Origin of the sequence: Amycolatopsis sp. WAC 01416, assembly GCF_003947485.1 — a bacterium.
Taxonomy (GTDB): Bacteria; Actinomycetota; Actinomycetes; order Mycobacteriales; family Pseudonocardiaceae; genus Amycolatopsis.
In genome coordinates this window covers 341,354-399,024 of sequence record NZ_QHHX01000004.1, presented here as the reverse complement: position 1 = coordinate 399,024, position 57,671 = coordinate 341,354, and the positions used below count along the sequence as shown (strand labels likewise).

The following is a 57,671-nucleotide window of genomic DNA, read 5'->3' as shown; positions in this document are numbered from 1 at the left end:
CGGTGCCTTCGTGGACACCGGTCAGCACGTCGACCGCGGCGAGGTCCACGAGCGCCTTCGCGACGTCCGGCGCGGAGACCGCGGGATGCAGGGACCGATACAGCGCGGCCACCCCGGCGACGTGCGCGGCGGCCGACGACGTCCCGCTGAGCACCCTGCCGCCGCTGCCCCCGGCGTTGGGTCCGGGCACGTCCACCCCTGGTGCGAACAGGTCGACGACCTCGCCGAAGTTCGACGTCGACCCGACCTGGTCACTCGCGTCGATCGAGCCGACGGTGAGCGCCTCGGTGACCCGGCCGGGTGAGAACTTCCCCGCGTCGGTGGCCTCGCCGCCCGCCGGGAGGGCGATCGGGACGACCGCCGCGAGCGCGCGGACGGCGGCGTCGAGCTGGTCGTTGGCCGTGCCGCCGATGCCGAGGACGGCGACGGCGGGCTGCTGTGCGTTCTGCGTCACCCAGTCGATCCCGGCGATGATCTTGTCCGTCGCGCCGCCGCCCTGTGCGTCGATCACCCGGACCGGGACGATCTGCGCGCCTTTCGCGACGCCGAAGGTCCTCGACGCGGCGACACCGGCCAGGTACGTGCCGTGACCGTTGGTGTCGGCGGTGTCCGTGCCTCCGTTGAGGAAGTCCTTACCGGGCTTCACCCGGCCGCCGAAGTCCGGATGCGCCGCGTCTACCCCGCTGTCGATCACGTAGACCGTGACGTCCTTGGCGTCGGTCTCGTAGTGGTAGAGCTGGTCGAGGCCCGTTCGCTGGTCGATCCGGTCCAGTCCCCAGTTCGGCGGGTTCTGCTGGACTTCCGTCGCGGAGGCGGGCTGCGCCACGAAGACCAGGAGCGCGAGCGCGGCCATGACCCGTACCAGTCGAATGATCATGCCTTGGCTCTACGCCTGTACCCCGGGGGCGGCAACCCCGGAGTGTCACCCGTTCGGCTTGTGTTGCGCGATGTGGCCGCTGACCGTCGACTTCGGGAAGCAGACCAGCGCGTCGAAGGCGTCGACGACGTCGACAGGGTTGAACAGATGCGCGTGCCGGATGCTCCGCGGCCCCGCGGTTCCGCGTCGCGAGCGAAGATCCACCAGCCCGGGGCCTTCGGCTTCGACGCTGCCTTCCGCCGGTGCGTCCAGTTCCTGGCGGTACACGGTGAACCCGAGTCGCGCGGCCGGATCCGGCTTGAGGCCGGTGGTCTCGCCCTCGACCGCGGTGAGGCCCAGTGCGAAGTAGTCGTCGCCGAACTCGGCCGCCAGATGCGTGCCGGCCGAAGGCGAAGTGAGGCCGGGGAACGGCGAGAACGGCACGCGCTGGAGGTGTCCGTTGTGGAGCATCACGACGATCTTCGTGTCGTCGCCGTGCAGCCGCCGGATCAGCCGGACGGTTTCGGCCATGTACGCGTCGCGCGAACCGCTCTGCAAGGCGGGCGCGTCGCCGGACATCATCGCGGCGACCTCGGCGAGGTAGGCGTCGACACGCAATGCGCCTTCGACGTGGTGCTCCGCGACGGCGGTGTCCCCGTAGACCGGACGCAACGAGGTGAGATGCGCCTTGAGCCGGGTGAGCGCTGCGGTCGCCTTGTCCTTGGCCGCGTCGTCGAGCGCGGCGTACTTGGCGGGCGCCTCCGCGCTGCTGACCGACGCATACCCCTTGGTCGCCTCGATCGCCGCGTCGACCAGGCCCGTGGCCGCCTCGTCCACAGTGGACAGATAGGCGCGGACCGCGTCGAGCGACGGCACCGGGGAGCCCGCGGAACTCGGCACGTCGAGGCCGTAGTAGCGGACGTCGCCCCGTTCGCGGAGCCACGCCAGCATCTCGTGCGCCTCGGGCGACTCCCCGAGCGAGAACGTGAAGCCGTCGCGGCCGATGTCCGAGACGTCACCCGGGGCGCCGTTGAGCCAGTCCTCGACGAGCTTGCCCTCGGCGAAGCCGGATTCGAAGGCCACCACCCGGAAGCCGTGCTGCTCGACGAGGTGCTGGAGCAAACGCTTGCGCAGGTCGCCGAACTCGTGGATGTGGTGGTTGTTCTCACCGATGGCGACGAGCTTCGCGCCCCCGATGAGTTCGGCGATCTTCGCTGGGTCTGACATACTGGCCACACTAACGCAACAGGAGTAGCAATTGGCAACCTCCGGTACCCAACGGCCCGGCGGCCGGACGGAACGCACCCGCCAGGCCGTCCTGCACGCCACCCTCGACCTGCTGGCCGAACGCGGTTTCGGCGAACTGACCGTGGACGCGGTCGCCGAACGGTCCGGCGTGCACAAGACCACGGTGTACCGGCGCTGGTCCTCGCCGGACGGCCTCGTCGCCGCCGCGCTCCAGATGGGCGCCGAGGACGACTGGACCGCGCCCGACACCGGGTCGCTCGAGAACGATCTGTACGAGGTGGCGGCGGAGGTCGTGCGGTACTTCACCGAGCCCTCGCTGAAGGAACTGCCCACGGCGTCGGTGCTGGCGGCGTTCCAGTCGCCACCGGCGGCCGAGGCACTGCACGACTTCTACGCCGACCGCCACGTACGCATGGCGCCGATCGCGGAGCGGGCAGTCGCGCGGGGCGAGATCCCTTCCGGTACGGACGGGGACGAACTGGTGCGGGCGGTGTGCGGGCCGATGTTCTACCGGCTGTTCCTGTCGCGGGAGAGTGTCACGGTGGCGGAGGCGCGGGTCGCGGCACGGGCGGTGGCCGTCGCGGCGCGTGAGGGCGCTTTCGTGCGTTCACGCGATTAGTCATGTGGGCAACCTGCCGTGTCGGGCGGGCGTATTTCGGGCATGACCAGGGATGAGCGGCCGCGGCCGATGAACCGCAGGCAACGGCAAGCCGCGCGGGAAGCCGAACCCCCTCAGAACAGGACCGCGGTCCACGCCGCCATGATCGTTCTTGGCTCCTTCGCCGCGGTGATCTTCGTCGCGGTCGGAATCGCGGGCCTGGCAGAGGTCTCGGAAGCGGCGAACCGGGAGGAAGCGCTCGAAACGGTGTTCTACTGCTTCGTCCTCGCGGCCCTCGGCGTGGGGTTTGCCTTCGATGGACTCAGAAGGCGCAAGAAGCGCGGTTGAGCCTTGGGGCACGTGGTTGGAGCGGGACGGAACCGCTTCGGCGGGGGCTTTCTGCTGGCTCCGGACGTCGTTCCGGAAATCTCGGTGGCACCGGCAGTCGCAATTTGAGCGCGTGAAGGGGTCCTTTCCTCGGCTGAGCCGAGGGAAGGGGGCCTTCACGCGCTCCCGGGTACGTGAAGGGGTCCTTTATGTACTTCATCCGGTGGGCATGGCGAGGGGCCCGTCGCCGGTGTGGCTGGCGGGCTCCTCGGGTCAGACGTGGGCGTGGTGGAGGGTGTTGCGCCGGGGTTTTCGGAGCGGATCTCGGTATTGGGGTGGGATGAACTCCGGTATTCCATCGGCCGCCATGTGGACTTGCCAGTCGCCGTGGTGGATCAGCCGGTGGTGGAATCCGCACAGCAGCACAAGATTCCGGAGATCCGTCGGGCCTCCGTCTGCCCAGTGATGAATGTGGTGGGCGTGGCAGTTCTTCGGCCGCCGATGACACCCAGGGAACGCACAGCCGCCATCCCGGATGTTCAACGCACGCCGCTGGCCGGGGGTGACGAACCGTCGCAGCCGCCCCACATCGAGAGGTTCACCGGCCGCACTCATCACGACCGGCAGCATCAAACAGTCGCAGGCCGCGAGCCGTGCTTCGCGAGCGGTCATCGTCCCGACGAAGTCCAAGCAGGCGGTCCCGAGACCGGACTTCAACTCGTCGAGGCCGATAGTGACATGCAGCAGAGTCCGATAGCCGCTGGTCCCGGGCTGGTCCGGGCAGGCGATCGCCAAGTCGAGGATGTCGACCCAGGCGTCACCCATGCGTTCGCATTTCATCCGCAGATCGGCTTGGCCGAACTCGTCCACCGGCCGTGGTTGCGCATGCGCCTCCAAAGCCGCCGCTGTGCGGGCACCGGTTTCGTCATCGAGCAAGCCAGTGAGTTTCCAGTAACCGTCTTTGCGGCGCTCCAAGGTGATTTCCCGGCGCGGCTGAGCGGGTTCGGGATCCTTCGGTTCATTGCCGTCGGGGTCGAGCCAGGCGAGCAGGTTCGCTTCGGCGTCGGCGAGCTGGCGGGGTCCGGCGTCGCGGGCGAGGGTGGCGAGGATCTTCTCCGCACTCACCCGATCCTCAACAGAGGTATCGGCCGGGAGCTTCTTCAAGATCTCCAGGATCTGATCGATCCGCTCATCCCCGACCAAACCCTCCGCAGCCACCGCGGCGGTAGCGGGCGCGACAGGCGGAACCTCGGTGCCGTCCAGAGCGCGAGTGGGGTTCAGGGCGACGGCCCGGTTCACCACCGCACGCGCCTCACCCACCGACAACCCCGCCACATCGGCGAACCAGTTCGCCGTACGGCCATAGCCATACAGGTCTTTGACGCCACGAGATTCGATCTCCGCCAAGAATTGCCCCAGTCCGGCGGCGGCCATCCTGATCACCTGCAAAGACTGCTGCACGCCGTGGGCAAGCTCCAGCTTGCCGGCGCGCCACAGTTCCTGCGGCAACTCGGGAAGGAAAGTCTCGGACACCCCTCAAGAATACCGCAAAACAATCGAACAAGCGTTCGTAATTTTAGGCAACAATGAAATCGAACGAACAACACTGAAGAGTGAGCGAGCTCGAACCACGAGCCCAGAGCGGAAGGAATGAGGACAGTTTTACCGTCAGCACCAACGACTCCAGGCCCCACACTGGCATCTCCATGTCAAGAGAGGGAGCCGTCATGACCGAGGAAGTCCGGAACCGGCCGCTGGAGATGCCGCGCCAGCTCAAGTTCGTCCGTGTTTTCCTTTGGGTGCAGGCGGTCCTCAACATCCTCGTCAGCGCGCTGGTGACGGCACTCGCGATCAACGAACTCGACCACGGCAACGAGGAAGCGGGGCTCGCACTGGCGTTGGCGCTCCTCGGTTTCGTCGTCGCCGTCGTGCTGATCGCTTGCGCGATAAGGATTTCCCGCGGTTCGGCCTGGGTGCGGCCGACGGTGATCGCCGTGGAGGGGCTGGCCGTGGTCATGGGACTGATCAGCCTGGTCAACGGCGGGGCGATCACCCAGCTGATCGGGATGGGCATCGCCGTCGGCATCATCGTCACCCTCAACAAACCCGAGGAACGTGCCTGGTTCACCCGCTGACGAGGTCGATCCGGTAGCGCACTTCGGAGAGCGGGATGTCTTCGCCGGGCATGGTGTCGGTCTTCGTCGCCCCGTCCGGCAGCCATCCCGCCGCCGAGTAGAAACGCTGGGCGCGTTCGTTGGTGTCGAGCACCCAGAGCGTCGCCTCGCGATGCCCTGAGTCCCGCAGCGCGACGACGGCGGTGTCGAGCAGCTGCCTACCCAGTCCCGTGCCCCAGCGTGCGGGTTCGAGGTAGATCGCGCGCAGTTCCCCGCGGATCCGGTCGACGGCGGTGAAGCCGAGGAGCGAGCCGTTCTCGACGAGGACCAGGACGCCGCCCTGGTTGGCGGGATCGGCGAGGGTCCGCTGCCAGCGGGCGGCCCGGCCTTCGACCGACAGATCGCGCAGGTACAGCTCGGGCAGGAGGCCTTGGTACGCCGCCTGCCACGATCGGACGTTCACCTCGGCGATGGGCCAGGCGTCGTCGACGGTCGCGGGGCGGATCGTGGCCATCGTCAGCCGTTCACCTCGCGGGCGGCGAGACCGGTCACGACGGCGAGCGCGAGCACCATCGACAGCGCGATCCCCCAGCCCGCGCCGGTCACGCTCGAACTGCTCGGCATCGCGTAGAAGAGCACGCACACCATGACGATGCCGCCTCCGGCCACACCCCCGAGGAACGCGACCCCGAACGCCGCCGGCCGCAGGGACACGCCGAGCAGCGTCCCGATGAGGAGGGTCACCGAGACGACGAGGTAGACCGCGCCCTCGTCGGCCCGGCTCGACGAATAGCCGACGAGTTCGATCGCCTCCACCACGAGTCCGACGGTGCCGCAGGTCCCGGAAACGAGCGCCGCCACGGTGAGGGCGCCTCGCGGTTTCCGCAGGCCCAGCCGGAAACTCCGGTCGCGCCGCACCGACACCAGCGCGCAGACTGCCGCGGCCATCAGGCAGCCGTCGGCGAGGACGAGGACGACCGGCCCGGACGGCATCACCGAGAGCAGCGCCAGCCCGCACAGCGTTCCCGGCCCCGCCATCCGGCGCGTCTTCGGCAGGAACATCGCGATCCCCGCCCCGATCGCGAAGACGACGAGCGGCAAGACGGTCCAGCCGCCGTCTTCGAAGAAGTCCTCCACGCCGCTGCTGAGCTGGAACGCGATGACCACCAGGTACACCGCGGCCGCGAAGGCGAGCAGCCCCGCGGCGACGGCGAAAGGGTCGGGCTTCGTGCGCGGAGGCACGGCCGGTTCGGGATTCGGGAGTACGGGCGGCTCGGGATTCCTGGCGGGCTCCGGGGTCGGCGCGGGCGCGTGCACCGGCCGTGGTTCCGGCACCGGCTTGGGGTCCGGCGCGGGCTCGGGTTCCTGGACGATCTGCCCCTCGACCGGCACCACCACCTCGCCGGTCGGCCCGGTCACGGTGATCCGTCCGTCGAACGCCCCGGGTTCCGCCAGGTCCAGGGAGATCTCGGCCCCGTCGCCGGTCTCGGTCACCCGCAACCAGGCATGCGACGACGCGAACCGGCAGGCTCGCGCGATCGGCGGCCCTTCCACCCTGATCCGCGCCACCGGCGCCGATCCCCGGACGACCTCGCCGAACCGCACCACGTCGGGTTCGGCCCGCACCCGCGCTTCCCGCCGCGCCAGGTCGGCGGCCTCGGCGATGTGCTGGATGTCGGTCTGCGCCATCGTGGTGAGGACTTCGTGCGCGCCGATGGCGACCGAGAGGTTCTCGCTCGTCAGCCGTCGCTGGAGTTCCGTCACCGCACCGAGGCGGGTGAACATGTTCGGATCCTCGCTCGCGGCACGCAGGTCGGCCGGGACCGGTGACGGTTTGATCCGGCGGCGTCTGCTCCTGGCGAGGTACAGCTCGCCCTGCATCTCGATGTCGCGGCTGGGCGTCTGGTTCGGGTTCCGTTCGCGGACGCTGTCGAACAGGTAGTCGTAGAGCTCGCTGAGCGCGATCCAGCCGTCTTCGTCGCGATCCGCGTCCCCCGTCCGGAGCCCTTCGACCAGCGCCGAGGTGAACACCGACGGCCGGGCGTGGTCGTCGGCGAGGTGATCGCCCTCGAAGGCGTATTCAATGGAATTCGACGCGGTGATCACCGCACGGCCGCGACCGCCGAAACCGCCGCCGGGGAACGCGTCGAGCACGTTGGCCTCACCGGAGGCGCGCACCGCGACCCCTTGGCTGAAAGCGCCGCCGTAGCAGCAGTCCAGCAGGAGGACGATGCTCCGCGACCGGCTCATCCGCATACAGCGCTGGACGAAATCGGCGGGAACGGCACTCGACGCCAGCCGTTCCGGCCGGGTGTTGCGGGCGGCGAAGAACAGCTCGCCCGACTCGCTTTTCAAGCCATGGCAAGAGAAATGCACCAGCAGGACGTCGTCCGGCGCGCTGTCGGCGAACAGGTCCTCGACCCTGCTCGCGATCACGTGCGCGGTCTCGTCCCGCACCACCTGCACGTCGAACTCGCTGATGGTGCGATCGGCGAGGACCTCGGCGAGCGCTTCGGCGTCGGCCGCCGGGGACCGCAGCGCGCTCAACCCGGGGTTGTCGTACTCCCCGTTGGCGATGATCAAGGCACGCCGCTCGCCGGTCATGACCTCGAATGCCTGCCCACGAAGAGGTCGACGAGCTTGTCCTGATCGGTGAGGCTCGCTTCGGACAGCTCCAGCACGTCGCCGTCGATCTCCAGCCGCACCGTGCGTTTGACCCGGCCGCCGCGCGAAAGCCATTCCCGAACGGCCGCGACGACCGAGCGCAGGCCTTCGGCGGACTGTCCCAGCGTGACCAGCAGTCCGCCCACCGTCGCGACATCGAAGGCACGTGAACCGGGTGGCGCCGGACCGGCGGGCAGCGCCTTGACCTCGGCGACCCCGCGATCGATCAGTTCGCTTCGGAGGTACCCGGTGAGCTGGTCGACGCGTTCGGCGTCGGCCCCGTCCTCACCGAGCTGGACACGAACCGCTGACGTCATCCCCGGCCTCCCTCGCCCGTGCAGAACAAGGGAACCCCTCGGCCCGCCCGGCGGCAAGGTCCGATCGGGCAGAGATGTCCATGTCAGCTTTTTTCCAGATACTCCACGCGATCTTCGTCGACGACGTCGGCGATCATGTGCGCCAGCCCCAAGTAATTCCCCAGAGCCGGGTCCTTCTCGACGATTTCCAACGCGCGGGCCCTCGCCTCGGCGATGACGTCCTCGTCGCGCAGCAGCGACAGCAGTTTCAGGGTCGACTTCTTCCCCGACTGCGCGGCGCCGAGGATGTCACCCTCGCGGCGCAGTTCCAAGTCCATTCTGGACAGTTCGAAACCGTCCGTCGTGGACTCGACGGCGGCCAGCCGCTCGCGGGTGGTCGTCCCGTCCAAGGTTTCGGTGACCAGCAGGCAAAGCCCCGGCACACTGCCCCGGCCGACCCGCCCGCGCAGCTGGTGCAGCTGGCTGATGCCGAACCGGTCGGCGTCCATGATCACCATCGCGGTCGCGTTCGGCACGTTCACGCCGACCTCGATCACGGTGGTGGCGACGAGCACGTCCAGGTCGCCCCTGGAGAACGCCTGCATCACGGCGTCCTTGTCGTCGGCGGGCATCCGGCCGTGCAGGACGCCGATCTTCAGCCCCTTCAACTGTCCCTCGGCCAGCTCGGGCGCCACGTCGAGGACCGCGAGCGCGGGGCGTTTGTCGCCCTTGTCCGACGCCGGTTCGTCGCCGATACGCGGGCAGACGATGTACGCCTGGTGGCCCTTTCCGCATTCCTCGCGGACTCGCTGCCACGCCCGGTCCAGCCAGGCGGGGCGCTCCGCGACCGGCACGACCGACGTCTTGATCGGCGACCGGCCGACCGGCATCTCCCGCAGCGCGGAGATCTCCAGATCGCCGTAGACGGTCATCGCGACCGTGCGCGGGATGGGCGTCGCGGTCATAACCAGCACGTGCGGGCTGGTCTCGTCCGAGCCGCGGGAGCGCAGCGCGTCCCGCTGCTCCACCCCGAACCGGTGCTGTTCGTCGACTACGACCAGGCCCAGATCCGCGAAGGAAACCGTGTCCTGGATGAGCGCGTGCGTGCCGACGATGATCCCGGCCTCGCCGCTGACCGTCTCCAGCAACGCCTTCTTGCGTTCCTTGGCGCCCATCGAACCGGTCAGCAGGGTCACGCGCGTCGCGTTCTCCGCGGCGCCGAGCTCACCCGCCTGCCCGAGGTCGCCGAGCATCTCGCGCAGCGACCGGGCGTGCTGCGCGGCGAGGACCTCCGTCGGCGCGAGCATCGCCGCCTGCCGCCCGGAATCGACGACCTGCAGCATGGCGCGCAGCGCGACCACGGTCTTGCCGGAACCGACCTCACCCTGCAGCAGCCGGTTCATCGGATGTTCGGTGGACAGGTCCCCGGCGATCTCCCCGCCGATCTCCTGCTGGCCGGAGGTCAGCGCGAACGGGAGCCGTTTGTCGAAGGCGTCGAGGATGCCGCCCTCGGTGTGCGGACAGGCTTTCGCGGGCCGCGAGACCAGGGAATGCCGCCGCTGCGCGAAAATCAGCTGGACCGCCATCGCTTCGTCCCATTTGAGCCTTTCCCGCGCGGAGTTCAGCGCCTGCCAGCTCGACGGCCGGTGGATGCCGCGCAGCGCGCTTTCCAGGCTGGGCAGGCCGTACCGGGCCAGCAGCTCGATCGGCATCGGGTCCTCGTCGACCTCCAGCACGTCCAGCACCTGCCGCACGGCCTTGGCGATCACCCAGGTCGGGATCCCCTGCGCCGCCGGGTACACCGGGATGATCTCGGCGAGGAAGTCGTCCATCGCCTCGGCCTGGCGCTCGGCGTCGAAGAGTTCGTACTCGGGGTTCGCCAGTTGCAGGACGTCGCGGAACGCGGTGACCTTGCCCGCGAAGAGGCCGTTCTTGCCGGGCACGAGTTCCTTTTCGCGCCAGGCCTGATTGAAGAAGGTGCACTGGAGACGACGTTTGCCGTCGGTGATCACCATTTCGAGCAGCGTGCCGCTGCGTGCCTTCATCCGGCGTTTGTTGACCCGCTCGATACGCGCCATCACGGTCGCGTGCTCGCCGAGTTCGAGCCCGGCGATGTCGGTGAGCTGGCCGCGTTCGGCGTAGCGGCGCGGGTAGTGGCGCAGGAGGTCGCTGACCGTCTCGATCTTGAGGCCCTTGGCGAGTGCCTTCGCCGTCGCCGCGCCCACGACCAGTTTGAGGTCCGCGCGCAGGTTGGTCATGCGGTCACTCCACCCCCATCAGCAGCACGGCGTCGGATTGGCCGCCGGCGTAACTCGTCAGTTCGACCTCGGGATGTTCCAGGCGCAGCTGATCGGCCAGCTCACCGGGCAACCGGACCGGCACGTCGACCCCGGTCAGCACGGTGACCAGTTCGCCGCCGAGGGCCAGCATCCGGTTCAGCACGCCGACCGCGGCCGCGACCAGGCTCGTCTCCGAGGCGGGCGCGGGCTCGATCAGGACGACCTCGCCGTCGACGAGGCCGACGACGTCACCGGCCTGCGCCCGGCCCACCCAGGTTAGCGACTCCTCCTGCGCTATCCGCAGTTCGCCACGCCTCGTGGCGGCGGCCGCTTCGGCCATCGCGACCACGTCGTCGTTGGTGCGGCGGTCCTTGTCGTGGACGGCCAACGCGGCGAGCACCTGGACGGGTGACACACACGGGATGACCACGACGTCGCGATCCGCCGCCATCGCGTGACTCGCGGCCGCGTCGGCCGCCGCGGTCAGCTCCTGACCGCCCGGAAGGACGGTGACGTGATGCCCGGCCGCCTCGTTGATCAGGCCCAGCATCTCCTCGACCGTCGGCGCGACGCCCGGCGGCACGGACAGCACCGCGACCCCCTCCGCTCGCAGCAGTTCGGCCAGTGGCCCGCCGTGGACCACGGCGACCACCGAACGGTCGACCCCGCCGCCGACCTCGACCGGCGTGGGCGTGATCAGCGGCTCGACCCGGACCCGGCGGGGACGGCCGAGCTCGATCCCGGCCTCCAGCGCCGCGCCGATGTCCGCGCAGTGCACGTGGACGGCGTACGCGCCGGCGCCGTCCCCGGCGACCGTGACGCTGTCGCCGAGGCCGCTGAGGGTCTTGCGAAGCCCGGGGAGACTGCCTTCGTCGACGTCGTCGAGCAGGTACATGACCTCCCAGGCCGTCGGCGCGTCGACCGTGTGATGGTGATGTGCCTCGAGCGGGTGCTCCGGCTCGACGAGGCTGCCGGAGATCACGCCGGAAAGGGCGTCGAGGACCGCGACCAGGCCGCGGGCGCCCGCGTCGACCACACCGGCCACCGCCAGGACGGGCAGCTGCTTCGGGGTCTCTTCGAGGGCTTCGGCGGCGACGCTCGCCGCCGCGGCGGCGACCTCTTCGAGTGACCCTGTCGCGTCACGGACGGACGCGGCGACGGTGTGCAGCACGGTCAGGATGGTCCCGGCCACCGGACGGCTCACCGCCCCCGTAGCGGCCCTGTCCGCGCACCCGAGCGCCTCCGCGAGCCCGGGCCCGTCGATTTCCCTGGCCGCGGCCGACTCGGCGATCCCGCGCACGACCTGCGACATGATCACGCCCGAGTTGCCCTTGGCCGCGGCGACCGCGCCCTTGGCGAACACCGCCAGCGCCTCGGCGGCCGTCGCGGGCTCGGCCTCCGCCAGCGCGTCACGGGCCGCGGTCAGCGTGAACAGCAGGTTGGAGCCGGTGTCGGAGTCGGCGACCGGGTAGACGTTGATGCCGTCGATCGCCGGCCGGAGCACCGACAGGCTGTGCACACAGGCCGCCGACCAGGCCGACACCGCCGCCACGTCCAGCACCCGCACGCCGTAACCTCCTAGCTGTTCCAGCGAGGGTATCGACCCGGTGCCGGAGGGCTCTGAGCCACTGGTTACTATGGTCGAGTTGCCCAGCATGCTGGGCGCATCATTCTTTGTCCCAGATCCAGAGGAGTTCGACGTGGCTGCCGTGTGCGACGTCTGTGGCAAGGGACCGGGCTTTGGCAAGTCGGTCTCGCACTCCCACCGGCGTACCAACCGCCGGTGGAACCCGAACATCCAGACCGTTCACGCCAAGATCGGTCTGTCCCAGCGCAAGCGCCTGAACGCCTGCACCTCGTGCATCAAGGCGGGCAAGGTCGTTCGCGGCTGAGCCGGGTTTTGGGGAATGGCGGGCGCTCTTCGGAGCACCCGCCATTTTTTATGGGGTGGTGGGCTTTACGTGGGTCCGAAGTCCGTGAAGGCCTCCTTGAGGGACTCTGGGTCCCTCAAGGAGGCCTTCACGGAACGGGAACATCCCCACGCGCCTCAGTAACACCACCAGTCACGCCTACCCCAGCCAGGACGTAGTGAGGGCCTCCTTCCCTACCCTCAAGGTAGTGAAGGAGGCCTTCACGGACTTCGGCGTCGCCTCAGGAGTCACACCGGTCACTGCTGCAACGAAAGGTCAGGGGAGCTTCCAGTCCACGGGACCGGCACCCTGCTGCTCCAGCAGCTCGTTCGCCCGGCTGAAGGGGCGCGAGCCGAAGAAGCCGGCGTGCGCCGAAAGCGGGCTCGGGTGCGCCGACTCGATGCACGGCACCTTCCCCAGCATCGGCTTCAGGTTCCGCGCGTTGCGGCCCCACAGGATCGCCACCATCGGCTCGTCCCGCGCGGCGAGGGCCTTGATGGCCTGCTCGGTGACCGCTTCCCAGCCCTTGCCCTGGTGCGAGTTCGACTTCCCGGGCTGCACGGTCAGCGACCTGTTGAGCAGCAGCACACCCTGGTCGGCCCACGGCGTCAGGTCGCCGTTCGACGGCAACGGGTGTCCGAGGTCTTCGCAGTACTCCTTGTAGATGTTGATCAGGCTCTTCGGGATCGGCCGGACGTCCGGCGCCACCGAGAAGCTCAGCCCGACGGCGTGCCCGGGCGTCGGGTACGGGTCCTGGCCGACGATCAGCACCCGCACGTCGTGGAACGGCTGCTGGAACGCCCTCAGCACGTGTTCACCCGCCGGGAGATAGGTCCGGCCGGCGGCGATCTCCGCGCGGAGGAATTCCCCCATCGCGGCGACCTGCGGCGCCACCGGTTCGAGGGCTTGCGCCCAGCCTGCTTCGACGATGTCCTGCAGCGGTCGTGCGGTCACGGCGTGCGAGCTTACTCACGTCGGTCGAGCCGCCGAAGTTCGACCCGACGGAGTTCTCTCCGGAAAAGGGCCGCACGCTCGACATACCCGTCGACGACGAGCTTGATCATGTCCGGCCCGAAAGAAGTGTTCGGCCGCGTCTTCGCCGGGACGCCGAGCGCGATGTGCCCACTGTCCACATGGGACCCATAGGAGAGAACCGCGCCCGCGCCGACCATCCCGCCGTCCTCGACGACGGTTCCGTTCAGCACGACCGATCCCGACGCGATCAGGCAGCCCTCGCCGATCCGCGCGCCCTCGATGTGCACGGAGTGCCCGACGGCGGAGGACGGCCCGATGATCGTCGGTTCCTTGCGGGTGCAGTGCAGGACGCAGCCGTCCTGGACGTTGGACCGCTCACCGATCTCGATGTGGCCGTGGTCGCCGCGCAGCACCGTCTGCGGCCACACCGACGCGAACGCGGCGATGCGGACGTCGCCGATCACCGTCGCGTCGGGATGGACGTAGGCGTCGGGGTGGATCGACGGTTCGAGGTCACCCAGTGCGTAGATCGGCATGCGTTCTCCTAGACCAGGGACTTGCCGAAGCAGATGCTCTCCGGTTCGTCCTTGTAGTACCCGAAACCCGGGATTTCCCGGTATCCCTCCGACAGGTACAGCGCGATGGCTTCCGGCTGTTTGTCACCGGTCTCCAGCACCATACGCAGCCGTCCGGCCTCGGCGGCCGTCCGTTCCAGGTCGGCGAGGATCGCCCTCGCGAAGCCTCGTCCCCGCGCCGAAGCCAGCACGAACATGCGCTTGATCTCGGCGTCACCGGGCAGCAGGGGATCCGGCCCGTCGTGCGCCCGCCAGGCACCGCACGCGACCGGGGCGTCGTCGAGGTACGCGGCCAGGAACAGTCCCCTCGGCGAGGCGAACTGCGCCGCGTCCATCGGCGTCTCGTCTTCGCTGCCGTACCGGGCGGCCAGTTCGAGCTGGGCTTCGGCCAGCAGCTTCACCGCGTCGGGGTGGTCGTAGGGCAGCACGCGAAGGTCCATGAGCGCGAGATTAGCGAGTGGACGAGCCGTCCCCCAACGTAGATTCGTACTCATGTCGATCGAGACGTCCATCACCGGCCTCGCCGAGGCTCCGCTGCGTCAGGCCCGCAACTCCGCCGCGTTCTGGGCCGCGACCGGCCGCTCCCGCGGCCACGAGGTGATCCGCCGTCGCGGCTTTCTCGCTGTCGCCGGTGACGAACGCGCCGGGCTGCGCGTCCTGATCCAGGAGCCCGACCTCACCACCGCGGAACTGGCGGAGATCACCGAGCTCGCGGCCTGGGCGACGGGGCCGGTGGAGGCCGAGGATCCCTTCAGCGTCACCGATCTGAACCATCTCGGGGACATGCGCAGCTGGCAGATGCCCGTCATGCTGCGTCCGCCCGCCCCGGTCGCCGAGCCCGCGATGGAGGTGGTCCGGGTGCACGAGGAGGCGGATCTGCGGGCGGCCGAACGCGCGGTGATCGAAGGTTTCGAACTCGCGCGGTTCCGGCCCGGTGAGATGTTCCCCATGGCCGTCCTCGAACAGCCGGGGGTCGCCGTGTTCGTCGCGCGGCTCGACGGCGAGGTCGCCGGCGCGTGCGTCACGGTCGTCGAGGACGGCTTCGGCAGCCACTACTGGGTCGGCACGCCGGAGGCCTTCCGCTCTCGCGGCGTCGGACGGGCGGTGATGCTCGGCTCCCTCGCCCCGCTGGCGGAGCTGCCGATCACCCTCACCGCGTCCCGGCTCGGCAGGCCGCTGTACGAATCGCTCGGTTTCACCGTCGCCGCGCCCTCGACCTGGTGGGCCCCACGCTCCTAGCGCCAGTGCTGCCAGCCGCTGTCGTGCCCGTACCGCTTCCCGTCCACCGTCACCCCCGAATCCGGCATGGTGACGACGCCGATCTCGGTCCAGCCCTCCGGCAGGTCGGCGAACGAGGGGAAGGTCGCCGCGAACGCGTGGTCCTCGCCGCCGGTGAGGACCCATTTCAGCGGGTCGGCGCCGAGCGCGGTGCCGACCTCGGTCAGCCTGCTCGACACGTCGAGATCCGCCGTGCGCACGTCGATCCCCACACCGGAGGCCGCGGCGATGTGGCCGAGGTCGGACAGGAGCCCGTCGGACACGTCGATCATGGACGTCGCGCCGCCGTCGGCCGCGCGGATCCCCGCCTCGTAGTCCGGTTCGGGGCAGCGCTGCGCGTTGACCACGCTGACCGGTGAGCGGAAACCCCGCCCGAGCACGGCGAGCCCGGCGGCGGCCCAGCCGAGCCGTCCGCAGACCGCGACGACGTCGCCGGGGCGGGCACCGGACCGCGTCACCGGTTCCCTGCCGCCGAGGTCGCCGAGGGCGGTGACACTGATCACGATCTGATCGGCGCGCACCATGTCGCCGCCGACGATCCCGACGCCCGCGCGGTCGGCTTCGAGCCACATCCCCCGCGTGAGTTCGGTGACGAGTGCCGTCTCGGTGTCCGGCGGGCAGGCGAATCCCATGAGGACGGACGTCGGCCGCGCACCCATGGCGGCGATGTCGGTGAGGTTCACCGCGACCGCCTTGCGCCCCACCTGTTCGGCGCTGGACCAGTCGAGCCGGAAGTGGACGCCCTGCACGAGGACGTCGGTGGAGGCCACCGTCCGGCCATCGGGGCTGGCCACGACGGCCGCGTCGTCCCCCGGTCCGAGCAGTGTCGTCTCCGGCTGTTTCCGGTCGGCGGTCACCGCCTCGATCAACCGGAATTCACCGGTCCCGGCGACCGTGCCGTCTTTCGGTGACACCCGTCACCTCCACTTTCCCTTGTCCGGACAAATGTCGATCACCGATAGTCGGATGCCCTAGGTTTTTCCCGGGGCTGGCGATACGTTGCTACAACGTTCCTACCTTGAGCCGACTTTTACGAAGGGGCGCGCCGTGGTCCACGCATACATCCTCATCCAGACCGAGGTCGGCAAAGCCGCCGCGGTCGCCGCGGAGATCTCCACCATCTCCGGTGTCACCAGTTCGGAGGATGTCACCGGCCCTTACGACGTCATCGTCAAGGCCGCGGCGGACACCGTCGACCAGCTCGGCCAGCTCGTGGTCGCCAAGGTGCAGAACGTGGAGGGCATCACGCGGACGCTGACCTGCCCGGTCGTGCATCTGTAAGAAGTGGTGTAGTGGTCCGGTGGCTGACACGGACACCGGCGCTCCCCCGAAACCCCTGCTGATCGCGGCCGCCTGCCTGGCGGTGCTGCTCGTCGCGGGCGTGGCCGTGTTCGGGCTGACCCGCGGCGCGGATCCCGTCGCCCCGGCCGTCGACGGCCCGCTCCCGCTCGTCCCGGTCCCGGCGCCGCAGTCGGGGTCGCCCGAGTGCGCGAAACTCGTCGGCGCGCTCCCGCACGAGCTCACGTCGTCCGGGAACACGCTGGTCCGCCGGAAGCTGGCCGATCCCGCGCCCGAGGCGACGGTCGGCTGGGGCACCGGCGACCCGGTGGTCCTGCGATGCGGGCTCGGCAAACCGCCGGAGCTCACCCGGACCTCGCAGCTGCGGACGATCAACGGCGTCCAGTGGCTGCAGGTCGAGGGCGAGGGCACCGCGACGTGGTTCGTGGTGGACCGTCCCGTCTACACGGCGCTCACCGTGCCGGACACCGCGGGGACAGGGCCGCTCCAGACCGTTTCCGAGGTCATCGCCGCCAACCTCCCCGCGGTGCCGCTGCGGTTCTGAGCACTCAGGGCAGGAGCAGGCTCTTGCCGGTGTACCGCCGCGCCTCGATGTCCGAGTGCGCGACGGACGCGTCCGCCAGCGGATACGTCCGGCCGATGATCGGCGTCAGCTTCCCGTCGGCCGCCTGCCGCAGCACTTCCCGCACCCGGCGCGGATTGTCGGGCCAGAACCCGACCAGCTGCGCCATGTCCACAACGGACAGCCGGGCGCGGTCGGCGTCGCCGATCACGGTCTCCGCACCGCTGGACATGCCGTAGCCGGAGAAGCGGCCGCCGTTCTTCAGCAGTGCCAACGAAGCGGCGCCGAGTTCGCCGCCGACGCCGTCGAAGACCACGTCCAGGCGGTGACCGCCGGTGCGGGCGAGGACCTCTCCCGTCCAGTCCGCCGCCGAGTAGTCGACCGGCTCTGCCCCCAGCTTCCGCGCGATCGCCGCCTTTTCGTCGCCGCGGACCGCCGCGATGACCGTCGCGCCGGCCGCGCGGGCGAGCTGCACCAGCACGCTGCCGAGCCCGCCGACGCCGGGCGCCACCAGGATCCGCTCCCCGGCCTTGACCGGGGTCTTCTCCAGCAGAGCCAGTGCGGTGCTGCCGTCGTCGAAAAGGGCCACCGCGTGCTGGGGATCCACCCCGTCCGGGATCGGGAAGGTGTCGTCCGGCAGCGCGACGACCGTGTCCGCGTAACCCCCGCCGTAGCCGCCGGGCGCGTGACTGAGGACCTGTTTTCCCAGCCAGGTTTCGTCGACTCCGGCACCCACCGCGTCGACGGTGCCCGCCACCGACCCGCCCGGCACGTACGGCGGCTCGACCGCGAACACGTCGGGTCCGTCGCCTCGTCTGATGAGGGCGTCGAGCCAGCCGACTCCGGCCGCTGTCACCGCGACGCGGAGCTCACCCTCCGCCGGTTCGGGGGTCGGCACTTCGACCTGTTCGAGAACGCCGGGATCGCCGAACCGGGACACTCTGATCTCACGCATGATCGCAAGCTATGACCTCCAGTTCGCTGGAGGTCAAGCGAGCACGGCGATCAGCGGTTTGAGCGCGGACCGCAGCGCCTCGCGCGAACAGCCCGCGTAGCCGATGAGGTTCCCGAACACCGTCGGCGTCCCGGCGAAATGCCGGGCCAGGCCGTCGAGCCGGATCCCGGCGCGTTCGGCCGCCGCCATCCGCGCCGCCTCGTCGGCGGCCGAGCCGCACGGGACGACCAGATGCGCGCCCGCGTCGTCGCCGAGCACCGGGATCCCCGCCGACGTCAGCGCGGCCGAGACCAGGGACCGGCGTTCCGACAGTTCCCGCCGGAGCCTCCGCAGATGCCGCCCCAGATCGCCGTGCCGCGCCAGCTCGGCGAGCACTCGCTGCCCCGCGGGCGAAGGACGTGTCCCGGTCGCTTCGCGGTACTCCAGCACCGCGGCCGCGACCGGGGACGGCGCGACCATCCAACCCGCGCCCAGCGCCGGGGTGAGGATCTTGCTCGTGGTGCCGAGATGCGCGACGACGTCGGGCGCGAGCGCGGCCAGCAGCGGCAGCGGCGCGACGTCGAATCGCAGCTCGCCGTCGTAGTCGTCCTCGATCACCAGCATGCCCTCGGCGCGGGCGAGTTCGACGAGGTCGACCCGGCGGGACGCGCTCATCCGGCTGCCGAGCGGGTACTGGTGCGCGGGAGAGCAGTACACGGCGCGCACGTCGGTCGGGACGGCGTCCGGGCGCAGGCCCTCTTCGTCGACCGGGACCGGCACGACCTCCATCCCCGCGCGCCGGAACGCCTGCACCGCACGCTGGTAACCCGGCTCCTCGATCGCGACCCGGTCGCCGCGCGAGAGCACCGCTCCCGCGAGTTCGATCACCGCCGCCGTCGTCCCGCCGGTGGCCAGCACCGTCCCGGCCGCGAGGCCGCGGTGGCGCAGGAGATGCTCGGACACGGCGTCCCGGTACGCGGGCAGGCCCGCCCTGTCCTCGCGGTAAGTCGGGCGCGGATCGGCGGCGGCCCGCCACGCCCGGCGCCAGGCGGCTTTCTCGATGCCGTCGGCCCACGGGACGCCCGGGGTGAGATCGACCAGCGTGGGCGGTGTGGCGGGGGTGCCTGGCACGGGACCTTTCGACGGCCTGTCCGCGGGCGGCGTGGTGGTGACATACGTGCCCGAGCCATGGCGGCCCGCGATCCAGCCCTCCGCGTGAAGCTGCTCGTACGCCGCCGACGTCACCGTGCGGCTGACGCCGAGCCTGCTCGCGAGCGCCCTGGTCGAGGGCAGCCTGTCGCCACCGCGCAGATGCCCGTCGCCGGCGGCCGCGCGCAACGCGTCGGCCAGCTGGACCGCGAGCGGGACGAGCGAATCGCGGTCGAGACTGACCGGCAGGGCGGTGTCGGACATGCTGTACTCCACACTTTCCAGAAGTGGCCTTCTCAAGTATAAGAGAATTGGCCGTTATTACAGGCCACTCCTGTGGGTGAGACTGCTCGCATGTCCACCCCGCTCTCACCCACCGACAGGACCACTCTCGGCCGCAAGAAGAACCGCGCGCTCAGCGACCGCTCGGCGCTGTACGCGGTGCTCGACGAAGGCCTGATCTGCCACCTCGGCGTCGTGCGCGACGGCGCCCCGGTGGTCATCCCGACCGGCTACGGCCGCGACGGGAACACGCTCTACCTGCACGGATCCACCGGGGCGAGGAGTATGCGCGATTCCGACGGCGTCGAGATCTGCGTCACGGTGACCCTGCTCGACGGCATCGTCTACGCGCGCTCGATCAACAACCACTCGATGAACTACCGCAGCGCCGTGATCCTGGGCAAGGCCACCGCCGTCACCGACGCCGACCGCAAGATGCACGCCCTCCGCGTGCTGACCGACCATCTCGCGCCCGGTTCGTGGGAGCACGCACGGGACGTCAACGCGAAGGAGTTCGCGTCGGTTTCGGTGCTGGAACTCGACCTCACCGAGGCGTCGGTGAAGATGCGCGGCGAGGGCCCCGACGATCCCGAGGACGAGGTCGCGGCCGACCTCTCATGGGCGGGGGTGCTGCCGGTGCGGACCGTGTTCGGGGAACCGGAGCCGTCGGTGGACCTGGTTTCGGAGTGGACGGTGCCGGACCACGTGAAGGGGCGGGTCGGGTAGCGCTCACCGGCGTGCAATGAAGGACGCTTTAATAGCAAATTTTGCAATGAAAGCGTCCTTCATTGCACGCGCGAGAGCAGTGCACGCGCGAGAGCAGTGCACGCGCGAGAGGGGGTCACGGGCGGTGGCGCGGCAGCCGCACGGTGAACGTCGTCGCCCCCGGCACGCTCTCGACCTCGATCGTCCCGCCGTGCGCGGAGACCAGCGAGAGCACCACCGAAAGCCCGAGCCCGGTCCCGCCGTTGCCACGGGTGCGGGCGGTGTCGACGCGGTAGAAACGGTCGAAGATCCGCTCCCGCGCTTCCGGCGGGATCCCCGGCCCGGCATCGGTCACCCGCAGCACGACCTCCGAGTCCGAAGCCGAAGCCGACAACGCGACCGCCGTCCCGGGCGGCGTGTGCACCGCGGCGTTGGCGAGCAGGTTGTCGAGCACCTGCCGCAGGCGCACCGGATCCGCTTGCAGGACAACACCTTCCGGTAGCGCGCCGAGGCTCAGCGGATGCTCCGGGCGGCCGGCGGCGAAGGCCTCCCCCGCGTCGGTGATCAGTTCGGCGATGTCGACGTCGACCAGCCGCAACGGCGCCTCGGTCTCAGGCGCGTCGAGCCGCGCGAGGAGCAGGAGGTCGTCGACGAGCACGCTCATCCGCGCGGTCTCTTCCCGGATCTTCGACAGATGCGCGTCGCGTTCGGCGGGTTCGTTCGCCGCGGCGTAGCGGAAAAGCTCGGCGTAGCCCCGGATCGACGTCAGCGGCGTGCGCAGTTCATGGGAGGCGTCGGCGATGAACCGCCGCAGCCGTTCGTTCGCCTCCCGGCGCGCGACCAGTGAGGAATCGAGGTGCGCCAGCATCAGGTTGAACGCCGTCCGCAGCTCTTCGACCTCCGCGCCGCCGCCGTTCGCCCGCGCGCGTACCGGGAGATCGGCGTTCGTGGTGAGGTCGTGCGACGCGATGTCGTGCGCCGTCCCGGCCATGTCGCTCAGCGGCCGCAGCCCGCGCCGCAGCACCAGCCGTCCCGCGATCACCAGCACCGCCAGCGCCAGCAGGAACGCGACGACCTCGACCATCACCAGCTGGCTCACCGTCCGGTCAAGGTCCGCCTGCGGGGCGGCGCTGACCAGCACGATGTTCCGGTCCGGTTCGATCGGACAGGCCCGGACGCGGTAGGTGCCCTTGTCCTCGATGTAGACGGTGCGCAGCACTTCGGTCCGCGTCGCGTCCTCGGCGACCTTTTCGAGCGCCTTCGTGTCCGGCGGCAGGGAACCGCCCGCCTGCGGCAGCGCGTCGCCGTCCTGCACCGCGAACACCGCGGAGAACCAGCCGTAGGCCTGCTGCGGTTTCCCGCCGTGCGTGGTGCGCAGCGACGGCACCTGGCTGATCTGGGTCTTGGCGAGCTGTTCGTCGAGCCGGTCGTTCAGATAGCCCTTCATGATGCCGACCATCACGGTGCCGACGACGGCGAACACGACCAGCGCCAGCACTCCCAGCCCGAGCGCCAGCCGGGTCCCGAGCCTCGATCGGCGCCAGGCGTCGAACCACCGGCGCAGCATGGTCATCTCGCCGCCTGCCGGACGACGTAGCCGACGCCGCGCACGGTGTGGATCAGCGGTTCGTTGCCCGCGTCGAGTTTGCGGCGCAGATGCGAGACGACGAGTTCGACCACATTGGACCGGCCGCCGAAGTCGTACTCCCAGACGTGGTCGAGGATCTGCGCCTTGGTCAGTACCGACGGCGAACGCCGCATGAGGTAGCGCAGCAGTTCGTACTCGGTCGGGGTCAGCTCCGCGGGTTCGCCGTCGCGGACGACCTCGCGGGTGTCCTCGTTCAGGGTCAGGTCGCCGACCCGCAGCACCGCCGCCTTGGCCTGGTTGGTGCTCCGCCGCAGGACCGCGCGCAGGCGCGCCATCAGTTCCTCGACGGAGAACGGCTTGACGAGGTAGTCGTCGCCGCCCCGGGTGAGCCCGGCGACACGATCCGCCGTCGCGTCCTTCGCGGTGAGGAAGACGACGGGCACCGCCGTCCCGGATTCGCGCAGCTTGTCCAGCACGGTGAACCCGTCGATCCCCGGCAGCATCAGGTCGAGCACGACGATGTCGGGCGCGAATTCGGCGGCGCGTTCGAGCGCGGCCTCGCCCGATCCGGCGGTGACGGCCTGCCAGCCCTCGTAGCGGGCGACGGTGGCCACGAGGTCGGCGATATGCGGCTCGTCGTCCACCACCAGCAGGCGGACGGGGTTCTCGGTGTTCACCACGCCATCCTCCGTGAACGCGCGCGCGAGGGCGAGGCGGGAGCGCATACGACAGGAAGCCGACAGCTTCCGCCAAGAAAGGTCACAGCTTGGCGCAGGAGGCTCGGTACTTGAACCGGACCGGAAGGGACCACGTGTGACCACCATGACGCAGACCGCCGTGAGACCGCGCCCGGCGATCCGTCCCAGGATCGCCGCACGCGCCGGGCTCTTCCTCTTCCTCGGGGCCAACGTGGCCACCGTCACCATGCTCTTCTTCGCGGCCGGGCCGTCGGACAACGTGCTGATCGGCATCGGCAGGCTCGCCGGGCTGTACGGGGCGCTGGCGATGGCGTTCCAGCTGCTGCTGGTCGCCCGGCTGCCGTGGTTCGACCGCCGTCTCGGCATGGACAAGCTCACCGGCTGGCACCGTTGGACCGGGTTCAGCCTGCTGTGGACATTGCTCGCCCACTTCGTGTTCATCGTCTTCGGCTACGCGCAGGTCGAGGACAGCGGCGTGGTGGACGAGTTCGTCACGATGGTGACCAAACTGGAGGGGATCCTTCGCGCTGTCGTCGCGTTCGCGCTGATCCTGCTCGTCGGCGCCGTTTCCGCCCGCTTCGCCCGCCGTCGGCTGGCGTACGAGACCTGGCATTTCCTCCATCTCTACACCTATGCCGCGGTCGTGCTGGCGTTCAGCCATCAGATCGCGCTCGGCGGATCGTTCGCGTCGTCGCCGGGTGCTCGGGCCTACTGGTGGGCGGTGTGGGGTGTCGCGCTCGGCTCGGTCTTCGCCGGCCGTGTGGCGCTGCCGCTGGCACGAAACCTGCGTCACAAGTTGAGGGTCGTCGCCGTGGTCCCGGAATCCGACGACGTCGTCTCGGTGTACATCTCCGGCGAGCACCTCGACAAGATGCCCGCGAGGGCGGGTCAATTCTTCCTGTGGCGCTTCATGACCAGGGATCGCTGGTGGCAGGCCAATCCGTTCTCGCTGTCGGCCGCGCCGGACGGCCGTACGCTGCGGCTGACCGCGAAAGCCGCCGGTGACGGCAGCGCGTCCTTGCGGTCGCTGAAAGTCGGCACCCGCGTGTTCGCCGAAGGCCCGTACGGCGCGTTCACCACGATGCACCAACAGAAGCCGGACGCGCTGCTGGTCGCGGGCGGCGTCGGGATCACGCCGATCCGCGCGCTGCTGGAGGAGATCTCCGGCCACGTCGTGGTGCTCTACCGCGTCCGTACCCGGTTCGACGCCGTCCTGCTGCCGGAGCTGATCGGGCTCGCGCGGGCGCGCGGCGCGGTCGTCCGGGTCCTCAGTGGACCGTCCGATCAGACCGGTCCGCACGGTCCGGTGCTCGGCGCGCACAGCCTTCGGCAGCTGGTGCCGGACATCCGGAACCGGGACGTCTTCGTCTGCGGCCCGCCGGGGATGACCTCGGCGACGCTGCGCAGCCTGCGTGAACTGCGGGTGCCGAACCAGCAGGTCCACGCCGAACGCTTCAGTCTCGCCGCCTGAGCCAGGGAGTCCCGATCATGAAGAAGACCATCGTCGCCGCCACCGTCGCCCTTTCGGCCGCGGGCTTCCTCGGTGTCTGGCTGTACGAACCGGGCCCGCTCGGATCGGAGACCGTCGCCGTCGCCGCACCCGCCCCGACATCGTCTACTTCGGACGGTGGCGCGTCCGAAGGCGCCGAGCGCACCATCGACGGTTCGGTCGAGAGCAACCGCTATGGCACCGTGCAGGTGCGGCTGGTGATCTCGGCCGAGGACAAGATCTCCGAAGTCCGTCTGCTGCAACGGCCCACCAGCGGCCGCGGGGTCGACGCGATCCCGATCCTGCAGGAAGAGACGCTGACCGCGCAGAGCGCCGACATCGACACCGTCTCCGGGGCGACGTCCACGAGCGAGTCGTACGTCAAATCGCTACAGGCGGCGCTGGACGCCAGATGAACCGTGTCGAACAGGTGATGGGGCTGCCGGTCTCGGTCGACGTCAGGGCGGGTGGCGCTCTGGTCGACCACGCCATCGACGGCGTCTTCGGCTGGCTGCGGGAGGTCGACGCGCGGTTCAGCCCGTTCAAGGCCGACAGCGAGGTGTGCCGTTACGACCGTGGCGAACTCGCGCCCTCGGAGCTGAGCGACGACCTCCTGGAAGTGCTCTCGCTGTGCGATCACTACGAACGGCTGTCCGGCGGGGCGTTCACCGCCCGGCTCCCCGGACGGCGGCTCGACCCGAACGCGGTGGTCAAGGGCTGGGCGGTGCAGCGGGCGGCGTCCCTCCTGCTGGCCGAGGGCCTGGACGTCTTCTGCCTCAACGCGGGCGGGGACGTCGTCACCGCCGGCGAACCGGAACCCGGCCGCGCCTGGCGGGTCGGTATCCGGCATCCCGAACAGCCCGGCGCGGTGTGCGCCGTGGTGGAATCGTCCGGCGGCGCCGTCGCGACTTCGGCGGAATACGAGCGTGGGGCGCACATCCTGGACGGGCGGACCGGGCGCCCACCCACCGGGCTGCTGAGCGTCACGGTCGCGGCGGACGACCTCGTCACCGCGGATTCCCTGGCCACGGCCGCTTTCGCGATGGGGACCGAAGGAATCGCGTGGGTCGCGTCACAACCGGGGTGCCACGTCCTGGTCATCGACGCGGAACGGCAGGTTCATCGGTCGTCCGGGCTTCGGCTCGCTTAAACCGTTGGCCGGGCTTCGCGGGCTCGGGCAGACTGCGGCGCCATGACCTCTGTCGTACAGAACTTCTTCTTCGACTGCGCCGACGCTTACGAACTGGGGCGATTTTGGAGCGGCGTCGTCGGCAAGCCGATGGCCGACGACGATCAGCCCGGCGACCCCGAAACGATCATCGAGCTGGACAACGGCGTGACCCTGTTCTTCGGGCAGGTCCCGGAGCCGAAGACGGTGAAGAACCGCATCCACCTTTGCCTCCAGCCGGATATCCCTCGCGACGAGGAGATGGAGCGCCTGCTCAAGCTCGGCGCGACCCTCGTGCACGACCGGCGCAATCCGGACGGCACCGGCTGGGTCGTCCTCGGGGATCCCGAAGGCAACGAATTCTGCGTGCTGCGCAGCGCCGCCGAAAAGGCCGCCACTTCATGACGGATTACGTGACCGTCAACCGCGCGAACTGGGACGAACGCGCTCCCGCGCACGCGGCGTCGGCGGATTACGGCTACGAGAAGTTCGTCGCGGACCCCACGCACCTCAGCGGTGTGGTCACCTTCGACCGGCCGCTGCTCGGCGACGTCTCCGGCGCGCGCGGCGTACACCTGCAGTGCCACATCGGCACGGACACGCTTTCCCTGTCCCGCCTCGGCGCACGGATGACCGGCCTCGACTTCTCCGCGCCCGCGCTGGAGATCGCGCGACGGCTGGCCGCCGAGACCGGCGCGGAGATCGACTACCACGAGTCCGATGTGTACGGTGCCGCCGACGTACTGGGCGCCGGGGAATTCGACCTCGTCTACACGGGAATCGGCGCGCTCTGCTGGCTGCCCGACATCACCCGCTGGGGACAGGTCGTCGGCGCGTTGCTGCGGCCGGGCGGGCGGCTGTTCATCCGGGACATGCACCCCATGCTGGGCACCCTCGACGAGACCCAGCCGCTGATCACGCCGCGCTATCCGTACTTCGAGCAGTCCGAACCGCTGGTGTTCGACGAACCGGGGACCTATGTGGACACCGACGTCTCGTTCCAGCACAACCGGACGCACGAGTGGAACCACGGGCTGGGCGAGATCGTCATGTCGCTGCTCGACGCGGGGCTGACGCTGACGCGGCTCGTGGAGCACGACAGCGTGCCGTGGAACGCGCTGCCCGGGTTCATGACCCTGAACGAGGCGACCGAAGAATGGCGGCTGACCGAGGATCCGCAGCGGTTGGCGGCCAGTTTCACCCTTGAAGCCGTGAAGCGATCTCGGTAGCGCGGCGGTTTCGTGTGACTGGACGGACGACTCGCGTGATTGGGCGGCCGACTCGCGAGACGTCCGTCCAGTCACGTGTGTCGGCCGTCGAATCACGCGAGTCGGCCGGTTTGGTCGTGAGTGTCGGGTCGTGGGAGCCAACCGGGCCGCAGGTCCGTGTTGCGGAGGGGTCGCCTCCTTGAGGGACTCGGCCATCGCCACGTTCGCCCCACCTGCACCAGCAGTCACAACAGGTGCGCGTGAAAGACTCCTTCCCTACTCTCAGGGTAGGGAAGGAGTCCTTCACGGACCTGCCATCCCGACCCACCCTCCGTAGGCACCTAGCTTCAGTGCTTCCGACGGCCCGGCGTCGAACTCTCATGTCGTGAAGGGTCCCTTTGAGACCTTCAACGTCTCAAAGGGACCCTTCACGACATCCCCACGGACCAGGGCCTGGCACCAACCGCAGCCGGAACCCACGTAGATACCTAAGACACCCTTGGCTCTAACGACCCAAAACACTCACGGGACTTTGGGAGAATGTCCGTATGAGCGTCTCTCCCGAGAATCGGCCCCTTGTCGCCGTCGCCGCCCTGGGCGGCACCATCTCCATGGTCCCCGGCGACGGTGAAGACCACGCCGTCCCCCGCCTCACCGCCGCCGACCTGCTCGGCGACCTTGGCGACGACCTCGAGATGGACGTCCGCGCGGAGACGTTAGCGGGGATTTCCAGCGCGTCGATGGACTTCGCGACCCTGATCCGGACGCGAGACTGGGCCGCCAAGGCCGTCGACGAAGGCGCTGAAGGTGTCGTCGTTATCCAGGGCACGGACACGCTCGAAGAGACGGCGTACTTCTTCGAACTGACTTGGGCTTCCGAGGCGCCGATCGTGATCACCGGCGCGATGCGCAATCCCAGTCTGCCCAGCGCCGACGGCGCGGGGAACGTGCTCGCCGCGTTGACCGTCGCCGCCGATCCCCGCAGCCGGGGCCGCGGCTCGCTGGTCGTGTTCAACGACGACGTCCACGCCGCGCGCTGGGTCCGCAAGACACATTCGAGCCACGTCGAGGCTTTCTCCTCGAATCCCGCCGGGCCGCTCGCGCTCGTCAGCGAGGGCTTGGTGCACTACTTCCACCCGGTCGCCGCCCGCCCGGCGGCGTTGCCGCTGGGGGACGCGGACTTCTCCGGGCTGGTGCCGATCGTCGAGAGCGGCGTCGAGGACACCGGCGAGCTTCTGGAAACGCTGGTCAAGGCCGGGGTCAAGGGCGTGGTGCTCGCCGCGAACGGCGCCGGGCACGTTTCGGCGGGGTCCGCCGACGTGATCGAGCGGGTGCTGCCGGAGGTGCCGATCGTGGTCGCCGGCCGCACCGGCGCCGGGCCGACGTTCCGCGGTACCTACGGCTTCCGCGGTTCCGAATCGGATCTGATCGCGATGGGCGCGACCATGGCAGGTTGGCTGGATCCGCGTAAATCCCGGCTCTTGCTGCACATCCTGCTCGCCACCGGCGCTCCGCGAGACCGCATCGAAGCCGAATTCCGGCTCCGGGGCGACCTCACCTGACGCTCCCCCGCGCCGCAATTCGTCACCTACTTGCGCCGGAGAGCCGCGCGAGTAGGTGACTAAATGCGGGACGGGCCGGAGATGGGGTCCAGGTGGTACGGGCGCATGGTGCGGGTCTGGTGCCGGTAGACGTGCACGCTGACGGCCGGGTCCGGCCCGTCGTTGCGTACTTCGTGGACGTACCCCGGGCCGAAGACGCGAGACTGGCCCTCCGACAGCGAATGCAGCTCCGTCACCGCCCGCCCGTCGACGGCGCGCCGGGCGACCGTCTCGCTCAACTGCCCGCTGACCACGGTGAACGCGCCCGCGGCGAATTCGTGGTCGTGCAGGTCGGTGCGCTGGCCGGGCAGCCAGCTCATCAGCCAGATCTCCTGGAGTTCGTCGGCGTCGACGAGGGCGGAGAAGCGTTCCTCGGGGTCGTAGCGCAGCAGGTGGCGCCAGCGGTCACGGTCCGCGGCGAACTCGAGCGCGACGCGCACCGGGTGGCGCAGGGCGGGGTTTTCGGGGATGACGAGCGTGTTGTCCGGGACGGCGAACATGAAGAAGTCCTCGCAAAGGAAAGAAGGTGTCGAGCTGGGCCGGGGCTGAGTTCACCGACAACAGCGACACGACGCACACGAGACGGCGCCAAGACCCGAGAGGCCCCGCGACACAGTCATCTCACGTGCGAACATGCCTTCAGCGAACCAGGGCGGAACCCGGCGGTCAACCGATCTCATACCGTGGACCGTGAGTCCCTCACCTGGATCCCATGCTCGCAGCACGGATCCGCCCTGGTCTGTCGCGATAGTGCGGTCTTCCTCAGGACCACTCGTGCTTCTGCGACCGGCCGAGCAGTTCGGCTCCGGCACGCCGGGGGTCGACCCCTTCATGGCAGACGCGGTGCATCGCGTCGGTGATCGGCATGTCGACGCCGAGGCTCTGCGCGAGTTCCCGGATCGACGTGCAGGACTTGACGCCCTCGGCGACCTGGCCGCCGGTGGCCGCCAGCGCCTGCTCCAGCGTCTCACCCCGGCCGAGTCGCTCGCCGAAGGTCCGGTTGCGCGACAACGGCGACGAACAGGTCGCCACCAGGTCGCCGACGCCGGCCAGTCCGGCGAAGGTCAGCGGGTCGGCGCCGAGTTTCGCGCCGAGCCTGGCCATCTCGGCCAGCCCGCGGGTGATCAGCGTGGCCACGGTGTTGGCGCCAAGGCCGAGCCCCGCCGCCATCCCGCAGCTGAGCGCGATGACGTTCTTGCACGCCCCGCCCAGCTCACAGCCGACGACGTCGGTGTTGGTGTACGGCCGGAAGTACTGGTTGAAGCTCGCCTGCTGGATCGCCTTGGCGTTGTCGTGGTCGGTGCAGGCCAGCACCGCCGCCGCCGGCTGCCCCAGTGCGATCTCCTTCGCCAGGTTCGGCCCGGACACGACCACGATCTGCCCGGCGTCGACGCGGGCGATCTCGGCGATGACCTCGCTCATCCGCTTGAGCGTGCCCAGTTCGACGCCTTTCGCGAGGCTCACCAGGATCGCGTCGGACGGCAGCAGACCGGACCACTCGGACAGCTTGGTCCGCAGCGTCTGGCTCGGCACCGCGAGGACCACGGCCTGCGCGCCGTCGAGGGCTTCGGCCGGATCCGCCGTCGCGGTGATCCGCTCCGGCAATTCGATACCGGGTAAATAGGACGAATTGAGATGCCGCTCCCGGATCTCTTCCGCGATCTCGGGCCGCCGCGCCCAGACGGTCACGTCCCGTCCCGCGTCGCCGAGCACCTTCGCGAACGCCGTGCCCCACGATCCGGCGCCGAGCACGGTCACCCGCTGGACCTGGGCCATCAGTCGTCGTCCTCCGGCTTCTTCGCGGGCGGTTCCTCCTGGCGGATCTCCGCGAGCAGGGCGGTGATCTCGGTCATCATCAGGTCGGTGACCTCGCGCAGCTTGGAGGCGCTGCGGGTGGAACCCTCCTTGTACGGCGAAAGATCCATCGGCTCGCCGACCAGGTGCGTGATCGTCTTGCGCGGGAACGGCGTGAACTTCTTCGTGTAGCCGTTGAAGATGTGGTTAGTGCCCCAGCGGGCGACCGGGATCACCGGCACGTCGGTCTCCAGCGCGAGCCGCGCGGCCCCGGTGAACGGCTTCTTCGGCCAGCCGTCCGGATCTTTGGAGATCGTCCCCTCTGGATAGATCACCACGACCTTGCCGTCACGTAACGCCTGGTGGGCGGCCTTGAGGCTGTCGCCGGCGGCGGCCGAACCGCGGGAGACCGGGATCTGACCCGCGCCCACGAAGATCTTGCCGAAGACCGGTGTCCTGGTCAGGCTCTCCTTGCCGAGGAAACGGGGCACCCGCCGCTGGCGGTGCACGAACACCGCGTCCACCGCCGGATCCATGTGGGACACGTGGTTGAGCAGGAGCAGCGCGCCGCCTTCGCGGGGGATCCGCTCGGCGTTGCGGTAGACCCGCTTGCCGATGGCCGTCGCCGGGTAGAACAGTGCGGCGGCGATGCCCACCCAGATGCCGCCCTTCTCACGCCGGGCCAATTCGTCCTCCTCGAAGTCACACGTGTCGTCCCAGGCCACTGATCCTGCCGCGCGCACGCGAGCGCGGTCCAGGGAGGGTCGGGTAAGAAGAGAGATGTGGACAGTGCAGGCAGTGCGGGCATCGACCTGATCGTGCCGATGAAACGCCCCGCCGAGGGCAAGTCGCGGCTTCGTGGCGCGGTCGTGCCCGAGCGGCACCCCGATCTGGTGCTGGCGCTGGCCTACGACACGCTGGCCGCGGCGACCTCCGCGGACGGCGTCCGCCGGGTGCTGGTGGTCGCCGCCGACCCGGCGTCGGTGGCGGAGCTCACCGAACTGGGTGTCGAAATCGTCACCGAGCCGTCACGCGGCGGGTTGAACGCGGCTCTGCGTCACGGCGAAGAGCTGCTGCGCCGGGACACGCCGTCCGGTCTCGTCGGTGCCCTGCAGGCCGACCTGCCCGCGCTGCGCACCGAAGACCTCACCGCCGCCCTCGCCGAGGCCGCCGGGCGACGGGCGTTCGTAGCGGACCGGCAGGGAACGGGGACGACCCTGTTGCTCGCGGGGGCGGGCCATCGCCTGGAGCCCCGGTTCGGCGAGGGTTCCGCGCGGGCGCACACCGTCTCCGGTGCGACCCCGCTCACGATCGCCGCGGAATCGCTCCGGGCCGACGTCGACACCGCGGATGATCTCGCTCACGTCCGCACCCTGGGTGCCGGAAAGCGCACTTCAGCGCTGTTGGGGACACCCTGCGTGGCGATGTGACGAGAGTTCACCCCGGCGACCCGCGCGCGGCGCACATAATCGCGCCGAGTGGTGAACAATGAAGTCCGTGAGCACAAATGACGGCGGCACCCCGAACTCGGCAAGGAAGCGGAAGACCTCCGCCGCGAAACCGGAACCCGACCACGGCACGGCGAAACCCGTCCGGGCGGGGAAGAGCGCCTCCGCGGCGAAGACGAGCACCCCGACTCCACGCGTGGCCGTCCGGGCGACGCGCGGCGGTTCGGCGAGCCGTCCCGCGCAGGAGTTCCGCGCGCTGCCTGCCGCGCCTCCCGCGGTGACGTCGGCGCCCACCGCCGTCGAAACCCTGCCCGACGACCGGTACTTCAACCGTGAGCTGTCATGGCAGGACTTCAACGCGCGCGTGCTCGCGCTGGCCGAGGACGAGTCGCAGCCGCTGCTCGAGCGGGCCAAGTTCCTGGCGATCTTCGCGTCCAATTTGGACGAGTTCTACATGGTGCGGGTCGCCGGGCTGAAACGCCGCGACGAGACCGGCCTCCCGGTGCGCAGCGCGGACGGGCTCACCCCGCGCGAGCAGCTGGCCTACATCGCCAAACGCAACCAGGACCTGGTCGAGCGGCACACCAACGCCTTCGAGCTGCACCTGCGGCCGCAGCTGGCCGACGAGGACATCCTCATCGTCGGCTGGAACGACCTGACCGGCGCCGACCAGCTCCGGCTGTCGAACTACTTCAGCGAGCAGATCTTCCCGGTGCTCACACCGCTGGCAGTGGATCCCGCGCACCCGTTCCCCTACATCTCCGGCCTTTCGCTCAACCTGGCCATCACCGTCCGCGACCCCGAAGCGGGCACGGAGCGGTTCGCGCGCGTCAAGGTGCCGAGCAACGTGCCGCGCCTGATGCGGATCGAGCAGCAGCCGAGGGAGAGCCACACCGCGACGTTCCTTCCGTTGGAGGAGTTGATCGCCGCCCACCTCGGCGAGCTGTTCACCGGGATGGAGGTCACCGAGCACCACGCGTTCCGGGTCACCCGCAACGCGGACTTCGAAGTCGAAGAGGACCGGGACGAAGACCTTCTCCAGGCGCTGGAACGGGAACTGGCGCAGCGCCGGTTCGGCCCGCCGGTGCGGCTGGAGGTGGCGCAGGACATGAGTGAGCACATGCTCGAACTGCTGCTGCGCGAGCTGGAGGTCGACCCGCGCGACGTCGTCGAGGTCCCCGGTCTGCTGGATCTGACCTGCCTGCACCAGTTGTCCGGTGTCGACCGGAAGGAACTCAAGGACCGCCCTTTCGTTCCCGCCACGCATCCGGCGTTCGGTGAGCGCGAGACGCCGAAGTCGGTGTTCGCGACGCTGCGCGAAGGCGACGTCCTCGTCCACCACCCGTACGACTCGTTCTCCACCAGCGTCCAGCGGTTCATCGAACAGGCCGCCGCGGACGACAAGGTACTGGCGATCAAGCAGACGCTGTACCGCACCTCCGGCGACTCCCCCATCGTCGACGCGCTGATCGACGCCGCCGAGGCGGGCAAACAGGTCGTCGCGCTGGTCGAGATCAAGGCACGGTTCGACGAACAGGCCAACATCACCTGGGCCCGCACACTGGAACGCGCCGGCGTGCACGTGGTCTACGGGCTCGTCGGGCTCAAGACGCACTGCAAGGTGTCGATGGTGGTGCGCCAGGAGGGTTCGACCATCCGCCGCTACTGCCACATCGGCACCGGCAACTACAACCCGAAGACCGCGCGCCTGTACGAGGACCTCGGCATCCTGACCGCCGACCCGACGATCGGCGCGGATCTGACGGATCTGTTCAACGTGCTCACCGGGTACTCCCGTCAGGACACCTACCGCAACATCCTCACGTCGCCGCACGGGATCCGCCGCGGCATCGTGCGCGCGATCGGCGAGGAGATCGAACTCGCCCGCGCCGGCCAGACCGCCGGGATCCGGATCAAATGCAACTCGCTCGTCGACGAGCAGGTGATCGACGCGCTGTACCACGCTTCGCAGGCGGGAGTGCCGGTCGACATCGTGGTGCGCGGGATCTGCTCGCTGAAACCGGGCGTGGAGGGGCTGAGCGAGAACATCCACGTGCGGTCCATCCTCGGCCGTTTCCTGGAGCACTCGCGCGTCTTCACCTTCCGTGCGGGCGGCACGCGGTGGATCGGCAGCGCGGACATGATGCACCGCAACCTGGACCGCCGGATCGAGGCGCTGGTGCGGGTCAAGGATCCGAAGCTGACGGCGCAACTGGACTACATCTTCGAATCCGCGCTGCATCCGTCGACCCGCTGCTGGGTGCTGAACTCGACCGGTGAGTGGACCCCGTTCCCGGCTTCCGGCGACGACGTCCGCGACCACCAGGTCGAGCTGGCGAAGCGGCACGGGGCCGCGGGATGAGCGGGATCGTCCGGGCGGCGGGAGCCGTTCTCTGGCGTCGTGACGGAGACCGGATCGAGGTCGCGCTGGTCCACCGGCCGCGCTACGACGATTGGTCGCTGCCGAAGGGAAAGCTGGATCCGGGCGAGACCATCGCGCGGGCGGCGGTCCGGGAGATCGAAGAGGAGACCGGATTCGAGGCCGTGCTCGGCCGGTATCTGGTCCGGACCGAATACACCGTGGCGGGACTGCCGAAGACCGTCGACTACTTCTCCGCGCACGCCGTTTCCGGCGCCTTCGCGCCGAACGAGGAAGTCGACGAGCTGCGCTGGCTCGACCCGGAAGCGGCGGAGAAACTGCTGACGCGGACAGAGGACGTGCGGGTGCTGCGCGAGTTCTCCGCGCTGCCGCCCGAACTCACCACGGTGATCCTGGTGCGGCACGCCAAAGCGGGTAAACGCGACGAGTGGAACGGCGACGACGACCTGCGGCCGCTGTCGGACGCGGGCCAGCGTCAGGCCGAAGCATTGCGTTCGCTGTTGCGGCACTACGCGCCCGGCAGGGTGCTTTCGGCACCGCGGCTTCGTTGCGTCCAGACGGTGAACGGGCTCGCCGAGGATCTCGGCGTCGAGATCCGGCACGAGCCGCTGCTGTCGGAAGAGGGCTACTGGCCGGACCCGGTGCTCGGCGTCGCCCGGCTGCTGGCCATCGCCGGAGACGGCGGGACGCCGGTGATCTCCAGCCAGGGCGGGGTGATCCCGGACGTCGTCAGCGCGCTGGCCGACCGCGACGGTGTCGACCTGCCCGCCGCACGCGGCAGCGTGGTGCCGTCGAAGAAGGGTTCGTTCTGGGTGCTGTCCTTCCGGCCCCCGACCGAAGAGAACGGGCCGGTGCTGGTGGCCGCGGACTATTTCGCGTCACCTTTGCCCACCCCGGCTCCCGCACATCCCTGACGCGGTCGCGGCGAAGACGTTGCGAAAGCCACTTTCGCAACGTTGATGGTTGTGAAAGTGGCTTTCGCAACCCCCGGTGAGCGACGACCGGGGCCTGCCCATCCCCGACGCTCGCCTGCGCTTATTCACCGAACTCGCGTGGCTGGAGCCGTAACTCGCGTGGCTGGAGCCGTAACTCGCGTGTCTGGAGCCGTATCACGCGTGCTTGGAGCCGTAACTCACGAGTTCGTCTTCCAGTCACGTGAGTTACGGCCCCGATCACGCGAGTTACGTCTTTGATCACGGGTGTTCGGCGTCTGGACACAGGGAAAGTCGCGAGGCTCCCCCACGTGGGTGACGTCCTACTCCGGCAGTGTTCCCGCCCGCCGTCGATCGTCGCTCCACTGTGGAGGGCGGCACCGGGAAGCGCGGCGATGCGTCCATCGGGGTGACCGGGAGAACCCCATCGAAGCGGATTCTTTGCCGCGACTTCGCCCAGCGGCACGAGAATCACAGCACATCCGGCCCCTGAGCCGCCGCGGATCCCTTCCGGAGCCGTGATCCCCCGGACACCGCGCGCGGGCGCGTCGGGGGAAACCAGGCGGCCGCACGGCAGACGGCCGAAAAATGCGGCAGGGCCCCGCGCGGTGCGCGGGGCCCTGCCGTTGGCTCACTCGTGATGAGAGAGCTTACTTCTTCTTCGCCGCGGCCGAAGTCCGCTTGGCCGGAGCCTTCTTCGCGGGGGCCTTGGCAGCAGTCGCCTTGGCGGCCGGCTTCGCGGCGGCCTTGGTGGCGGTCGCCTTCTTGGCCGTGGTGGCGCGAGTCGTGGCCTTGGCCGCGGTCTTCGGCGCCGCCTTGGCAGCGGTCGTCTTGGCGGCGGCCTTGGTCGCGGTCGCCTTGGCGGCCGGCTTCGCAGCCGTACGCGTCGTGGCGGCGGCGGCGCGGGTCCGCGTGGTGGTGGAACGCGTCGCGGCCGGGCGGCTGGCGGCCGTCCGGGTCGTCGTCGCGCGGGTGGCGGTGGCGCGAGTGGCGGTGCCGGCGGTCGCACGCTTCACAGCGGTGGCCTTCGGCAGCTTCTTCGAACCACTGATGACGTCCTTGAAGGTCGTGCCGGCGCGGAACGCGGGCACGTTGGTCTTCTTGACGCGAACGGTCTCACCGGTGCGCGGGTTCCGCGCGGTGCGGGCGGCGCGGGCGCGCTTCTCGAACACACCGAAGCCGGTGATGTTCACCTTCTCGCCCTTGTTGACCGTCCGGATGATGATGTCGACAAGGCCATCGACGGCCTCCGACGCGACCTTCTTGTCGCCCAGGCGCTCCGACAGCGCCTCGATCAGCTGGGCCTTGTTGGCCATTCCAGTCCTCCAAGAAGAACTACTTGTACACGGCCCCGTCGGCCGACTTAGCGCACACGGTATTACCAATGCAGCACAAATTCCAAACGACGCGCGGAAATTTCCCTTGTCTCGGGGGCTGTTCCGCCTCCCGAGGGACCCCTTCAGGGCCTCTCGAGGTGCCGTTCGGTGTGGTTTCGGGGCTGTGTCGAGTACCCAAGGCCGGGGTGCGGATTCCCTGCTCAGCAAGGGAATCCGCCCCCTTTGACCGGCCCTAGGAGTGGGCAGCCGGGAGGGTCACCGGCTTCCAGGAGGGGCGCTGGGTCTCGAAAGTGTCGATCTCCTCCGCGTGGCGGAGTGTCAGGGCGATGTCGTCGAGCCCTTCGAGGAGCCGCCAGCGGGTGTAGTCGTCGATCTGGAAGGGCGCGGTGAAGTCCTTGGCTCGTACCGTCTTCGACTCGAGGTCCACCGTGACCTCCGTCCCCGGCTCGTTTTCGAGCAGCTTCCAGAGCAGTTCGACGTCCGCCTGCTCGACCTGAGCGGCGACGAGGCCCTGCTTGCCGGAGTTGCCGCGGAAGATGTCCGCGAACCGGGAGGAGATCACGGCCCGGAAGCCGTAGTCCATCAAGGCCCAGACGGCGTGCTCGCGGGAGGAGCCGGTGCCGAAGTCCGGGCCCGCGACCAGGACCGACCCGTTCTTGAAGGGCTCTTGGTTGAGGATGAACGACTCCTCGGAGCGCCAGGCGGCGAAGAGCCCGTCCTCGAAGCCGGTGCGGCTCACGCGCTTGAGGTAGACCGCCGGGATGATCTGGTCAGTGTCCACGTTGGACCTGCGCAGCGGGACCCCGACGCCGGTGTGGTGGGTGAACGCGTCCATGTTGGGAACTCCTTCGCGGATGTCAGCGATGTCAGCGAGCGACGGCGGGCTGGAGGTCTTCGGGGCTGGACAGCGTGCCCCGCACGGCCGTGGCGGCCGCCACGAGCGGTGAGACCAGATGCGTCCGGCCGCCCTTGCCCTGCCTGCCTTCGAAGTTGCGGTTCGACGTCGACGCGCTCCGCTCACCCGGCTTGAGCTGGTCCGGGTTCATGCCGAGGCACATCGAACAGCCCGCCTGACGCCATTCCGCGCCCGCTTCGGTGAAGATCCGGTCCAGGCCTTCGGCTTCCGCCGCCTGGCGGACCCGCATCGAGCCGGGGACGACGAGCATCCGGACCGAATCGGCGACCTTGTGCCCGCGCAGGACGTCCGCGGCGGCCCTCAGATCCTCGATACGGCCGTTCGTGCACGAGCCGAGGAAGACGGTGTCCACCGCGATCTCCCGCAGCGGCGTGCCCGGCTTCAGGTCCATATAGGACAGGGCCTTTTCAGCGGCGATGCGCTCGTTCTCGTCACCGATCCGCTCGGGGTCCGGCACCTCGGCGCCCAGCGGGAGCCCTTGGCCCGGGTTCGTGCCCCAGGTCACGAAAGGCGTGAGCTCGTCGGCGTTCAGGCGCACCTCGGCGTCGAAGACGGCGTCGTCGTCGGTGCGGAGTTCGCGCCAATTTTCGACAGCGGCGTCCCAATCGGCGCCCTGCGGCGCGTGCGGACGGCCCTTCAGATACGCGAACGTCGTCTCGTCCGGTGCGATGAGCCCGGCGCGCGCGCCCGCTTCGATGGACATGTTGCACACCGTCATCCGGGCTTCCATCGACAGCTTTTCGATGGCCTCGCCTCGGTACTCGAGGACGTAGCCCTGCCCGCCGCCGGTGCCGATCTTCGCGATCACCGCGAGGATGACGTCCTTCGCGGTGACGCCGGGGCGCAGCGAACCGTCGACCGTGATCGCCATCGTCTTGAATGGACGGAGCGGCAGGGTCTGGGTCGCCATCACGTGTTCGACCTCGGAGGTGCCGATCCCGAAGGCCATCGCGCCGAAGGCACCGTGCGTCGAGGTGTGACTGTCACCGCACACCACGGTCATTCCCGGCTGGGTCAGGCCCAGCTGCGGGCCGATGACGTGCACGATGCCCTGTTCGGCGTCGCCCATCGGGTGCAGCCGGACGCCGAACTCCTTGCAGTTGGTGCGAAGGGTGTCGACCTGGGTGCGGGACACGGGATCCGCGATCGGCAGCTCGATGTCGATCGTCGGGACGTTGTGGTCCTCGGTCGCGATGGTGAGGTCGGGGCGGCGCAGTTTCCGGCCCGCCAGGCGGAGTCCGTCGAACGCCTGCGGGCTGGTGACCTCGTGCAGCAGGTGCAGATCGATGTAAAGCAGGTCAGGCTCGGCCCCCTCGCCGCGCCGCACCAGGTGCGACTCCCACACTTTCTCGGCCAGTGTCCGGGGCATTTTCCGGCTCCTCACATGCGGTGAAATCGGTACTTCCCACCATCTGGACATCTCAAACTTCGGGAAGATAGTATCGGCTTGTGGGACAGCATAGCGGTATCGGAGTACTCGACAAGGCCGTGGCCGTGCTTCAGGCCGTGGCCGAAGATCCTTGTGGCCTGGCGGAACTGTGCACGCGGACCGGTCTGCCGCGTGCGACGGCGCACCGGCTGGCGGTCGGCCTCGAAGTGCATCGCCTGTTGCGCCGCGGCCCCGACGGCCGCTGGCGGCCGGGTACCGCACTCGCGGAACTGGCGGGCGGTTCGACCGACCCGCTGCTCGACGCGGCGAGTTCGGTGCTGCCGAAATTGCGCGACATCACCGGCGAAAGCGTTCAGCTGTACCGCCGCGACGGCGTCCAGCGCGTCTGCGTTTCGACCGCGGAGCCGCCGAGCGGGCTCCGTGACACGGTGCCGATCGGTTCACGGCTGCCGATGACCGCGGGCTCCGGCGCGAAGGTGCTCGCCGCGTGGTCGGATCCGCACACGCAGCGGACGATCCTCACCGAGGCGGTGTACGGAGAGCGCACACTGCTCGAGGTCCGCCGCCGCGGCTGGGCCCAGAGCGTGGCGGAACGGGAACCCGGTGTGGCGAGTGTCTCGGCGCCGGTACGGGATTCGACGGGCACCGTCGTCGCCGCGGTGTCGGTTTCCGGGCCCATCGAACGTATAGGGCGTAAACCGGGGGCACGCTGGGCCGCGGACCTGCTCGCCGCCGCGGACGCGCTCCAGGAGCGCCTCTGAGCTCAAGACGCGGTCCCGGGCGCAAACCGGGAAGGCGCAAGTCCTGCCTCGAAGACGAGTGAAGGCCCCCTGCGTCGGCAGGGGGCCTTCATCGTTTCCGTCCTGAATGGACCGGCGGGCTCAGAACTCGTCGGCCTCGGTCAGCTCGTGTTCGAGCGCGTCGGCACGCGTGACGAGGGACTTCAGCGGATGTTCGAACTCGTTGACCAGGTTCAGGTCGACCAGAGGGACCGTGTGCTTGAGCAGCGCGACGCCGTCCACGACGGCCGCGCCGCCGACCGAACCGCCGCCCGCCAGTTCGAGCAGGCGCCGCAGATCGATCTTGTCTGCCCAGCCGACCGGGGACGAGATCTCGACCCACTCCGCGCCGTCATGGTCGGGCAGGTGGTGCAAGGAGACCTGCTGTCCGCGGCCGTCCTCGGTGTCGACACGGAACCGGAGCCAGTCCCCCCGCTCTTCGAGCACTTCGTACCGTGCCCGGACGAAATTGATCACGCCTGCCCAGATGGACACCCTCGTCACCTCTCGGTTTCGCCGCCTCGTGCGCTGTCGAGCATGGCACATCCGGGGCATGCCGGGTGTCGACGGTCTCGTTCGGGCGGGGTTTCGGGCGGACCGGGAGCGGCCGCGCGTTGCGAAAGCCACTTTCGCAACGTTGAAGGTTGCGAAAGTGGCTTTCGCAACGCGCCATGGCGGGGTGGCCGTGAGCGGCGGCCGGGGCTGCCCCGTCCGTGGGGCTAAAGCGGCGCCATCCGGTAGCCCGACCCCCGCACGGTGTGGATCAGCGGAGGATCCTTGAGTTTCCGCCGCAGCCGCGCGATCACGACGTCGAGCACGTTCGACGCCGGATCCGCCATCTCGTCCCACGCGTACCGGATGAGTTCCCGCCGCGAGACCGGGCGTCCGGTCGCGGCCATCAGCCGTTCCATGACGAGGTACTCCTTGCGGGTCACGGTGAGCAGCACCCCCGCCCGCGAGAGCTGGTGCCTGCCGGTGTCGAGTTCGACGTCGGCGCAGCGAAGGATCACCGCCTGCCCGGCCATGTCACGGCGGCACAGGCTGCGCACCCTGGCGATCAGTTCCGGCATCGCGAACGGCTTGACCAGGTAGTCGCCGCCGCCGACGCGCAAGCCGTCGATCCGGTCGGCGACGCTGTCGCGCGCGGTCAGGAACAGCACGGGCAGCGGCCATCCGGCGCTGCGCCGGTTGCGGACGTACGACAGCGCGTCGCCCGAAGGAAGCATCCGGTCGAACACCGCGCAGTCGTAGGCGTTCACCATCAGCGCCTCGTCGGCGCCGGGCAGATCGGCGGCGGTGTCCACCGCGAAGCCGTCGCCGCGCAGGGCGAATTCCAACGCCACCCGCAAGTTCTCGTCGTCCTCGGTCACCAGCACCCGCACGGGGCCACGCTATCGTGCGATGGCCGCCTCCACGTCGGCCACGTGCAACCCGCGCAGTTCTTCGAGCGCGGGCATCCGCCCCAGCAGCCGCAATCGTTGTGACTGAGCCGTACGCGCCTTCTCGAACAGCAGGCGCGCGTCCCGCGCGTTGCCGAAGTTGACGTCTCCGGAAACGCGCCCGAAGTGGCCGGTCAGCACGGGACCGGCGTCGGGATCGAGTTCGTAGTCCCCGGCGGACGCCATCCGCCCGAAGATGGCGAGAAGTTCGGCGGGGCTGTAGTTCTCGAACTGGATCGTCTTGCCGAAGCGCGACGCGAGACCGGGGTTGGCGGCGAGGAAGTCGACCATCTCGTCGGTGTACCCGGCCACGATCACCGCCACCTCGTCACGATGTTCCTCCATCAGCGGGACCAGGGTGTCGATCGCCTCCTGGCCGAAATCGCCGCCGGAGCCGGCGAGCCGCGTGAGCGTGTACGCCTCGTCGATGAACAGGACACCGCCTTTGGCCTCTTCGAACACCGTCGCGGTCTTTTCCGCCGTATGCCCGATGTACTGCCCGACGAGATCGCGGCGCGACACCTCGCGGAACTGACCGATCGGCAGGACTCCCAGCGCCTTCAGCAGTTTGCCGTAGATCCGCGCGACCGTGGTCTTCCCGGTGCCGGGCGCGCCCGCGAAGATCAGATGGTGCCCGGCGGCACCGACCGGCAGCCCGGCCCGGCGGCGCCATTCGTTGACCTGCAACTCGTCGACAAGCGAGCGGACCTCTTCCTTGACCTCGGGAAGGCCGATCATCGCGTCGAGTTCGGCGAGCATCTCGTCCAGCGCGTTGTCCCCCACGGTGCCGGGGTCCGCGGCATCACCGATCGTCGGCGTCGCCCCTTCGGCGATCGCGATTCCCGGTTCCGCGGTGTTCGCGACCCGGCACGCGGAGATCTCGCCGCCGCAACCGGAAGCGAACGAGATCCCCGGGCCCCGGGTGTCGGTGACCGTGCACCGCTTGAGTACCGGCACCCCGTGGTGCGCGACGGCGATCCCTTCGTGACCGGTGTGCGAGACGGTGCAGCCTTCGATGACCGGCCTGGCGTACTGGTAGACGTAGATACCGCGCAGGCCGCAGCCGGTCACCGTGCAGCCGGTCACGACCGGATCGGCGCCCTGTCCGAGGGTGATCCCGTCCCCCGTCACGTCCTCGACGGTGGTGTCCTCGAGCCTCCCTGGCGAGCCGTCGACGAGGATCCCCTGCTCCGTCCCCGAAATCACGCAACCGCTCACGGTGAACGCCGTCGTGCCGCGAATCGCGATCGCCGGGCCGCGTCCACCGGAGACGGTGCAGTTCCGGACCGCGAGTTCCGTGTCGTCCGCCTGGATCGCGGACGCGCCGCCAGCCAGGACTTCGATCCCTTCGAGGACGAGCGCTCCGCCGGTGCTGCGGAAAACGGGCCGGTCCGCGCCCCTGCCGTCGATGACGACCGTGGCGCCGTCGGACGCGGCCAAGGTCACCCGCAGGCCGGTCAGTTCGACGGTCTCCGCGTATTCACCGCCCGCGATGGTGATGACGGCGCCGTCGGACGCTTCCGTCAAGGCGTCACCGATGGTCGGATACGCGCCTGGCCGCTGCGACACCAGCAGGACACGGCCGGGAGTCGAGATCGTCATCAGCCGGCCTTCGCCATCAGCCAGCCGCGATCGACGGCTTTGGCGCCGGCCTGGAACCGGCTGCGGGCGCCGAGCCGGTTCATGATGTCGGCGACCATCCGGCGCACCGTACGCACCGAGACGCCGAGCCTCGCGGCGGCGGATTCGTCGGTCGTACCGGAGAACAGCAGCGTCAGCAGCTCCTGCTCGCGGCCGGTCAGGATCGAAGCGTTTTCGGCCTCCCGGAGGTCCAGCGGGACGAGCGGCGCGGCGGCCTGCCAGATCCGCTCGAAGAGGCCGACCGTCGCGGTGACCACGCCGGGCAGCCGGAACACCGCGGAACCGGCCTGCCTGCCCTCCGCGGGAAGGACGACCGAAGTCCGGTCGATCACCAGCGCGTCCATCGGGACCTCGGCGTCGGTCCGCACCTCGGCCCCGGCCCGTGAAAGCCGGTTGAGCGCGCCGGACATCCGGGCGGAGTCGGGGAAGAGCACCTTGTGGCGTACGCCGGGACGCACGTTCGCGAGCGCGATCCGCTGGAACGCGGTGTCCGTTCCCGTACTCATCACGAGCACCTCGCCGGTCGCTTCCGCGAGCAGCTCGCCGAGTCCCGCCCGGTCGCCGCCCTGGCCCGTTCCCGTGACCAGGCTGAGCTGGCCGGTCTGCACGGTCATCGCAGGTACCTCCCTCTTCCCCCCGGCGCGGTGCCGCCGACGACGTCCTGTTCATGCCAGTTCCCGCCGTCCGGACGGCCGCGGGCACCCGACGCGTTAGCGTTCAGGGGCACCGGGAACTGCATGCGTCTACTTTCGCTGTCCGAACATGAGGTTTTGATGACACGGGTGTTGGTCGTCGAAGACGACGAGAATCTGCGGCTCGCGCTGGTCACGCAGCTCCGCGCGGCCGGCTTCGTCGTCGGCGAGGCCGGCGACATCGCGACCGCGGACCGGCTGCTGCGCGAAACGCGCCACGACTGCGTGGTGTTCGACCGGATGCTGCCGGACGGCGACGCCATCGAATACGTCCACATGCGACGGCAGCTGGGCTGGCGGGCGCCGGTGCTGTTCCTCACCGCCCGCGACGCGCTCGCCGACCGGGTGGCCGGCTTCGAGCACGGCGGTGACGACTACCTCGTGAAGCCGTTCGTGATGGCCGAGCTGACCGAGCGGGTGACCAATCTGTGTCACCGCTCCGCGTTCGACCGGCCCTCGGTGCTGCAGCATGAAGACCTGGTGATGGATTGCGCGCGGCGTGAGGTGCGCCGGGCCGGCGTGCTGCTCACCTTGACCAACAAGGAGTACGCGGTGCTCGAATACCTGCTGACCAGGGCCGGCCTGCCGGTGCAGCGGGCGGATCTGATCGAGCACTGCTGGGACGCGCAGGCCGATCCGATGTCCAATGTGGTCGACGTGGTGGTGAAGCGGTTGCGCCGCAAGCTGAAGGAACCCGAACTGATCCACGCCGTCCGCGGCCTCGGCTACCGGCTGGGCGCCCGGTGAACACCCACTCCTCGGCCGATCGTCTGCGCAGGCTGCGCTGGACGCTGACCGCGTTGTTCACCGTGATGAACACCCTCGGGCTGGTGGTCTTCGCGTGGCTGCTCATCAACGAGGACGGCGACCAGGGCGAAGAACGGATCGACGCCGCACTGACCCAGGTCACGTCTTCGGTCAGCAGGCTGGTCGAATTCGACGGCACCGTCGGCTTCGGTCTGGTCAACACCGACGTGCTGAACGACCGCTGCCCGCAGTTCGCGGTCCTGCCCGGCGGTGCGCCCGCGTTCGAGCCGCATCTTTCGCGGGCGAACTGCGTCCCGATGAGCATGCAGCTGTTGACCGGGCTCGCCACCGAAGCGGTGCAGACCGGCAAGCTGGTGCAGGGCCACCAAAAGGCGACCAACGGCGACGTGGTCAAGGTCCGCGCCGAACCCCTGCGCGACGGCGACGGCAAGACCTTCGCGGCCGTCGTCGCGGTGCAGTCGACGGAGACCGAAGACGCCGCGCACACCCAGTTCACGCTGCTGGTGATCGGCGGCACCGTGCTGCTGGTCGCGATACTGGGGTTCGCGGGCCACCTGCTGTCCGGCCGGTCGATCCGGCCCGCGGCCGCGGCCTTGCAGCAGCAGGAAGTCCTGCTCGCCGAAACCGCGCACGACCTCCGCACCCCGGTCGCCGCCCTGCGCGCGCTCGCCGAAACCGCGATGGCCAACCCCGCGCAGTCGGCGGAACTCCTGCCGCGGACCGTCCGCCTCGCCGCGAGAATGGGCGGCATCATCGACGACCTGCTCGTCCGCGCCCGGCTCGCCGCGGGGGTGGAACAGCTGAGCATCCAGCCGATCTGGCTCGACCAGCTGGTGGTGGGCATCGTCGAAGACACCGCGACCGAGGGCGCCGAGGTCACCGTCACCGCCGCGCCCACGAAGGTCGACGCCGACCCCGCGCTGTTGCAACGGGCCATCGGCAACCTTCTCGACAACGCCGTGCGCTACGGCCGCCAACCGGGAGCGAAGGCTTTCGTGCACCTGACCGTCGCCGGCGGCACCGTGACCGTCGCGGACCACGGCCCGGGTATCGACGCCGCGCTGGCGGGCGAGGCGTTCGACCGGTTCGCCAGCACCGGCGGCTCTTCCGGGCTCGGGCTCTCGATCGTGCGGTGGGTCGCGCAGGCGCACGGCGGCACTCTCGCGGTGTACAACGCCGACGAGGGCGGCGCGATCTTCGAACTGCGGTTCCCGGTCAGCCCCAACTGACCGGGAAGACACCGCACGTTCCCCCGACCCGTCCCAGCCGGGTTCTGCGCCGGAAATGCGGCGCATATTGAGGGGAAGGCAAAAGGGGCGTGCCCGAGTCCGTGGTGGGAGTGGGTCGCCATGGAGCCTGGCGCGCTCTTGACCGTCCATAAGGGACGCCAGCCGGGCAAAGGTGTCCATTTTGGGACTTTTCGCGGGGGTCGTGAGTGGTAATGAGGGTTAGAACGACCATTCTCACTCACGACCCCCACGCGAAACCGTTCATATAGCCGTCAACCGAACATTTCGCCAGCCGAAGTATCCCTTGTGGACACTCAAGGTGCGGCCGACTCCCGTAGTCAATCCCGGGTCGTACTCGGGCGGGCAGGCAAGGAAGCTGGGCCGCCGACTTATTGGTACGAGGACGAACCGGCAACACCACCAGCAGAAACCTGGTTTCACCGACTATGCACCGCATGAACGGGACCTGCCCTAGCCGGGTTCCACTTCGATCCCGGTCAGCTCGCCGAACGCGGCCACAGTGGACACTGGATCGTCGTAAGTCACCAGGTCGACACCGGGCTCGGCGAAGGGACGCGAAGCACGCAGGGCGATCTGTTGCCCGGTACGCAGTCGCAGGATCAGCACCCGCACGTCGCCGACGCCCGGCGGCTCCTCGGCGAAGACGCGATTCAGCGAGGCTCCGATTTCCCGGTCGGTCTGCGGAACGCGCGCGACCGCGGGCGCGTCCTGCAAGGCGGCCCACTCGCTGGTGCCGCTGGTCGAGTAGGGCGGTTCGGGCCACGGCCCGCGATCGTCGAGGGCCCGCACCAGCCGAGCGAGGAAGTCGCGGGTGGCGTCCTCGTCGTCCTGTTCGCCGGCTATCCGTTCGCCGGAGCCGAGGGCCTCCGTGGCCGCCCGGTGGTAGTCCGCCACGGGGAGCGTGAAGAACCGTTGACGGATCAACTCGTCCGCGACCCGCTCGACGAGCTCGTCGTCCGCACGCTGCCGCAGGCCGGCCGCGTAGGTGAGCTGGTTGACGTATCCGCGCCACGGGAACTTCACTTGCCTGGTTTCCCTTCCGTCCAGAACTGGGGACCGGTGTCCACCTGGGAGACATCCACGCCCTGCTCGGCGAGGATGCTCAGCCCGGTCACCAACTGCTCTTTCTCCGGCTGGTAGTGCCCGCTCTCGCGGGTCAGCTTGATCAGCCTCCCGTTCACCACCCCGATGTGGCCGGCCACTGCGACGGGCTGCCCGGCGAGGAAGCTGGAATGGTGCAACTGGCCCGAGATCCACGTCGGCGACACGTACAGGTTCCCCTGCGGATCCATCGCGAAGATCGCGTGATCGAACGGCCCCGTGGTGGAGGACGTGTCCACCGGGGATCCGTCCCGCGCCCAATAGAGTTTGCCGTCCCGCACGAAAACCCGGTGCTCCTCCCTGCGTTCGGGTGAAAAGTACTCGACGACCATGGGGGCGAACGCCCGGTCCGGGTCGTTCGGATCGTCCTCACCCCGGAAGGTCGCTCGAAGTTCCGAGGCAGGCAACGGTTCGTCCCGGTGCAGCGGGCCGGGAACGTCCTCGATCGGGATCCAGTCGGCCTCGGGTTCGGCGAGCGGTGGCTCCGGCTCCTGATTGATCACCGCGTCGATGCGGGGCGGGAGCGGGTGGAAGGTCGTCGGCGGCAGGTTCAGGAAGTCGGGGGATGACCCGTCAGGATCGATCCCGGGGTCACCTGCTCCGCGTCCCGCCGGTCGATCCGGATCGACCGGCGGTCGGTCCCCCGCTGGTTCGGGCCGTCGAATTCCAGGCCGAGGATCCGGATCCGGGCGTCCGTCGTCCGGTGCCGGAGGTTCGAACCGCTCTCCAGCGTCCCTTGCCGCAACCGGCCGACCACCAGGATCCCGTCCCTGCCCGGCAGATCGAAGGTCTTCTCCACCTCGAACATCGTCGTCGTCATGATTTCGGAACCTTTCCAGGGCGGGCCCTTCGCTGGCTTCCGCCTCTTCTTCGAGACTTTCGCGCGTCTGCTCGGTCGGCGTGATCCCGGCTCGAAGCTGGCGCACGTGCGTCATCTCGTGTGCCAGCACCGCCACCAGGGTCTCGACGTCGGCGAAACCGGCCGGGCCGAGCCAAATGGTCTTGCCCCCCGACTCCGGCGGAGTCGACGCACAGGCGCCCACTTCGTCGAGATACTCGATCACCTCAGGCGTCTCGACCAGCTGGACGTGGACGCCGGTCAGATCGATGCCGGCGGCTTCGGCCGTGCGGGCGACGGTCTCCTGGGTCCGCGGCAGGCCGTCGCCGCTGTCGAGAATGTCCCGGTTGCTCCGGACGGCCCGGCGGCTGAACAAATCGGGCGGCGGGCCGGGATCCCTGGCCGCGACCACTTCGAAGTCCGTGGAGCCCGTCTGGCGCAGCACCACGTCCGCACCGATCCCGACGAGCCCCTCGGCCAGTCGCGAAGTGAGCCCCTCGGCGAACAGGTACACCAGTTTGGTGCCGGGCGGGGCCGCCGCCCGGTCACGGGTGATCCGGCCGGAAAAGACATCGAAGCTCGGAACTCCGGGTGATCCGGCGTTCACCACGTCGATCCGTACCGCCGTCCCGTCGGCCAGCGTGCCGTGCAGGACGGCGGGCCTGCCGGCGTCGACGCCCTCGATCACCAGCCCGGGCAACGCCAGCCCGGCCAGCCGCCCGCCGTCCACTTCGCCCAGCGCCCATGCGACCTGGCCGGGATCGGCGGGGCGAACGGGCACGTCGGGCACCGGCGGCGATTCGACCGGGCGGCCGCGCCGTTCCGGCAGGTTGTCCTTCGCCGCCTCGCCATAGGTGATCGGCAGCAGGGATATCGAAAGTGGATGCGCCGGCAACAGCATCAAGGTTCCGGGCACCGGGGACAGGAAAACGACCCCGCCGTCGGTCCACCGCACCAGGCCCCACTTCTCCACGACTTCCCCGGACCGGGGATGGGCGTAGGTCAGCCGCAGCGCGGCGGTCGGCGGCAGCGGGGAGGGACTCGACGCGGCCCACCACGCGCCGTGGATTTCGTCGATGACGCTGTCGTAGCTGTCGTGGGCTTCCCAGAACCCGTGGAGTCGCTCGGCGACATAGGTTTCCCCGTCCACCCGCCACATGTCTTCGGGCCGGACCGGTTCGACCTTCATCTCCTGGCCGAGCATGCCGCGGAAATAGCCGACGACGGCCTGCGGGCCGTTGGTCTGCCAGCCTTCTCCATAGGCGTCGGGGCTGGTGAAGTTCGGGTTGACCTCGCGCAGCAGTGGATGATGGGTTTCGATCTGCCACGCCTGTTCGTCCGGCGTCACCACTCCCGCGTGGATCGCGGGCAAAGCATTGACCTCGCTCGTCCGCGCCAGCGGCGAGAGCTCGGGCATCCGGAAGTACTTCAGGGCTTCCGGATGTTCCTGCGCCCACCGCACCAGTTCGGGATCGTAGGTCGCCCCTGCCGAGATCTGCCGCGCGCTGTGCATCATGCCGTACGCCGTCTCGAACAACGAGATCCAGCGCGTCAGGCCGGACGCCGGCCGCGGCGGGCCGTTCACGATGTTCGTCGCCGCCGTCACGATCCCACGCGTGTGCCGGTGCCACGCGGGCTCGACGCTGGGCGGAGTCATCCCGCGGGTCAGCGCCGCGACGTCGCGATACACCTTCCAACGGCGTCCGCCCGCGGAGGTGCCGCGCGGGGGCGGGGCGCCGGTCGCCGGGTTCGGCGCGGGCACCGCCGCGTCCGATCTCCTCGGACCGTCCTGCTCGGACGGCTCCGGGTTGATCACATCGTCGATGCCCTTCGGCGCGACGGGATCCTTGTGGAGCCGGGCGAACTGCTCACGGGCCGAGGCGATCGCCTGCGCGTAGGCGTTGCGCAGCAGGAAAGGCACCGGACGGCCGGCCCACCGGCGAGCCTCCTCACCGTTGTCCTCGGTGATGAGCACCCGGAATCCGTCGCGGTAGCCCGCCAGGTCGGCGAACAGGGTGATCTGCCCGTCGATGAAGTAGACCTCGCCGTCCAGATTGGCCACGTTGAACAGATGCGTGACGCCGGCGCGCTCGCCGTGCACGATCGCGCGGGCACCAGGGCCGAGCGCACGCAGCCGTTGCGCCACATCGTTGGCCGACGCCATCGGGACGAACCGCGCCCCGGTGACCCTGGCCGCCATGGCGACCCTGTCGGCCCAGCCCTCCCTGCCGGTCAGCCCGGCCAGTGTGCGCGGCGGGACCACCCGTCCCGGCGGCCTGCCCGCCGCCCGATCGGCGAGATGCCGGTCGGTGAGCACGGCTGCCACCTGGCAGGGCACCAACTCGCCGGGTTCGCCGCCGACCGCGTCCCGCAGGCCGGGCAACAGCTGACGTACCTGCTGCGGGTTGCTGTTGCCCCGGTGCACCCCGTCGAAGACGTCATCGAGCCGCAGCGGGTTCTCGGCGAGCGCGTTGTACCGCTGGATCGCCTCGACGAGTTCGTTGCGCGCCACCACTTCCGGGCGGGTCTGCCCGGTCGTGGCCGCCCAGTCCCCGGCCCTGGTAAGCCGGTCCGCGGCGGCACCGACGGCCTCCAGCGCCACCAGCCGGTCCGGCAGCGTGGTGAGCTCTCCCGGTTGGTCCAGAAGGTCCAGGTAGGCAGCAGCGGCGGCGGCCTTGAGCTGTCCTGGCACCGAAAACGGAGCGGCTTCGGACGGCGGTACGGCGGGCGCCATCTCCCTCGCCAGGTCGGCGATCTGCCTCGGATGCCACCACTGTCGCTGCCCGTCGGGCTGGTCCTGGGACTCGGCGAGCCCACGGTCCAGCAGCCGGAACAGGTACCGCTCGAGCGCGTCGGCCCTGGCCCGCGCCTCGGCCCTCCGCAACTCGGCGGCAGGCCCGGCGGCGGCGTCCTCGGCGGCGAATTCCCGTTCCGTCAACGATCGGTGGAACAACGGGATCAGCGTTTCGGCCGCGGCGGCCACCGCGTACGGGCCAAGACCGCCGATGCCGAACAACGTGAAGCCCGCCGTGGTGGCGCCGAGAGAGGCGGAGGCGATCACCAGGTCGGTGGTCAGCCAGGTTTTCGACGCGAGCCACGGCGGCGGATCGCCATCGGGCTCGGTGTCCGGCTCCGCTTCGGGCGAGGACAGCCCGTGCTCCGCCAAGCCGTGCTCAGCTAAAAAGTGGCTGAGCCGGTCGCGGTCCGCCTGCTGTGGCGCGGTTTCGGCGAGCCGGTTCAGCGCCGCACGCAACACCCGAGTGCGCAGTTCGCTGTGCTCGTCCACCTCCGCCAGCAGGTCGTACAGCCTGCGGTCGTGCTCGGCCTCCTGCGCGGCCCGGTACGCGCTGTGCCCGGTCACCCCGCCGGCGATGGTGCCGACGATCGCCTGGAGCACCCCGAGCCCGAGGTATTCCAGGTAGCCGGTGAACATCGCGGACAGCCAGGTCGGGTCCGACGTGTCCGGCAGATTCCGGTCCGGGATGCGGTAGCCGATCGGCGACAACGCCGAATCGTTGCCCACGCCGGTGAAGGTCGCCAGCGGGCTCACCCGGTGCCGGGGTCCGCTCGCCTCCCCCGGTTCGGCCGCGGGCACCGGGGTATCCGCCAGCCTTTCCTCGATCAGATCGAGGAAGGCGTGACCGAACTCGGCCAGCTCCCGTTCGTTGTCCGCGGTCGCCTGATCGGTCTCGTCCAGCCGCTCCGATGCCCGTGCCACCCGCTCGTCCTGACGGCGCCGTCCCCGGAACGCCTCGGCGAACGACCCGAACACGGCGGGCGCCCAGAGCGTCGCGAGAAGCGCGCCGGCCATCATCGGCTGCATGCCGATCGAGGCCATCGCGAGCGTGCCGAGCGATCCGGCGGAGACACCGGCCGCCCGGCGCACCGCGTACGGCGTCAGGCCGACGTACTCGGCATCCGGATGCTCGGTCCCTGGCGTTTCCGATCGTGGTGTGGCCTCCGGCGACGGTGTTCCGCTCCGCAGCCGGCCGGAAATCGCGGTCCAGCGGTCGAAAAGCGGGCGGAAGAGGGCCTCCCGCCTGGCCGCGGCCCGCTCGGCGACCGCCCGCTCTACGGGTGCTTTCGCCGCTTTCTCCGCGTTGACCTCGCGGGCCACGACCGACCGGTCATAGAGGCCGGCGGCCAGCGAGCGCGCGGCCGCGCCGCTGATCATCGCGGCCGCGACCACCGGCGCGGTGGCCACGATGGCGCCGCCGAAAGCGACCGACGACGTGCTGCCGGCGAGCAGCCGGGTGATCGCGTAGTCGAGTCTGCCCGCATAGCCATCGGGCGCCGGTGCGTACCGGCGCACCACCTCGCGCATCCGCTCGTCCGGCAGCGCGGCCAGCCGCCGTGCGGCGCCCGGGTCGCCCGGCCGCAGGCCCATGTCCGCGATCAACGCCCGCAGTGCGGCGCTCAGCCCGGATCGCCGGAGTGGCAGCGGATTGCCTGCCAGCGCACTGCCGAACGCCAGCAGCCGCGCGGCCCGCCCGTGATCGGCCGGACTCAGCAACGGGTCCGCGGTGGGATCGGCGGTGGCGCTGAGGAAGTCCTCGCCGTGCGGCGTCCCGGACAGCTCGGCCGCCGCCGCACCCAGCGCCCTCGCGACCGCGTCGCGCGTCGCGTCCTCGGTGGCGAACTCGGAGATCTCGATCTCCAGCGAGTTCTGCGCGGTGTCCACTCTGTACTGGGCGACCTGGCCGGGACTCGGCGTTCCCGCTCGCACGGTGACGTCGAACGTGTTCCCGGCCGGGCCGGTGACCACGTGTCGGCGGCCGTTCGCGGAGCGCTCGACCGCTCGCATACCGGCGTCCGGCACCGCGCGCCCCACCGCGTGCCGCGCGTCGGCGCGCACCCCGATGGGATCGGGATTCTTCTGCGGCGGCAACGAATCCGAGGCAGGCAGACCGACCGGTCCAGCGTCCGGCGGCGTCGTGCGGGGAGTGGTGTTCCCGACGTTCGGATCCGTCCCGGGATCCGGCCGGTTCGACGGACCTGCCGGACGTGGGGGCGTCGGTGGCGTCGGTCCCGGCGACGGCGCACCGCCGGGATCGTCCGGCGTATCGGGATCGTCGGGGTTCTCGTCGGGCTTGTTTTCGGTAGCACTGCCCGTCCCGATGACCTTCGGCGCCGGTGGCGTGCGCGGCAGGCTCAGATCGACGGCCGCGCCGACGCCGAGCACCGGGATGTTCGACGTGTACACGAGACCCGCGGGGGTCCGCGCCTCGTAGATCCCGTGCACCCGCTCCAAGGCGGCTCGCACGACGTAGATCACCGGACCGGACACGGCGAGCGCGGTGCCCGCGGCGGCGACCAGCGGCGCCGAGGACAGGCCCATCATGCCCAGCCCGACCAGCGAGGACGCGGTGACCCAGAGGGCCGCCGGGCCTTTGCGAGCGGCCTGGCGGCCCAGCCGGAGCTCCAGCTCGGCACCGAGTTTGGAGATGTAGAGGGTGGCGCCGGTCAGGGTCGTCGCGGCGAGCGCCTTCAGCCACTCCCCCTGACTCACCTCGAGCGCGACCAGCATGCCGTTGGCCACGGTCAGCACCGGGAACGCGAGTGCGTTCTGAATCCTGCGGTACAGCGGCCGGAGCGCGTTGTCGTAGCCGGCGATCCCCCCGATGGCGTTGGACAGCGCGGTGGAAAGGAACAGTCCGTCCGCGATCGCGTAGGTCCCCGCGACCGCGGCCGCCAGCCCGGTCAGGCTGGTCGCTTGGGCGAGATGTACCGGCAGATTGACCAGGAAGGTGCCCGCGAGGCCGGCGGCCATCAGCTTGCCGAGCCTGCCCGCGTGCGGGTTCATCTTGTTCATCGACTCGGGTGCGGCGCCGTACGGCCTGCCGACCTCGTTCAGGTAACGCGAAACCTCGAGGCTCACGTCTTCCTGGCGCTGCGACGGGCGTTCGCCGATCGCCAGCGGGGTGTGGATGATGGCCTGCAGGTTGATCAGGAACTGCCGGGTCCTCACGTCGACTTCGCCCCGCACCTCCTCCAGGACGGTGTCGAACCAGCCGAGCGGATTGACGTCGTACTCCAGGTAATCCCGGATCATCCTGGCGAGCGCCTCGGCCGACCGCTGGTCGAGCCTGCCGCGTTCGAGCATCCCTTCCAGGCTCACCCGGTTGCTCTGGGCGTGCCCGGTCTTCGCGATGTTGAGCATCCCGCGGACGACGAAGGCCGCGTTGCCCGCCACGATGCTCACCCCCGCCGACAGCGCGAAGGGAACGCCCATCGTCGCGCCCACTCCCAGCATGGTCGCCGCGGCGGCCCCGGCCACCGCCCAGCCCTTCAGGTCACGGCCGAGCCAGGCCGAGCGCAGCGTGGCGATCTTCTCGAGCGCCGTGAGCTGTTTTCGTTCGGTCCTCTCCACACTCTCGATCAGCGACGCGAGCATGGCGTCCCGTTCGGCGGGTGCCAACGGCAGCGTGGCGAGCCGTCCGGGGGTCATGGCCAGTCGCGCACGGGAGAGCTCTCCCGCGGCCAGGGCCGCCCTGATGCGCTCGCCCGCGATCAGTGCCTGGGCGGTGACCGGGCGGCTGAGGAGCGCGTCGGCCCCGCTCACCGGTCGCAGTCCACCTCGTTCGGTCCAGCGCTGCTTCAGCTTCTCGAAGGCGGACTTGACCCCCGCCGCGGTTTCCGTGGCGGAGATCCTGGCCGCGGCCGCCTGTAGCCGCAGCGGATTGGCGTTCGCGTCGCGTCCGGGATCGGCGGCGGTGTACCAGAGCTTCATCGTCCGCAATTGCGGATTCGCCAGCCACGGCTGGTCTTTCGCACGTTGTTCGTCGGTGAGATCCAGCCCGGACAACGGCCCGCGCGCCTGATAGGCGGGGTCCGCGACCCAGCCCTCGGCGATTCTCGCCTCGACCCATTCGTCCACCTTGCGCTGCCAATGCGGGCCGAACGACTCGATGAACCCGTCCCAGGCTCCGGACAGGATCTCGTTGAACACGAACGCGGTGACCCGCTGCCCCGCCTCCTCGTGCATCCGGGCGAAGTTGCCATGCAGGATCTTCGCGACCGCCGCTTCCCCGCCGGGCCTCCGAGCGGCCTCGGCGAACAGTGGATCCATCTCGTTGCGGTGGCGGACGTAGTGCGCACCTGGTTGCGGATTCACCGTGTCGGTACCGAAGATGAGCCGATCCTGGTTCACGATCAGGAACCGGATCAACGCCTCCCTGACCTCGGGAGTCGCCTTCGCGTGCTGCGCGAGGACGTTCCAGGAGATGTCCATGGCGGTGTCCGTGGTGTCGAGCAGCCATTGCAACCGCTCGATGTGTTCGACGGTGAGCGTGGTCCAGTGCCCGAGGCCGAGATGCGCCCAGATCACCTTCGCGCCGGCGAGGTTCTCCTGCTGGAGGAGGTAGGCCATCGGGCCGAGGTTGCGCCCGTCCGACGGGCTCGCCACGTACATCCCGTTGCCGCGCAACCTGGCAAGGCCCATGTCGTCGTGCAGGATCAGCACCTGTCCGGTGGCGGCGATGGTCTCCAGCAGTTCGACGGTGTTCGGGTTGTACATCTCCGGCGGGCTTTCCGGCAGGCTCCGCAGTTCGGCGCCCAGCCCGGCCGCCCTCAGCAAGGCCTTGATCCGCCCGGCGTTCTCGATGAGGGAGTCGTAGAAGTCCAGTTCGGCCAGGTCGCTCGGGCTGCCGTCCACCGGGAACAGCTCGGCCATCGGCGAACCTTCCGCCAGGTACGCGGCGAAGAACTCCGGCCCGATCCGTCCCTTGTGGATCGATTCCTGGACGAGTTCCGCCGCGGCGAGCAGCTTCCCGAAGTAGTCGACCCACTCCGGGTTGATCACCTCGCTCGCCTGCCGCCCGAGCATCGACTGGACCATTTCCTTCACGAAAGTGGTCTCGGCGAGGTAGCGGGCCGCGTCGCCGAACAGGACGGCCATCGCCATCAGGTAGCCGCCGACCCCGGGAATGTCCACTCTGGCTCCGGAGACACCGGGGAACCAGTGTGACTTCTGCTCTTCCGACATCCGGTCGCGTGCGGAGAAGAACCGCAGGTCGGAGAGCTGGCCGTGCAGGCCCAGCATCTTCTTGCCGAAGACGGTGGTCATCCGGACCACGTTGGTGAGGGCGTAATAGAAGGAACCGCTGGAACCACCGATCACGCCGAGCCCGCTCTGCGGAATCGGCGACGCCACCAGGATGTTCGGCAGTCCCTGACCGATCAGCCAGTTCACCAGGTCGCGATAGTCGACGTTGGCGGCGTCATACCCCTTCGGGTGCATGTGGACGTCGTGGAAGAAGTGGACGGGGCGAGGCTTGCCGAGCCGAAGCGCGAGCTCCTCCTCGACGCCGAGTTCCGTGGCTTTCGCCACGTAGTCCGGGCTGTCCGGGTCGAGTGCGGCGAACTGGGCGCCCCGGCTCGGCGCGAGGGCGTCACGGCCGGTGACCCGGTCACCCACTCCGATCAGCCAGCCGCGGGCGTCGACGTAGGCGTCCACCACCGGCTTCCGGTTCCCCGGCAGGTTCTCCGCCCGCCGGGTGATGCCGGCGACCTCGCCGTCGAGGAGCTTGGCGATCCTGCCTATCTCCACATTGGACAGTCCTCGATCGGCTGCCCGTTCGATCGCCGGAACCAGTGCCCGGACGTACTCGGCGTGCGCCTCGGTGCGAGCGGCGTCGGCCAGGCGCATCCGTTCGATCGCCCGCTCCAGCCGGTCCTGCCGCGCGGCGACCTCGGCCCGCACGTCCTCGGTGGTTCCGTCCAGCGAAAGACCGGGCTCGGCGCCGGGCAGCAGCCGGTGTGTGGCCACGCTTTCGACCGGGAGGCCCAGCGCCTCGGCGACGTCGGCCCGGCCGCCCGAGGCGAGCAGGTGCGGCACCCACTCGGTCAGCGCGCGCATGTCTTCCCTCGCCGCCCGCAACTCGGCCATCGCGGCGTGGTAGGCGACTTCCGCCGCATACCGTGATTCCTCCACTGCCCGCGCCGAGGCGGCGAGTGCGGCGCGGATCCCCGCGAGGTCCCGGACGCTCCGGCCACGCGGGCGCGCCGGTTCCGGTACCGCCGGATCGCCCTCCGGGTCGACCCGCGCCCTGGTGGCCACCGACCAGAGCTCGGCGACCTGTCGGGCGGCGGCCCGGCGGCGCGCCCATTCCGGTAACCCGTTCGCGACCGCCTCGTCACCGATTCGCGTCATCTCGCCCAGCGCGGCGTCTCTGGCCCGCTGCCATTCCCGCTCCGCGAACTCCAGCTCCTTCGCCGTGTCCTCGGTCTGCCTCAGCAGCTCCCCGTAATGCGTTCGGGCCTTGCCGAGGATCTCGGAGAAGTCGTCCAGTTCCTGGATCGACGGCATCAGCTCGCGCGGGACGCGCGAGCGCACCGAGGGATCGGTCACCATCGCGGCGACCATCGCCGGTGACATCCCGTAGGCCGCCGCCACGGCATCGATCAGCTGGTCCTGCCCGATGTTCGTGAGCTCGATTCCGCGCTGGACAAGCCATTTGACGTCCGTAAGCCGGTCATCGAGGCGTGCCGCGGCCCTGGCATACCGCTCCAGCGCGTGTGTCAGGGCCAGCTTCTGGGGCCGCGAGGCGCGGCCCACCTCGATCAGCGCGTCGATCAGCGCCAGACCCTTGCGCAGGTGCAGACCGGTGAAGGTGATCCGCGCGAAGGTGAGCCGGCCTTTGCGCCCGGCGGGCAGGTGCCGCGTTTCGATCGACGGCAAGGCGGTGGTGGGGAGCAGGGTTTCCGGTTCGAACAACGCGCGGGTGAAAGTATCGTCGCGGTGTACGTCCAGAGCGGACGGTTCGGCGCCCGCGGCCAGGTGGTAGCTCTGCACCACCACCGGCGATCCCGGTTCGTCCGAGGGATTCAGCTCGAGGGTGAGGGCCGGGACCGTCGACCCCGCGTAGTGGGAGCGTCCACCACCGTTCTCCCCGCGACCGTCGAGGCCGAACGGAACACCGGAGCGGAGCTGGTACCGGCCGAAGTGGTCACCGAGAATCTCTTGCTGCCGGGCGAGAACGTCGTCCGCGAAGATCTCATGGACGAACCGCTCGCGCCTGCCGGGAGTCATCGTGCCGTCGCGGAACTCCTTCCGGACCTGCCAGGCCCGGTTCCGTGACGAATCCGAATTCATCGTGGGTGCTTCGCCACGGGCCAGCCGCTCGAACTCTTGGATCGCGTTGTCGAACGCTGTCCGCAGCGCGGGGGCGATCCGGGTCCGGACCCGGGCGCCGTCCAGGACGCGTTCCACGTCGCGCGGGCGCAGCGGCCGCGAGTCGGCGGGAAGCAGGCCGTGTTCGAGCAGCAACAATCGGAGGTCGTTCCACGCCAGCCGCGACTTGCCGATCAACGCCCGCAGCGCGCGCTCGCTGTGCCTGCTCGAAGCCAGCTCGGCGTCGGTGAGGTCGCTGTCCGGGCTCGGATGGGTATCCCGAGCCGGGTTCTCCGGATGGTAGAAGCGTTGCGCCGCGGCCGACGGCGGTTCCGGCGCGGGCGGTCCCTCCTGGGGCCCCGGAGGTGTCCGGTCCGGCGGTGGCGCGGGTGGCGTCGGCGCTGTCCGCGCGCCCTCCGTTCCCGTGGCCGCGACCTCGATGAACACCTGGAACCCGTCGTACTGGATGACACTGTCGGCGCCGTTCGCCACGGCTTTCTCCGCGAACCCGGGATCGACCCGGTTGGTGGCGAGCAGGACGATCTTCGGGCCGGGCCCGGCCAGTTCCCGTTGTTTCGCGGTCTGTACGAGGTCGGCCCCGACCAGCGCGGTCCGGTCCTTGACCTCGAAGCGGACCTCGGTGCCGTCCCCGAGCTCGCCGCGAATATCGATGTCGGTTCCGTCGCTGTTCCTGGCCTCCGTACCGGCCCGTCCGTCGTCGTCCACCGGCACCTCGAGACCGGTGATCCGCAGTCCTGGCAACCCGATCTGGTCCAGCAGCTGCCCGTCCAGCTTGGCCAGCGCCAGCGCGACGTCGGCAGCGGCATACTTCGCGCGGACGTTCTCGTAATTGGAATCGAGCGCGGTCGCCGGGACCTGGGTGTTGCCGTCCAGCACCCGTCGCGCCTTACCCAGCTCTTCCCGCAGGCCCTCCTCGGCGGCCCGCACGACCACGCCGAGCGCGGCGAGCTCGTCCAGCTTCGCCTGGATTGCCGCGGCCTCGAGCAGGATGCCCTTGCCCCGGTCCACCTTGGCCAGGTCGGCCGGAGTCG

General features: G+C 69.7%; 48 protein-coding genes (2 of these 48 running past the window's edge). 20 read left to right on the top strand and 28 right to left on the bottom strand.

Annotated features, from left to right (window positions below; translation table 11 throughout):
* Both DL990_RS15595 and DL990_RS15590 read right to left on the bottom strand, forming a co-directional pair.
* Positions 1-853: the 5' portion of a S8 family peptidase gene (locus tag DL990_RS15595; protein WP_125799268.1), read on the bottom strand. 47 nt of this gene lie to the left of the window's left edge; the window shows 853 of its 900 coding nt (coding positions 1-853); it begins with the start codon at positions 851-853; its stop codon lies beyond the left edge, outside the window.
* A gap of 69 nt (positions 854-922) precedes the next feature.
* Positions 923-2,083 carry an erythromycin esterase family protein gene (locus DL990_RS15590; protein WP_125799101.1) on the bottom strand — a complete coding sequence of 387 codons (1,161 nt, stop codon included), beginning with the start codon at positions 2,081-2,083 and terminating at the stop codon, positions 923-925.
* Positions 2,084-2,114: 31 nt separating this feature from the next.
* Between DL990_RS15590 and DL990_RS15585 the strand changes: the two genes are divergently transcribed.
* Together DL990_RS15585 and DL990_RS15580 are read left to right on the top strand one after the other, a co-directional pair.
* Positions 2,115-2,723, top strand: a complete 609-nt coding sequence (locus tag DL990_RS15585) for a TetR/AcrR family transcriptional regulator (protein ID WP_125786672.1) — start codon at positions 2,115-2,117, stop codon at positions 2,721-2,723.
* 18 nt (positions 2,724-2,741) lie between these two features.
* A complete protein-coding gene (locus tag DL990_RS15580) occupies positions 2,742-3,050 on the top strand; it encodes a hypothetical protein (protein ID WP_125786673.1) in 309 nt (102 codons plus the stop codon).
* A gap of 252 nt (positions 3,051-3,302) precedes the next feature.
* Here the strand turns inward: DL990_RS15580 and DL990_RS15575 are convergent, their stop codons facing one another.
* Positions 3,303-4,562, bottom strand: a complete 1,260-nt coding sequence (locus DL990_RS15575; protein WP_125799100.1) for an HNH endonuclease signature motif containing protein — start codon at positions 4,560-4,562, stop codon at positions 3,303-3,305.
* Between the two features lie 194 nt (positions 4,563-4,756).
* Between DL990_RS15575 and DL990_RS15570 the strand changes: the two genes are divergently transcribed.
* Positions 4,757-5,164: a hypothetical protein gene (locus tag DL990_RS15570; protein ID WP_125786675.1), complete on the top strand. Its 408-nt coding sequence runs from the start codon at positions 4,757-4,759 to the stop codon at positions 5,162-5,164.
* Here the strand turns inward: DL990_RS15570 and DL990_RS15565 are convergent.
* From DL990_RS15565 to DL990_RS15545, 5 genes are all read right to left on the bottom strand, one after another.
* Positions 5,154-5,657, bottom strand: a complete 504-nt coding sequence (locus tag DL990_RS15565; protein WP_125799099.1) for a GNAT family N-acetyltransferase — start codon at positions 5,655-5,657, stop codon at positions 5,154-5,156. The two genes, DL990_RS15570 and DL990_RS15565, sit on opposite strands and share 11 nt — an antisense overlap.
* 2 nt (positions 5,658-5,659) lie before the next feature.
* On the bottom strand, positions 5,660-7,747 hold the full coding sequence (locus tag DL990_RS15560; protein ID WP_125799098.1) for a caspase family protein: 2,088 nt from the start codon (positions 7,745-7,747) through the stop codon (positions 5,660-5,662).
* Positions 7,744-8,124, bottom strand: a complete 381-nt coding sequence (locus DL990_RS15555; protein ID WP_125799097.1) for a hypothetical protein — start codon at positions 8,122-8,124, stop codon at positions 7,744-7,746. The genes DL990_RS15560 and DL990_RS15555 overlap by 4 nt, the downstream gene beginning before the upstream one ends.
* An 83-nt stretch (positions 8,125-8,207) precedes the next feature.
* Positions 8,208-10,361, bottom strand: coding sequence for an ATP-dependent DNA helicase RecG (recG, locus tag DL990_RS15550; RefSeq protein ID WP_125799096.1), 2,154 nt, complete (start codon positions 10,359-10,361; stop codon positions 8,208-8,210).
* Positions 10,362-10,365: 4 nt separating this feature from the next.
* Positions 10,366-11,949 carry a DAK2 domain-containing protein gene (locus tag DL990_RS15545; RefSeq protein ID WP_125799095.1) on the bottom strand — a complete coding sequence of 528 codons (1,584 nt, stop codon included), beginning with the start codon at positions 11,947-11,949 and terminating at the stop codon, positions 10,366-10,368.
* Between the two features lie 133 nt (positions 11,950-12,082).
* Here DL990_RS15545 and rpmB point away from each other — a divergent pair, with 133 nt between their 5' ends.
* On the top strand, positions 12,083-12,274 hold the full coding sequence (rpmB, locus tag DL990_RS15540; protein WP_007031450.1) for a 50S ribosomal protein L28: 192 nt from the start codon (positions 12,083-12,085) through the stop codon (positions 12,272-12,274).
* 294 nt (positions 12,275-12,568) lie between these two features.
* On the opposite strand, the gene DL990_RS15535 is transcribed toward rpmB, so the two are convergent.
* From DL990_RS15535 to DL990_RS15525, 3 genes are read right to left on the bottom strand one after another with little or no spacing between them, the layout of a single operon-like run.
* The gene (locus tag DL990_RS15535; protein ID WP_125786681.1) at positions 12,569-13,246 is read right to left on the bottom strand and encodes a uracil-DNA glycosylase; all 678 of its coding nucleotides are present in this window, start codon (positions 13,244-13,246) and stop codon (positions 12,569-12,571) included.
* An 11-nt stretch (positions 13,247-13,257) separates the two neighbouring features.
* Complete coding sequence (locus tag DL990_RS15530) at positions 13,258-13,803, bottom strand: gamma carbonic anhydrase family protein (RefSeq protein WP_125799094.1); 546 nt, start codon at positions 13,801-13,803, stop codon at positions 13,258-13,260.
* Between the two features lie 8 nt (positions 13,804-13,811).
* Positions 13,812-14,282 (bottom strand): GNAT family N-acetyltransferase, encoded by a 471-nt coding sequence (locus DL990_RS15525; protein WP_125786683.1) that lies wholly within the window; start codon positions 14,280-14,282, stop codon positions 13,812-13,814.
* 52 nt (positions 14,283-14,334) lie between these two features.
* Here DL990_RS15525 and DL990_RS15520 point away from each other — a divergent pair, with 52 nt between their 5' ends.
* A complete protein-coding gene (locus tag DL990_RS15520; RefSeq protein WP_125799093.1) occupies positions 14,335-15,081 on the top strand; it encodes a GNAT family N-acetyltransferase in 747 nt (248 codons plus the stop codon).
* On the opposite strand, the gene DL990_RS15515 is transcribed toward DL990_RS15520, so the two are convergent.
* Complete coding sequence (locus DL990_RS15515; RefSeq protein ID WP_125786685.1) at positions 15,078-16,034, bottom strand: thiamine-phosphate kinase; 957 nt, start codon at positions 16,032-16,034, stop codon at positions 15,078-15,080. The two genes, DL990_RS15520 and DL990_RS15515, sit on opposite strands and share 4 nt — an antisense overlap.
* A 133-nt stretch (positions 16,035-16,167) precedes the next feature.
* Between DL990_RS15515 and DL990_RS15510 the strand changes: the two genes are divergently transcribed.
* A complete protein-coding gene (locus DL990_RS15510) occupies positions 16,168-16,401 on the top strand; it encodes an Lrp/AsnC ligand binding domain-containing protein (RefSeq protein ID WP_005160289.1) in 234 nt (77 codons plus the stop codon).
* 19 nt (positions 16,402-16,420) lie between these two features.
* On the top strand, positions 16,421-16,963 hold the full coding sequence (locus tag DL990_RS15505) for a DUF3515 domain-containing protein (RefSeq protein WP_125786686.1): 543 nt from the start codon (positions 16,421-16,423) through the stop codon (positions 16,961-16,963).
* A gap of 4 nt (positions 16,964-16,967) precedes the next feature.
* On the opposite strand, the gene DL990_RS15500 is transcribed toward DL990_RS15505, so the two are convergent.
* Entirely contained in the window at positions 16,968-17,936 is a 969-nt protein-coding gene (locus tag DL990_RS15500) for a zinc-binding dehydrogenase (RefSeq protein WP_125786687.1), read from the bottom strand.
* Positions 17,937-17,969: 33 nt separating this feature from the next.
* Positions 17,970-19,328, bottom strand: coding sequence for a PLP-dependent aminotransferase family protein (locus DL990_RS15495; RefSeq protein WP_125786688.1), 1,359 nt, complete (start codon positions 19,326-19,328; stop codon positions 17,970-17,972).
* A 90-nt stretch (positions 19,329-19,418) separates the two neighbouring features.
* Here DL990_RS15495 and DL990_RS15490 point away from each other — a divergent pair, with 90 nt between their 5' ends.
* On the top strand, positions 19,419-20,072 hold the full coding sequence (locus DL990_RS15490) for a pyridoxamine 5'-phosphate oxidase family protein (RefSeq protein ID WP_125786689.1): 654 nt from the start codon (positions 19,419-19,421) through the stop codon (positions 20,070-20,072).
* 115 nt (positions 20,073-20,187) lie between these two features.
* On the opposite strand, the gene DL990_RS15485 is transcribed toward DL990_RS15490, so the two are convergent.
* Both DL990_RS15485 and DL990_RS15480 read right to left on the bottom strand, forming a co-directional pair.
* Positions 20,188-21,624, bottom strand: a complete 1,437-nt coding sequence (locus DL990_RS15485; RefSeq protein ID WP_125799092.1) for a cell wall metabolism sensor histidine kinase WalK — start codon at positions 21,622-21,624, stop codon at positions 20,188-20,190.
* On the bottom strand, positions 21,621-22,316 hold the full coding sequence (locus tag DL990_RS15480; protein WP_125786948.1) for a response regulator transcription factor: 696 nt from the start codon (positions 22,314-22,316) through the stop codon (positions 21,621-21,623). The genes DL990_RS15485 and DL990_RS15480 overlap by 4 nt, the downstream gene beginning before the upstream one ends.
* A gap of 136 nt (positions 22,317-22,452) precedes the next feature.
* Here DL990_RS15480 and DL990_RS15475 point away from each other — a divergent pair, with 136 nt between their 5' ends.
* From DL990_RS15475 to DL990_RS15450, 6 genes are all read left to right on the top strand, one after another.
* A complete protein-coding gene (locus tag DL990_RS15475; RefSeq protein ID WP_199746405.1) occupies positions 22,453-23,808 on the top strand; it encodes a ferric reductase-like transmembrane domain-containing protein in 1,356 nt (451 codons plus the stop codon).
* Positions 23,809-23,825: 17 nt separating this feature from the next.
* Positions 23,826-24,242: an FMN-binding protein gene (locus DL990_RS15470; RefSeq protein ID WP_125786691.1), complete on the top strand. Its 417-nt coding sequence runs from the start codon at positions 23,826-23,828 to the stop codon at positions 24,240-24,242.
* Positions 24,239-24,976, top strand: a complete 738-nt coding sequence (locus DL990_RS15465; protein WP_125799091.1) for an FAD:protein FMN transferase — start codon at positions 24,239-24,241, stop codon at positions 24,974-24,976. Before DL990_RS15470 ends, DL990_RS15465 begins: the two co-directional genes overlap by 4 nt.
* A gap of 42 nt (positions 24,977-25,018) precedes the next feature.
* The gene (locus DL990_RS15460; protein ID WP_125786693.1) at positions 25,019-25,399 is read left to right on the top strand and encodes a VOC family protein; all 381 of its coding nucleotides are present in this window, start codon (positions 25,019-25,021) and stop codon (positions 25,397-25,399) included.
* Entirely contained in the window at positions 25,396-26,223 is an 828-nt protein-coding gene (locus DL990_RS15455) for a bifunctional 2-polyprenyl-6-hydroxyphenol methylase/3-demethylubiquinol 3-O-methyltransferase UbiG (protein WP_125786694.1), read from the top strand. Before DL990_RS15460 ends, DL990_RS15455 begins: the two co-directional genes overlap by 4 nt.
* Before the next feature lie 527 nt (positions 26,224-26,750).
* Positions 26,751-27,764, top strand: coding sequence for an asparaginase (locus DL990_RS15450; protein ID WP_125799090.1), 1,014 nt, complete (start codon positions 26,751-26,753; stop codon positions 27,762-27,764).
* A 59-nt stretch (positions 27,765-27,823) separates the two neighbouring features.
* On the opposite strand, the gene DL990_RS15445 is transcribed toward DL990_RS15450, so the two are convergent.
* The 3 genes from DL990_RS15445 to DL990_RS15435 all read right to left on the bottom strand — a co-directional run bounded on the left by DL990_RS15445 (position 27,824) and on the right by DL990_RS15435 (position 30,322).
* On the bottom strand, positions 27,824-28,303 hold the full coding sequence (locus DL990_RS15445) for a cysteine dioxygenase family protein (protein WP_125786696.1): 480 nt from the start codon (positions 28,301-28,303) through the stop codon (positions 27,824-27,826).
* Between the two features lie 262 nt (positions 28,304-28,565).
* Positions 28,566-29,579 (bottom strand): NAD(P)H-dependent glycerol-3-phosphate dehydrogenase, encoded by a 1,014-nt coding sequence (locus DL990_RS15440; RefSeq protein WP_199746403.1) that lies wholly within the window; start codon positions 29,577-29,579, stop codon positions 28,566-28,568.
* Positions 29,579-30,322, bottom strand: a complete 744-nt coding sequence (locus DL990_RS15435; RefSeq protein WP_125786698.1) for a 1-acyl-sn-glycerol-3-phosphate acyltransferase — start codon at positions 30,320-30,322, stop codon at positions 29,579-29,581. Before DL990_RS15435 ends, DL990_RS15440 begins: the two co-directional genes overlap by 1 nt.
* A 99-nt stretch (positions 30,323-30,421) precedes the next feature.
* Here DL990_RS15435 and cofC point away from each other — a divergent pair, with 99 nt between their 5' ends.
* The 3 genes from cofC to DL990_RS15420 are packed head-to-tail and all read left to right on the top strand — an operon-like array spanning position 30,422 to position 34,339.
* Entirely contained in the window at positions 30,422-31,027 is a 606-nt protein-coding gene (gene cofC, locus DL990_RS15430; RefSeq protein ID WP_125786950.1) for a 2-phospho-L-lactate guanylyltransferase, read from the top strand.
* A 58-nt stretch (positions 31,028-31,085) separates the two neighbouring features.
* Complete coding sequence (locus DL990_RS15425; protein WP_199746401.1) at positions 31,086-33,407, top strand: RNA degradosome polyphosphate kinase; 2,322 nt, start codon at positions 31,086-31,088, stop codon at positions 33,405-33,407.
* Entirely contained in the window at positions 33,404-34,339 is a 936-nt protein-coding gene (locus DL990_RS15420; RefSeq protein ID WP_125786700.1) for an NUDIX hydrolase, read from the top strand. Before DL990_RS15425 ends, DL990_RS15420 begins: the two co-directional genes overlap by 4 nt.
* Positions 34,340-35,007: 668 nt before the next feature.
* On the opposite strand, the gene DL990_RS15415 is transcribed toward DL990_RS15420, so the two are convergent.
* From DL990_RS15415 to leuC, 3 genes are all read right to left on the bottom strand, one after another.
* Entirely contained in the window at positions 35,008-35,673 is a 666-nt protein-coding gene (locus tag DL990_RS15415) for an HU family DNA-binding protein (RefSeq protein ID WP_125786701.1), read from the bottom strand.
* A 253-nt stretch (positions 35,674-35,926) separates the two neighbouring features.
* Positions 35,927-36,529 carry a 3-isopropylmalate dehydratase small subunit gene (gene leuD, locus DL990_RS15410; protein WP_125786702.1) on the bottom strand — a complete coding sequence of 201 codons (603 nt, stop codon included), beginning with the start codon at positions 36,527-36,529 and terminating at the stop codon, positions 35,927-35,929.
* Between the two features lie 31 nt (positions 36,530-36,560).
* Complete coding sequence (gene leuC / locus DL990_RS15405; RefSeq protein ID WP_125799089.1) at positions 36,561-37,979, bottom strand: 3-isopropylmalate dehydratase large subunit; 1,419 nt, start codon at positions 37,977-37,979, stop codon at positions 36,561-36,563.
* Positions 37,980-38,059: 80 nt separating this feature from the next.
* Between leuC and DL990_RS15400 the strand changes: the two genes are divergently transcribed.
* Entirely contained in the window at positions 38,060-38,761 is a 702-nt protein-coding gene (locus DL990_RS15400; RefSeq protein ID WP_007031477.1) for an IclR family transcriptional regulator, read from the top strand.
* 120 nt (positions 38,762-38,881) lie between these two features.
* Here the strand turns inward: DL990_RS15400 and DL990_RS15395 are convergent, their stop codons facing one another.
* The 4 genes from DL990_RS15395 to DL990_RS15375 form a co-directional block, all read right to left on the bottom strand.
* Positions 38,882-39,274: a hypothetical protein gene (locus DL990_RS15395; RefSeq protein ID WP_125786704.1), complete on the bottom strand. Its 393-nt coding sequence runs from the start codon at positions 39,272-39,274 to the stop codon at positions 38,882-38,884.
* A gap of 224 nt (positions 39,275-39,498) precedes the next feature.
* Positions 39,499-40,161, bottom strand: coding sequence for a response regulator transcription factor (locus DL990_RS15385; protein ID WP_125786705.1), 663 nt, complete (start codon positions 40,159-40,161; stop codon positions 39,499-39,501).
* 9 nt (positions 40,162-40,170) lie between these two features.
* Entirely contained in the window at positions 40,171-41,820 is a 1,650-nt protein-coding gene (locus DL990_RS15380) for a right-handed parallel beta-helix repeat-containing protein (protein ID WP_125799087.1), read from the bottom strand.
* The gene (locus DL990_RS15375) at positions 41,820-42,473 is read right to left on the bottom strand and encodes a helix-turn-helix transcriptional regulator (RefSeq protein ID WP_125786707.1); all 654 of its coding nucleotides are present in this window, start codon (positions 42,471-42,473) and stop codon (positions 41,820-41,822) included. The genes DL990_RS15380 and DL990_RS15375 overlap by 1 nt, the downstream gene beginning before the upstream one ends.
* Positions 42,474-42,632: 159 nt before the next feature.
* On the opposite strand from DL990_RS15375, the gene DL990_RS15370 reads away from it, so the two are divergent.
* The gene (locus tag DL990_RS15370; RefSeq protein ID WP_199746400.1) at positions 42,633-43,298 is read left to right on the top strand and encodes a response regulator transcription factor; all 666 of its coding nucleotides are present in this window, start codon (positions 42,633-42,635) and stop codon (positions 43,296-43,298) included.
* On the top strand, positions 43,295-44,548 hold the full coding sequence (locus DL990_RS15365; protein WP_125786708.1) for a sensor histidine kinase KdpD: 1,254 nt from the start codon (positions 43,295-43,297) through the stop codon (positions 44,546-44,548). Before DL990_RS15370 ends, DL990_RS15365 begins: the two co-directional genes overlap by 4 nt.
* 471 nt (positions 44,549-45,019) lie before the next feature.
* Here DL990_RS15365 and DL990_RS15360 read toward each other — a convergent pair whose 3' ends face one another.
* Both DL990_RS15360 and DL990_RS15355 read right to left on the bottom strand, forming a co-directional pair.
* The gene (locus DL990_RS15360; RefSeq protein ID WP_125786709.1) at positions 45,020-45,592 is read right to left on the bottom strand and encodes a hypothetical protein; all 573 of its coding nucleotides are present in this window, start codon (positions 45,590-45,592) and stop codon (positions 45,020-45,022) included.
* Positions 45,589-57,671: the 3' portion of a toxin glutamine deamidase domain-containing protein gene (locus DL990_RS15355; RefSeq protein ID WP_125799086.1), read on the bottom strand. 2,704 nt of this gene lie beyond the right edge of the window; 12,083 of the gene's 14,787 nt are visible here — the last part of the coding sequence; its start codon lies beyond the right edge, outside the window; its stop codon occupies positions 45,589-45,591. The genes DL990_RS15360 and DL990_RS15355 overlap by 4 nt, the downstream gene beginning before the upstream one ends.

What these genes read in the sequence shown, in the direction of transcription:
- leuD (WP_125786702.1), bottom strand. Translation starts at nt 36,529, where the DNA reads ATGGACGCGTTCACCCACCACACCGGCGTCGGGGTCCCGCTGCGCAGG.
- cofC (WP_125786950.1), top strand. Translation starts at nt 30,422, where the DNA reads ATGAAACGCCCCGCCGAGGGCAAGTCGCGGCTTCGTGGCGCGGTCGTG.
- DL990_RS15500 (WP_125786687.1), bottom strand. Translation starts at nt 17,936, where the DNA reads ATGCGTGAGATCAGAGTGTCCCGGTTCGGCGATCCCGGCGTTCTCGAA.
- DL990_RS15465 (WP_125799091.1), top strand. Translation starts at nt 24,239, where the DNA reads ATGAACCGTGTCGAACAGGTGATGGGGCTGCCGGTCTCGGTCGACGTC.
- DL990_RS15420 (WP_125786700.1), top strand. Translation starts at nt 33,404, where the DNA reads ATGAGCGGGATCGTCCGGGCGGCGGGAGCCGTTCTCTGGCGTCGTGAC.
- DL990_RS15370 (WP_199746400.1), top strand. Translation starts at nt 42,633, where the DNA reads ATGACACGGGTGTTGGTCGTCGAAGACGACGAGAATCTGCGGCTCGCG.
- DL990_RS15520 (WP_125799093.1), top strand. Translation starts at nt 14,335, where the DNA reads ATGTCGATCGAGACGTCCATCACCGGCCTCGCCGAGGCTCCGCTGCGT.
- DL990_RS15490 (WP_125786689.1), top strand. Translation starts at nt 19,419, where the DNA reads ATGTCCACCCCGCTCTCACCCACCGACAGGACCACTCTCGGCCGCAAG.
- DL990_RS15565 (WP_125799099.1), bottom strand. Translation starts at nt 5,657, where the DNA reads ATGGCCACGATCCGCCCCGCGACCGTCGACGACGCCTGGCCCATCGCC.
- DL990_RS15425 (WP_199746401.1), top strand. Translation starts at nt 31,086, where the DNA reads ATGAAGTCCGTGAGCACAAATGACGGCGGCACCCCGAACTCGGCAAGG.
- DL990_RS15495 (WP_125786688.1), bottom strand. Translation starts at nt 19,328, where the DNA reads ATGTCCGACACCGCCCTGCCGGTCAGTCTCGACCGCGATTCGCTCGTC.
- DL990_RS15560 (WP_125799098.1), bottom strand. Translation starts at nt 7,747, where the DNA reads ATGACCGGCGAGCGGCGTGCCTTGATCATCGCCAACGGGGAGTACGAC.
- DL990_RS15570 (WP_125786675.1), top strand. Translation starts at nt 4,757, where the DNA reads ATGACCGAGGAAGTCCGGAACCGGCCGCTGGAGATGCCGCGCCAGCTC.
- DL990_RS15525 (WP_125786683.1), bottom strand. Translation starts at nt 14,282, where the DNA reads ATGGACCTTCGCGTGCTGCCCTACGACCACCCCGACGCGGTGAAGCTG.
- DL990_RS15455 (WP_125786694.1), top strand. Translation starts at nt 25,396, where the DNA reads ATGACGGATTACGTGACCGTCAACCGCGCGAACTGGGACGAACGCGCT.
- leuC (WP_125799089.1), bottom strand. Translation starts at nt 37,979, where the DNA reads ATGCCCCGGACACTGGCCGAGAAAGTGTGGGAGTCGCACCTGGTGCGG.
- DL990_RS15440 (WP_199746403.1), bottom strand. Translation starts at nt 29,579, where the DNA reads ATGGCCCAGGTCCAGCGGGTGACCGTGCTCGGCGCCGGATCGTGGGGC.
- DL990_RS15450 (WP_125799090.1), top strand. Translation starts at nt 26,751, where the DNA reads ATGAGCGTCTCTCCCGAGAATCGGCCCCTTGTCGCCGTCGCCGCCCTG.
- DL990_RS15530 (WP_125799094.1), bottom strand. Translation starts at nt 13,803, where the DNA reads ATGCCGATCTACGCACTGGGTGACCTCGAACCGTCGATCCACCCCGAC.
- DL990_RS15445 (WP_125786696.1), bottom strand. Translation starts at nt 28,303, where the DNA reads ATGTTCGCCGTCCCGGACAACACGCTCGTCATCCCCGAAAACCCCGCC.
- DL990_RS15375 (WP_125786707.1), bottom strand. Translation starts at nt 42,473, where the DNA reads ATGACCGTGCAGACCGGCCAGCTCAGCCTGGTCACGGGAACGGGCCAG.
- DL990_RS15470 (WP_125786691.1), top strand. Translation starts at nt 23,826, where the DNA reads ATGAAGAAGACCATCGTCGCCGCCACCGTCGCCCTTTCGGCCGCGGGC.
- DL990_RS15415 (WP_125786701.1), bottom strand. Translation starts at nt 35,673, where the DNA reads ATGGCCAACAAGGCCCAGCTGATCGAGGCGCTGTCGGAGCGCCTGGGC.
- DL990_RS15380 (WP_125799087.1), bottom strand. Translation starts at nt 41,820, where the DNA reads ATGACGATCTCGACTCCCGGCCGTGTCCTGCTGGTGTCGCAGCGGCCA.
- DL990_RS15590 (WP_125799101.1), bottom strand. Translation starts at nt 2,083, where the DNA reads ATGTCAGACCCAGCGAAGATCGCCGAACTCATCGGGGGCGCGAAGCTC.
- DL990_RS15485 (WP_125799092.1), bottom strand. Translation starts at nt 21,624, where the DNA reads ATGACCATGCTGCGCCGGTGGTTCGACGCCTGGCGCCGATCGAGGCTC.
- DL990_RS15555 (WP_125799097.1), bottom strand. Translation starts at nt 8,124, where the DNA reads ATGACGTCAGCGGTTCGTGTCCAGCTCGGTGAGGACGGGGCCGACGCC.
- DL990_RS15460 (WP_125786693.1), top strand. Translation starts at nt 25,019, where the DNA reads ATGACCTCTGTCGTACAGAACTTCTTCTTCGACTGCGCCGACGCTTAC.
- recG (WP_125799096.1), bottom strand. Translation starts at nt 10,361, where the DNA reads ATGACCAACCTGCGCGCGGACCTCAAACTGGTCGTGGGCGCGGCGACG.